Source organism: Pseudomonas triclosanedens, from assembly GCF_026686735.1.
GTDB classification, from domain to species: domain Bacteria; phylum Pseudomonadota; class Gammaproteobacteria; order Pseudomonadales; family Pseudomonadaceae; genus Pseudomonas; species Pseudomonas triclosanedens.
Genome location: NZ_CP113432.1, coordinates 3929325 through 3985133, shown reverse-complemented (window position 1 = coordinate 3985133; position 55809 = coordinate 3929325). Strand labels below are relative to the sequence as shown.

Genomic DNA, 55809 nt, shown 5'->3' with positions numbered 1-55809 from the left:
CGGCGCGGATCATGGACTTCAGGTCGAGTTGATTGAGGATCATGCTGGTTGTGCACCTGATGGACGCGGGTTGCTAGAGGTAAAAATCAGACCCGGAAGTATAACGGGCCCGCCTGTTGGCGAGCCCGTTTTCGATGACCGGAAAGTCGCATCGGGTCTGCCGCTTCGGTCTGGCAGACCCTGCGGATCAGCTTTCCAGTTGCCCACCTGCCAGGGCGCACAGCTCGATGGAGTCGAGGATGTGCACTTCCTTGCCTTCAGCGGCGATCAGGCCGTTCTGCTGAAAGCGAGTGAACACCCGGGAGACGGTTTCCACCGCCAGCCCCAGGTAGTTGCCAATCTCATTACGCGACATGGCCAGGCGGAACTGCTGCGCAGAGAAGCCACGGGCGCGGAAGCGGGCGGAGAGGTTGACCAGGAAGGTGGCGATGCGCTCGTCCGCGGTCTTTTTCGACAGCAGCATCATCATCTGCTGGTCGTCGCGGATCTCACGGCTCATTACGCGCAGCAGTTGGCGGCGCAGTTGCGGCAGTTGCTCGGACAGCTCATCCAGGCGCTCGAACGGAATTTCGCAGACGGAGGTGGTTTCCAGGGCCTGGGCGGATACCGGATAGCTCTCGGTGTCCATGCCCGACAAGCCGACCAGTTCGCTGGGCAGATGGAAGCCGGTGATCTGTTCTTCACCGTTGTCGGTGATGCTGAAGGTCTTCAATGCGCCGGAGCGAACCGCGAAGACAGAACCGAAGGAATCGCCCTGGCGGAACAGGAACTCGCCCTTCTTCAGGGGGCGGCCACGCTTGACGATCTCATCGAGAGCGTCCATGTCGGTAGAGTTCAGCGACAGGGGCAGGCACAGCGGCGCCAGGCTGCAATCCTTGCAGTGCGCTTGAGGCAGGGCGCGCACTTTGATGGTTTCGGCCATTGATGGTTCCTTGAGTGGGAAGGCACACAAAAACCAAGGGTAACGCAGACGGGAGATTGGACGCCAGCCGCCAGCCCCTCTGAATGGCCGGTTTGGAAATGAGGGGGGCGGCTGTCGGTGTCTGGAAGGAGGGAAGTTCTTGCGCAAACGGCTGATACAGGGCCGTCCAGGCTGTAAGAAAGTCTTGACACATTCTGTAGCAATGGGTGCGACAGTTATGCTCGACCTTTTGTCGAGTGGCACAGGGTTGTCAGATCACTCGCGAGAACCGCTGCAGGTTCTGAGTGGGCAGGTAACGATCGAACAGCATGCAGAGGCTTCGCACGAGCAGGCGACCTGATGCGCTGACGTCTATGCCGCTCGGGCTGAGACTGATCAGACCGTCGGCGGCAAAGCGCTCCAGTTCCGGCCATACGTCGTTGAAGTAACCGCGGAAGTCGATGTTGAAGAGTTCCTCGATCTCTTCGAAGTCCAGTTGGAAATGGCAGATCAGTTGCTGGATCACTGCGCGACGGACGATGTCGTCCTTGCTGCAGTGCAGGCCGCGGCGAGTCGGCAACTGATTCTGATCAAGCGAACTCTGGTAGTCGGCGATATCGCTGCTGTTCTGGCTGTAGAGCTCGCCGATCTGGCTGATCGCTGAAACGCCCAAGCCAACCAGATCGCAGTGACCGTGGGTGGTGTAGCCCTGAAAGTTGCGTTGCAGAGTACCGTCTTCCTGGGCCATCGAAAGCTCGTCGTCTGGCAGGGCGAAGTGGTCCATGCCGATATAACGGTAGCCGGCGGCTTCCAGTTGTTCGGTAGTGCGCTGCAGTATTTCCAGCTTTTGCCCTGGGGTGGGCAGGTCGTCGGCGTTGATGCGCCGCTGAGGCATGAAGCGTTCCGGCAGGTGCGCGTAGTTGAACACCGACAGGCGGTTGGGTTGCAGCGCGATTACCTGCTCCACGGTGTGGGCGAAGCTGTCGGGGTCCTGCTTGGGCAAGCCGTAGATGAGGTCGATGTTGATGGAGCGGTACTGCAGGGTACGCGCGGCGTCGATGACGGCGCGGGTCTCGTCGAGGCTCTGCAGGCGATTGATCGCTTGCTGCACTTCCAGGTTGAAATCCTGTACGCCGAGACTGACCCGGTTGAAGCCCAGCTCCCTGAGCAGGCCCATCGTGGACCAGTCCGCTTCGCGCGGGTCGATTTCGATACCGTAGTCGCCGGAGTCGTCGTCCAGCAGGTTGAAGTGGGTGCGCAGTTGTCCCATCAGTTCGCGCAGTTGGCCGGGGCTGAGGAAGGTCGGGGTACCGCCGCCGAAATGCAATTGCTCAACTTCCTGCTTGCGGCCCAGGTGACGGCTGACGATCTCGATTTCGCGGATCAGGCGTGCGAGGTAGGGCGCGCTACGCCCGCGGTCCTTGGTGATGACTTTGTTGCAGGCGCAGTAGTAGCAGATGTTTGCGCAGAACGGGATGTGCACGTAAAGCGAGAGGGGGCGTTGCGCCTTCTGGCTATCACGCAGCGCGTGCAGCAGGTCGAAGGGTCCGACTCCTTCGTGGAACTGCACGGCTGTGGGATAGGAGGTGTAACGCGGGCCGGACAGATCGTAGCGGCGTATTAGATCTGCGTCCCAGCGAATATTGTCGAGCATGCCGAAGTCCCCGGTTGGCGAGCTTTTCCCGCGCAGTCTAGGGAGAGTCCGACAAGGGGCTGTTGACCTGTATCAAACGGCTCCATTGTGGAGCTGGGCCGCACTGGAATGCATCTCGTGGCCCATGATCCAGGCCTGGTGCGGCCCAGGCAGTGTCCACAGGCCGAACAGGATCACCAGTACGCCGCCCGCTACCCGGACGCTGCGCTTGCGGAGCAGGGCGGTGATGCGTTCCGCCGCGAGCCCAGTGGCCAGCAGTACCGGCAAGGTCCCCAGGCCGAATGCCAGCATCAGCAGGGCGCTGTCGATGGCCGAGCCCTGGCTGGTTGCCCAGAGCAGGGTGCTGTAGACCAGACCGCATGGCAGCCAGCCCCAGAGCGCGCCCAGCAGCAGCGCGCGCGGCACGCTGGCAACCGGCAGCAGGCGACTGGCGATGGGTTGGATATGCTTCCACAGGCCTTGGCCAAGTCCTTCGATGCGGGTCAGTCCGCTCCACCAGCCGGCGAGATAGAGGCCCATGACGACCAGCAGGAGTCCGGCGACGACACGTAGCGCCGAAGCGAATGGGGTACGGGCGACAGCCCAGCCGGCGAGGCCCAGCAACAGGCCCGCGCAGGCGTAGCTGAGGATGCGGCCGAGATTGTAGGCAAGCAGCAGGCGTAGGCGTCTGGCGCGCTGTTCCGGCGGGATTGCCATCGTCAGCGCTCCCATCAGGCCGCCGCACATACCCAGGCAGTGGCCACCACCCAACAGTCCGATAATGAGCGCCGACGCCAGCAGTGGCGCCAACTCAGGCATCGCGCTGGTCCTTCTGCTCCTGGCCTTCTGCTTCGTCGATGCCGGCCTGGTGCTTGGGGTCTTCGTCGTCGAACAGGATGCTGTGTGCAGGGCCGTCCATGTCGTCGTACTGGCCGCTGTTCACCGCCCAGAAAAGAACCCAGATGCAGACGCCGACGATCAATACGGCGATGGGGATCATGACGTAGAGTGCGGGCATATCTACTCCGTCGGGTCGCGCTATTGCGCCGGTTCCGCCGCTAGGCGCTGGGTTGTCGCTGCCGAAGCGGCGCTGCCTTTGGGCACACGGGTCAGACGCAGGGCGTTGAGCACTACGGTCAGCGAGCTGATCGACATGCCGACCGCAGCCCACACCGGGGTGATCCAGCCGAGGGCGGCGAACGGCAACATGAGGCCATTGTACAGCCCGGCCCAGATCAGGTTCTCGATGATCACCCGGCGGGTGCGACGGGCAAGGCCGAAAGCCTGCACCAGGCTGTCCAGGCGATTGGACAGCAGCACCGCGTCAGCGCTGGTCTTGGCTAGGTCGGTGGCCGACCCCATAGCGACGCTGATGTCGGCGGCTGCGAGCACCGGGACATCGTTCACGCCATCGCCGAGCATCAGCACGCGGTGCCCTTGCTGGTGCAGTTGCCGGAGGACTTCCAGCTTGTCGTCGGGCCGCAGGCCGCCTCGGCAATCATCGATTCCCAGCTCGGCAGCCACTCGGCCGACCATTGCTGAGCTGTCCCCCGATAGCAGCAGGGTGCGCCAGCCGCGCGCGCGGCAGGCATCGAGCAGGGCGGCGGCATCCTCGCGGATGCGGTCGTCGAGCACCAACCAGGCGAGAGGTCCGCTGTTATCGCCGAGCAGCAGCCACTGGCCGGGCTCCTGCGGGTGGGCAGGGGCGGATGCTCCGCTCAGGGCGCAGACGAATGACGGCTCGCCAATTCGCAGGTGCCTTTCACCAACACGGCCTTCGAGACCCAGGCCCGGATGGCTCTCGACGCCCTCGGCAGGCTGTGGTGCGCGACCGAAGGCGCGTGCGATAGGGTGTTCGGAGCGATTTTCCAGGGCGGCGGCGAGCGCCAGACAGGTATCGGCATCGAGTCTCGCCAGCGGCCTTACTGCGCGCAGGGTCAGACAGCCTTCGGTGAGGGTGCCGGTCTTGTCGAAAATCACTGTATCGATGTGGTTCAGACCCTCCAGCACGTGACCGCGGGTGAGCAGCAGGCCGAGCTTGTGCAGTGTGCCGGTAGCGGCTGTGAGGGCGGTGGGCGTCGCCAGGGACAGCGCACAGGGGCAGGTTGCGACCAGCATCGCCAGTACTACCCAGAACGCACGAGAGGCATCGTGCTGCCACCAGAACAGACCCACCAGCGCGGCCAGAACCAGCAGGGCGATGAGGAACCATTGCGCGGCCTTGTCGGCGAGCTCGGCCAGGCGCGGCTTGTCCGATTGCGCGCGTTCGAGCAGGCGGACGATGGCGGAAAGGCGGCTGTCACCACCCAGGGCGCTGACTTGCACGGTCAGCGGGCCTTCCACGTTCAGGGTGCCGCCGGTGACGCTGTCACCGACCTGGCGCGGTTGTGGCAGGTACTCGCCGGTGAGCAGGGACTCGTCGACACTTGACTGACCTTCGAGGATCAGGCCGTCGGCGGGGACTACGGCGCCGGGCTGGATCAGTACGCGATCACCCAGCTTCAGTTCGCTGAGCAGTACCCGGCTGCTCTGGCCGTGCTCATTCAGGCGCAGGCAGGAAGCGGGTAAGAGATTGACCAGTTGTGCGGTCGCTGCCGCAGTACGCTCGCGGGCACGGCGCTCCAGGTAGCGTCCAGTGAGCAGGAACAGCGCGAACATGCCGACTGCGTCGAAATATAGATCGCCGCTGCCAGTGATTGCGGTCCAGATGCCGGCCAGATAGGCACCGCCAATGGCCAACGACACCGAGACGTCCATCGTCAGGTGGTGGGTGCGGAGATCGCGGACTGCGCCTCTGAAGAATGGTTGGCAGGAATAGAAGACGATGGGAGTGGTGAGGAGCATCGCTACCCAGCGCAGGATTTCGTGAAGTTCCGGGCTCAGGTCGATATTGAATTCCGGCCAGGTGGCCATCGTGGCCATCATCGCCTGGAACCATAGAAGTCCCGCAACACCCAGTTGGCGCAGCGAGCGGCGATTCTCTTCGTGCAGTTGCTCCGCGGCGCGATCTGGCTGATAGGGGTGGGCGGCGTAGCCGATCTTGCGTAATTCTGCGAGCAGGGCGCTCAATGGCATCTGGCTGTCGGACCAGCGCACGTGGAGGCGGTGGTTGGACAGATTGAGGCCGGCTTCGGCGATGGCTGGCAGCCTCTTCAGGTGCTTTTCGATCAACCAGCCGCAGGCGGCGCAACTGATGCCCTCCATGATCAGCGTGGTTTCGGCCAGTTCACCCTGGTGCTGGACGAAGGGCTGCTGGACGTCGGCGCGGTCGAACAGTGCCAATTCGTCGCTCAGTTGCTCGGGCAGCGCGTCGGGATTGGGTGCTGCCTCGGTGCGATGGCGATAGTAGCCTTCCAGGCCGCCAGCGACGATGGCCTCGGCTACCGCCTGGCAGCCGGGGCAGCAGAATTCGCGAGTTGCGCCGAGGACCTGCGCAGTGAAGCGACTGCCGGGAGGAACCGGCAGGGCGCAGTGGTAGCAGGGGAGGGGGGCGCTCATGGGCGCTCGGCTTCGTCTCCGTTGAGGGGCTCGTCACCGAGGACGAACGAACCGCCTGGGGCGACCTTTTCTTCTTCGAACAGGCGCCAAGCCTGACCCTGCTCTTCACCCAGCAGCTCGACGAAGCGGCGACCCTTGACGGCAGCATCAAGGCTGCCGGTATAGCGACCTGCTTCGACAGGGCTGGGCAGCAGGTCAATGTGCTTGTCCTGGGACTCCAGGGTTGGCGAAAGCAGGTTGAGCGTCAGTTTTTCCGGGCGGCTGTCGCCGGAAAGGCGCAGGTCGATTTCGCCGGTCAGCTCATCGAAGCTGATCTTCGCCTGCAACTTGAGTTTCTGTGCCAGGTGTTCGCGATCCAGCGAGCGGTTGATACCTTTGCCGGCTTCGTAATAGTTGTCGCTGACCAGGGAGTCCTGGTTGTTCACTGCGATGTTCACCATCAGCAGGCTGAGGAACACCGAGGTGGCGATCATGCCGATGATGATCCACGGCCAGACGTGCTTGTACCAGGGTTCTACGGACGGAGTGGTGGCCGGCTGCATGATCTCGTTCTCTCGGTGGGTATTGGGCGGACAGGCCACCTGACAGTTATGGCGGGCAAATTCTACGTGCTTCGGACAGGGCTGGCACCCCATGTGCAACATGGGGTGCCAATTCGTTCAGCTGCGGTTCAACGAACTCGCGGTCCGATGAAACGACTCGAAGATTCCTTGCTGATCGACGGATCGTCCACCGACTGGATGGTGAAGCTGATCTCGTTGGTGGTAGAGGGCAGCTTGTCCGGGTCGATGGATAGCTCCACCGGCATGCTGAGTATGTCGCCGGCGTCGACCGAGACTTCCTGCTTGCCTTCAAGCTTCAGGCCTTCCAGGCCCTTGGCGCCAAGTACGTAAGTATGAGCCTTCTGGTCCTTGTTCATGATCTTAAGGCTGTACACGTTCTCGATGCGGCCCTCGGCGTTCTCGCGGTAGAGCACGCGGTCCTTGCTGACGTCAAAGCCCACCAGCGGGCGAATGATCACGGCGGTGATCAGCAGGCTGATCATCACGCACAATGCAATGGCGTAACCAATCAGGCGCGGGCGCACCAGGTGCGTTTTCTGTCCGGAAAGGTTGTGCTCGGTGGTGTAGCTGATGAGACCGCGCGGGTAGTTCATCTTGTCCATGATGGCGTCGCAGGCGTCGATGCAGGCTGCGCATCCGATACACTCGATCTGCAGGCCGTCGCGGATGTCGATGCCGGTCGGGCAGACCTGTACGCACATGGTGCAGTCGATGCAATCGCCCAGACCCTGGGCCTTGTAGTCGACATTCTTCTTGCGCGGGCCGCGTGTTTCGCCGCGGCGCGGATCGTAGGAGACGATCAGTGTGTCCTTGTCGAACATCACGCTCTGGAAGCGCGCGTACGGGCACATATAGATGCACACGTTCTCCCGCAGCCAGCCGGCGTTGCCGTAGGTGGCGAGGGTGAAGAAGCCTACCCAGAAATAGGCCCAGCCATCGGCCTGGCCGGTAATCATGTCGCTAAGCAGTTCGCGAATGGGTGCAAAGTAGCCGACGAAGGTGAGGCCGGTGACCAGGCCGATCAGCAGCCAGAGGCTGTGCTTGGCCAGCTTGCGCACGAACTTGTTGCCGCTCATGGGCGCCTTGTCGAGCTTCATGCGCTGGTTACGATCACCTTCGGTGATCTTTTCGCACCACATGTAGATCCAGGTCCAGACGCTCTGCGGGCAGGTGTAGCCGCACCAGACACGCCCGGCAAAGACGGTTATGAAGAACAGGCCAAAGGCGCAGATGATCAGCAGGCCGGATAGCAGAATGAAGTCTTGCGGCCAGAATGTTGCGCCGAAGATATAGAACTTTCTTTCAGGTAAATCCCACCACACCGCCTGACGACCATTCCAGGTCAGCCATACGGTTCCAAAATAGAGGAGGAACAGGAATGCACCCCCCAGCATGCGGAGGTTGCGGAAAAAACCGGTGAAGGCTCGGGTATATACCTTTTCCCGAGAGGCATAGAGGTCGACGCTTTCGTTACCGCCCTTGGCAGGCGGTGTTACGTCTTTGATGGGAATCTGTTTGCTCATCAGTGCGTACCACGGCAGTGGGAGGGCGCCCTGTCAGTACATGCCGACAGGGTCAGAAATATGCTTGCACGCCTAACAATGATACGGCTTGAAGGGTGCTGCAACGGTGCGACCGTTGGTCACAGAGAAAAGTATGGTGTCTGAAATAGAGCGGCGCCGGTGTAGAAACCGGCGCCGCAGGATGTTGCTTTGGTGTAGGAAATAGGAGGCTTATTCAGCGCTCTTCTCGCCTTCGCCGTGGGAGAGGCTGTATACGTAGGCAGCCAGGAGGTGCACCTGGTCTTTACCCAGACGCTCCAGTTGGGCCGGCATCTGGCCCTGGCGGCCGTAACGGATGGTTTGTTGCAGTTGAGCGAAGCTCGAGCCGTAGATAAACGCCGCCGGATGGGTCAGGTTTGGCGCGCCCATAGCAGCCGTACCTTTGCCTTCCGGGCCGTGGCAAGCCACGCAGTTGGTCTGGAAAATCTTTTGACCGTTGGCGACCTGCTCGTCAGTCACGCCTTCCGGCAGCTTGCGGCCGTCCAGTTTGGTGGTGACAAAAGCAGCTACGTCGTGAACGCCAGCATCTCCCAGCACATCGCCCCAGGCCGGCATGGCCGCATGGCGACCGCCTTCGATGGTAGCGATAATGTCTTTTGGCTCGCCACCCCAGCGCCAATCGGCGTCGGTCAGGTTCGGGAAGCCGTGAGCGCCCTTGGCGTCGGAGCCGTGGCATACGGAGCAGTTGGAGGCGAACAGGCGGTTACCCATTTTCAGGGCCTGCTCGTCCTTGGCTACTTCCTCTACCGGCATGGCGCCGAATTTGGCGAAAATCGGACCGTATTTCTCGTCCGCCTTGGCCATTTCCTTTTCCCACTGGTGAACGCCAGTCCAGCCCGGTTCGCCGTTGGCGAACGCTTTGCCTTCGGAAACTTCCGAGTAGCCCGGCAGCAGGCCTTTCCAGTTGCCCAGGCCCGGGTAGAGGGCCAGGTAGCCTAGGGCGAAAACGAAGGTGGCGACGAACAGCATGAACCACCACTTGGGCAGCGGATTGTCATACTCCTCGATGCCATCGAAGGAGTGACCGACAGTCTCGTCGGTCGCTTCGTTACGCTGGCCGCGGCGGGTGGCGAACAGCAGCCACGCCAGGGCGAAGATGGTGCCCAGGGTAAGTACGGTGACGTACAGACTCCAGAAGGTTGTCATTCTTTGTTGCTCCTAGAAGCTTGCTCTTGCTCGACGTGCTTTTTGGCTACCGGGTCATCCGCGAACGGCAGCAGCGCGTCCTCGTCGAAACGCTGCTTGCGCTTGCCGCTGAAGGCCCAGAGCAGTACGCCGATGAAGGCGACCATCACTACTACGGTGCCGATACCACGAATGGTCCCGATATCCATCACATGTCACCGTTTGCTCTTGATGATGGTGCCGAGGCCTTGCAGGTAGGCGACGACAGCATCCATCTCGGTCTTGCCCTTGACGGCATCACGTGCACCGGCGATGTCCTCGTCGGTGTAAGGCACGCCCATGGAGCGCATTACTTCCATTTTCTTCGCTGTGTCCTTGCCATCGAGCTTGTTCTCGACCAGCCAGGGGTAGGCGGGCATCTTGGACTCAGGCACTACGTTGCGCGGGTTGTACAGGTGCGCACGGTGCCAGTCGTCCGAGTAGCGGCCGCCGACGCGGGCCAGGTCCGGACCGGTACGCTTGGACCCCCACAGGAACGGGTGGTCCCAGACGCTCTCGCCGGCGACGGAGTAGTGGCCGTAGCGTTCGGTTTCGGCGCGGAACGGACGAACCATCTGCGAGTGGCAGCCAACGCAGCCTTCACGGATATAGATGTCGCGGCCTTCGAGTTCCAGCGCGGTGCGCGGCTTCATGCCTTCGACCGGCTTGTTGGTCACGTCCTGGAAGAACAGCGGGACGATCTGGGTCAGGCCGCCAATGCTCACGGCGATGACCATGAAGAAGGCCAGCAGGCCGATGTTCTTCTCGACTGCTTCGTGCTTCATCAGTGAGCTCCTACAGCGGGGATCTGGGCGGCGGCATCGGCGTCAGCCTGCTTGTAACCGCGCACAGTACGGAAGGTGTTGTAGGCCATCAGCAGCATACCGCTGGCGAAGAAGAATCCGCCCAAGGCACGAACCATGAAGCCCGGGTGGCTGGCCTGCAGGGCCTCGACGAAGGAGTAGGTGAGGGTGCCGTCGGCGTTCACCGCGCGCCACATCAGGCCCTGAGTGATGCCGTTGACCCACATCGAGGCGATGTACAGAACGGTACCGATGGTCGCCAGCCAGAAATGCGCGTTGATCAGGCCAACGCTGTGCATCTGCTCACGGCCAAAGACCTTCGGAATCAGGTGGTACAGGGAGCCGATGGAGATCATCGCCACCCAGCCCAGAGCGCCGGCGTGTACGTGGCCGATGGTCCAGTCCGTGTAGTGCGACAGAGAGTTGACGGTCTTGATGGCCATCATCGGGCCTTCGAAGGTGGACATGCCGTAGAAGGCGAGGGAGACCACCAGGAAGCGCAGGATCGGGTCGGTACGCAACTTATGCCAGGCACCCGATAGGGTCATCATGCCGTTGATCATGCCGCCCCAGCTCGGCGCCAGCAGGATCAGGGACATCACCATGCCCAAGGACTGTGCCCAGTCCGGCAGGGCGGTGTAATGCAGGTGGTGCGGACCGGCCCAGATGTAGAGGGTGATCAGCGCCCAGAAGTGCACGATGGACAGGCGATAGGAGTAGACCGGACGCTCAGCCTGCTTCGGAACGAAGTAGTACATCATCCCGAGGAAGCCGGTGGTCAGGAAGAAGCCCACGGCGTTGTGGCCGTACCACCACTGGATCATAGCGTCGGTCGCACCGGCGTAGATCGAGTAGGACTTGAACCAGCTTACCGGGATCTCCAGGTTGTTAACGATGTGCAGCATCGCGGTGACCACGATGAATGCGCCGTAGAACCAGTTACCCACGTAGATGTGCTTGGTCTTGCGCTTGAGGATGGTGCCGAAGAACACAACTGCGTAGGTGATCCAGACGATGGCCAGCAGGATGTCGATCGGCCACTCCAGTTCGGCGTACTCCTTGGAGGAGGTGTAGCCCAGCGGCAGAGTGATGCCGGCCAGCACGATCACGGCTTGCCAGCCCCAGAAGGTGAAAGCGGCCAGGCTGTCGGAAACCAGACGGGTCTGACAGGTGCGCTGGACAACGTAGTAGGAGGTGGCGAACAGAGCACAGCCGCCGAAGGCGAAGATCACCAGGTTGGTGTGAAGCGGACGCAGGCGTCCGAAGCTGGTCCAAGGGAGGTCCAAGTTCAGCTCGGGCCACACAAGCTGTGAGGCGATGAAGACACCGAGCCCCATTCCAAGTATCCCCCAGACCACCGTCATGATGGCGAACTGGCGGATGACCTTATAGTTATAAGCAGTCGGACTGATTGCTGTGCTCATTCTAAGGTTCCACGGTTTTTGGGTATTTAGGGACAAAAAAGCGGCGGCAAGTATGGAGAAAGCAGGTAGGCAATGCAACGCGACGGGACTGGGCCCGCGGCCTGTTGGATGCCTGCTTCTGAGCCGTTTGGGATGCCGCTGCGCGGTCCGCTCGATTGGCCCGGGCAACCGGATGACCCGATGGGATGTAGGGTCGAGTTGCTTCTGTTGCCAGTTTGCGAATCAACAGCAGCTTAGACGGGAACCTTCAGGGTGTGAAGGAAACGCCCTACAAGGGTGCGACACTTCGTCGCGTTAGGCGGGGAGGGTTGCTCGCGCCCGGAAAGGGCGCGAGCGGAGGGTTATTACTTGGCTTGTCCGGAAATGTTGTAGATGTAGGCAGCCAGGATGCGCACCTTGTCCTTGCCCAAGTATTGCTCCTGAGCCGGCATCTGGCCCTGGCGACCGTGACGGATGGTTTGCTGCAATTGTGCGTAGCTCGAACCGTAGATGAAGGCGCCCGGGTGAGTCAGGTCTGGTGCGCCCATTATCGGATTACCCTTGCCTTCCGGACCGTGGCAGGCAACACAGGTCGTGGCGAACACCTTGCTACCGTTATCGACCTGCTCTTCAGTTACGCCTTCCGGCAGCTTACGTCCATCCAGCTTGGTGGTGACGAAGGCGGCTACGTCTTGCACGCCTTTCTCACCCAACACCTCACCCCATGCCGGCATGGCTGCATGGCGACCGCCGAGAATGGTGGTTTCGATGTCCTGGGCGGTGCCGCCCCAGCGCCAGTCGTTGTCAGTCAGGTTGGGGAAGCCAACTGCACCCTTGGCGTCGGAACCGTGACAGATCGAGCAATAAGTGGCGAACAGGCGTTCCCCCATCTTGATTGCTTGCGGATCCTTGGCGATTTCCTCCACGGGCATGGCGGCATATTTGGCGAAGATCGGACCATATTTCTCAGCGGCCAGTTTCTCCTCGCGCTCCCATTGTTTGTCCTGGGTCCAGCCGCCTTCGTAACCTGGCAGCAGGCCCTTCCAGGTACCCAGGCCCGGGTATAGGGCCAGGTAGCCAGCGGCGAACACAATGGTTCCGACGAACAGCAGGAACCACCACTTGGGCAGAGGGTTGTCGTACTCCTCGATTCCATCGAAGGAGTGACCCATAGTCTTGTCGGTAGTGCCGGCGGATTCGCCGCTGCGGGTGGCGAAGACCAGCCACAGCAAGGCGATCAGCGATCCGACAGTGAGAACGGTGATGTACAGACTCCAGAAGGTAGTCATGCGTTGTTGCTCCTAGAAGCTTGCTCTTGCTCGACGTGCTTTTTGGCTACCGGGTCATCCGCGAACGGCAGCAGCGCGTCCTCGTCGAAACGCTGCTTGCGCTTGCCGCTGAAGGCCCAGAGCAGTACGCCGATGAAGGCGACCATCACGATGACGGTGCCGAAGCCGCGAATAGTCCCGATATCCAAGGCCGTCACCGCTTGTTCTTGATGGAGGTGCCGAGGACTTGCAGGTAGGCGACCAGTGCGTCCATTTCAGACTTCCCTTTGACGGAGTCGCTGGCACCTGCGATGTCTTCCTCGGTGTAAGGCACGCCCATGGTGCGCATTACTTCCAGTTTCTTCGCCGTGTCCTTGCCATCGAGCTTGTTCTCGACCAGCCAGGGGTAGGCGGGCATCTTGGACTCAGGCACTACGTTGCGCGGGTTGTACAGGTGCGCACGGTGCCAGTCGTCCGAGTAGCGGCCGCCGACGCGGGCCAGGTCCGGACCGGTACGCTTGGACCCCCACAGGAACGGGTGGTCCCAGACGCTCTCGCCGGCGACGGAGTAGTGGCCGTAGCGCTCGGTCTCGGCGCGGAACGGGCGGATCATCTGCGAGTGGCAGCCAACGCAGCCTTCGCGGATGTACACGTCACGGCCTTCCAGTTGCAGGGCGGTGTAGGGCTTCATGCCCTCCACTGGCGTGTTGGTCACGTCCTGGAAGAACAGCGGGACGATCTGGGTCAGGCCACCGATGCTCACGGCAACCGCCATGCACAGTGCCAGCAGGCCGACGTTCTTCTCGAGTACTTCGTGTTTCATGCCGGTCTCCTCAGGCCATCTGCGCCGCGGCTTGCATTTCAGCCGGCTTGGCGGCTGCTACGGTGCGGTAGGTGTTGTAGGCCATGACAAGCATGCCCAGCAGGAACACCGCACCACCGACCATCCGCACGATGTAGCCGGGGTGGCCTGCGGCCAGAGCTTCGACGAAGGAGTAGGTGAGGGTGCCGTCAGCGTTCACCGCGCGCCACATCAGGCCCTGGGTGATGCCGTTGACCCACATCGAGGCGATGTACAGAACGGTACCGATGGTCGCCAGCCAGAAGTGGGTGTTGATCAGGCCAACGCTGTGCATATGTTCGCGACCGAACACTTTCGGGATCATGTGGTACAGCGAGCCGATGGACACCATCGCTACCCAACCCAGAGCGCCGGCGTGTACGTGGCCGATGGTCCAGTCCGTATAGTGGGAAAGCGCGTTGACGGTCTTGATGGCCATCATCGGGCCTTCGAAGGTGGACATGCCGTAGAAGGCGAGGGAGACCACCAGGAAGCGCAGGATCGGGTCGGTGCGCAGCTTATGCCAGGCGCCGGAGAGGGTCATCATGCCGTTGATCATGCCGCCCCAGCTCGGAGCCAGCAGAATCAGGGACATCACCATGCCCAGGGACTGTGCCCAGTCCGGCAGGGCGGTGTAGTGCAGGTGGTGCGGACCGGCCCAGATGTAGACGGCGATCAGCGCCCAGAAGTGCACGATGGACAGGCGATAGGAGTAGACCGGACGCTCAGCCTGCTTCGGAACGAAGTAGTACATCATGCCCAGGAAGCCGGCGGTCAGGAAGAAGCCTACGGCGTTGTGGCCGTACCACCACTGGATCATGGCGTCGGTCGCGCCGGAGTACAGGGAGTAGGACTTGGTCAGGCTGACCGGGATCTCCATGTTGTTGACCACGTGCAGCAGGGCCACGGTGAGGATGAAGCCGCCAAAGAACCAGTTGCCCACGTAGATGTGCTTGGTCTTGCGCTTCATTAGCGTGCCGAAGAACACGATGGCATAGGAAACCCAGACGACGGTGATCAGGATGTCGATCGGCCATTCCAGCTCGGCGTACTCCTTGGAGGAGGTATAGCCGAGAGGCAGGCTGATCGCAGCCAGCAGGATCACCAGTTGCCAGCCCCAGAAGGTGAAGGAGGCGAGGGTGTCTGAGAACAGGCGGGTCTGGCAGGTCCGCTGTACCGCGTAGTAGCTGGTGGCGAACAGTGCGCAGCCGCCGAAGGCGAAGATCACCGCATTGGTGTGCAGCGGGCGCAGACGGCCGAAGCTGGTCCACGGCAAGCCGAGGTTGAGTTCCGGCCACACCAGTTGCGCGGCGATCAGGACACCGACGGCCATGCCGACGATCCCCCACACCACTGTCATAATGGCGAACTGGCGGACCACCTTATAGTTATAAGCGGTCTGATTGGTTGTGCTCATTTATGGGCTTCCATCCACGGTTATGGGCTATGCCCATCCCGGCAGGTTTTTCACGGCAGATGCCGCCCCTCCCCCTTGGGATAGGTACTAATTACGGAATTAGCGGAGTGAAGGATGGATAAAGGCCCCTTCCGGAATATTGATTCGGATCAACAGCGGTCGGAGACCTCCGTCGCGATTGCCTGCGGTGCTTTGTCGCTGCTGCGGAACCAACCGGGCGGCGATCTGTCAGCCACGCTGGTTCTGGCCCACGGCGCCGGAGCGCCGATGGACAGTCCTTTCATGAACGAAATCGCCTCGCGTCTCGCTGCTCGGGGCGTCGCGGTAGTGCGCTTCGAATTCCCCTACATGGCCCAACGTCGCGAGGATGGTCGGCGACGTCCGCCGAATCCGCAGCGACAGTTGCTGGAGTGCTGGCGCTCGGTCTACGCGTCGGTACGTGCCGAGGTGGCAGGGCCGCTAGCCATCGGCGGCAAATCCATGGGTGGACGCATGGCCAGCCTGTTGGCGGACGAGCTTGGGGCCGATGCGTTGGTCTGCCTTGGTTATCCGTTCTATGCCGCGGGCAAGCCGGAGAAGCCACGAGTGGATCATCTTGCCGAATTGAAGACGCCGACCCTGATCGTCCAGGGCGAGCGTGATGCGTTGGGAGATCGACCCACCGTCATGCAGTACAACCTGTCGTCATCCATCCGGTTGCACTGGCTGGCCGCTGCCGATCACGATCTGAAACCACTGAAGGCATCCGGCTATACGCATACGCAGCATCTGGACACGACGGCGGATCAGGTCGCGGCGTTCCTGCGCCGGTAAGGACGGAGGCGCCTTGTGATGCCTCCGGTCTCTCCCGTTCACGGCCTTTGCGCACCAGCGTCCACCATTGAGTCTTGGTCTTTGGCTGGCGGTATCGTCGTGCTGGCAGGTTTCAGCTCATCCAGCAGATCGTGGCTGAATAGCCGTTCACTCCAGACGCGAATCTCAGAAGCTGTTAATGGCCCGAGACATGGTTGTCAGACCAGCCAAGCACAAGTCAGGAGCGCCAGAACTCTTCCCATAGATGTATCGGCTCTATCTGCACGTGCCACGATGGTGCTCAGTGAACTGGACATGTTCGGGACTCTTCCAGGTTGAGCGAGCCATTGTGTGGGTATTCCGGACGTCTTGTGCATCGTATTCACAGAAACTGCCCTATTGGGCCACGGTGCATGGCGCGGGTCTGGAGTCGCGCTGGGCAGGTGAGCTTCGGGGCGAGCATAAGAAAAAGCCCGTCATGGGACGGGCTCTTTTCATCGCAACAGTCTGGCCTCAGCGATTGAAACGCTCCACCAGCGAGTACTGGTGCTGTGCGGTCTGGGTCAGTTCCTCGCTGAGCAGTGCGGTGCGCTGGGCCTCGCCGGAAGTCTGATCGGCAAGGTCGGCGATGGTGCTGATGTTGCGGTTGATTTCCTCGGCCACTGCGCTCTGTTCTTCGGCAGCGGCGGCGATCTGGGTGGTCATCTCGGTGATGTTGGCCACAGCGTCGCTGATGCCAACCAGCGCGTCGTCGGCGCGCAGCACGCGCTCCACGCCCTCGTCGGCCTGGCGCCGGCCCGCTTCCATCGCGCGTACGGCTTCGGTGGCGGTGTTCTGCAGGTTGGCGATCAACTGGTGGATCTGCCCGGTGGACTCGGCGGTGCGCTGCGCCAGCGAGCGCACCTCGTCGGCCACCACGGCGAAGCCGCGCCCCATTTCGCCTGCCCGCGCTGCTTCGATGGCGGCGTTGAGGGCCAGCAGGTTGGTCTGGTCGGCGATACTCTTGATCACATCCACCACGCCGCCGATCTCGTCGCTGTCGCGGGCAAGCTGGCTGACCGCTTCACCGGTTTCACCCACCGAGTCGGACAGGCGCTGCATGGCCTCGCGGGTTTCCGCAGCGATCAGACGGCCCTGGCTGGTCAGGTCATTGGCCTGGCGGGTGGCATCGGCGGTGCGCTGTACATTGTCGGCCACTTCCTGGGTGGTGGCCGCCATCTGATTGACCGCGGTTGCCACCTGTTCGGTTTCCTGGCGCTGGCGGTCGAGCCCGGCGGAGCTGTGATGCGCCAGGGTATCGGCCTGGCGAGCCTGCTCGGTGAGCGATTCGGCGCTGTCCTGAAGGCGGGTGAGGCAGGTCTTCAGGCGTGCTTCCTGGCTGAGGATGGACATCTCCAGCCGCGCCTGTGCGCCGCGACTGTCGGTGTACATCTGCGCGATCAGCGGGTCGGAGGTAGTCTGCTCGGCCAGGCGCAGCAGACGTTTCAGGCCGCGCTGTTGCCAGCCCAGCCCGGCGAGCCCCAGCGGAATCGACAGCACGGCGGCGAGCAGGAAGCCCCAGTGCGAGTTCAGCCAGGCGCCGATCAGGAAGGCGATCTGGCCGATCAGGATGAACGGCAGCCAATCCAGCAGCACCGGTAGCCAGCGGTCGCGAGTTGGGATGGCCGCCTTGCCGGCATTGATCCGCGCGTACAGCGCCTCGGCGCGGCGAACCTGTTCGGCGGTGGGTTTTACCCGTACTGACTCGTAGCCGACGATCTCGTTGCGTTCATAGACCGGCGTGACGTAGGCGCTGACCCAGTAGTGATCACCATCCTTGCAGCGGTTCTTGACGATCCCCATCCACGGGCGCCCCTTCTTCAGGGTGCCCCACATGTGCGCGAACACCGCCGGCGGAACGTCCGGGTGACGAACGAGGTTGTGCGGCGCGCCAACCAGTTCTTCGCGGGAGAAACCGCTGATGGCCGTGAAGGCGTCGTTGGCGTAGTTGATCACGCCACGGGCATCGGTAGTGGAGATCAGGCGCTGTTCGGCGGGGAAGGTGCGTTCACGCTGGGTGATTGGCTGGTTATTGCGCATGTACAAAGGGTTCCACAGCAGAAGCGAATCAATTGGTCAGGTTATCGGCCGCCGGCTCCGAAAGTTGATGGCCATTACAGAAAAATGTCAGGGGGCTTCAGGAGGGGTGACGATGGCTGCGTGCCATCAGTCACGGAGCGGAGAGAAACTGTCGCGCGGCGCCCCCTGGCGGGGCGCCGCGCCGTTTCCCGAGATGTTTCAGATCAGGCTGCGCAGCACGTAATGCAGGATGCCGCCAGCCTTGAAGTACTCGACTTCGTTCTGGGTATCTATGCGGCAGAGCACCTCGAAACTCTCCTGGCGACCGTCTTCGCGCGTCACCCCGATCTTGAGGTTCATGTGCGGTTTCAATTCGCCGGAAAGGCCGCTGATGCTCAGCACTTCATTGCCGCTGAGTTTCAGCGTCTTGCGGTCCTGGCCATCCTTGAACTGCAGCGGCAATACGCCCATGCCCACCAGGTTGGAACGGTGGATGCGCTCGAAGCTTTCGGCGATCACCGCTTTGACGCCCAGCAGGTTGGTGCCCTTGGCCGCCCAGTCGCGGGACGAGCCGGTGCCGTACTCCTTCCCGGCGACGATCACCAGTGGCGTGCCATCCTGCCGGTAGCGCATCGCGGCGTCGTAGATCGCTAGCTTGTCGCCTGTCGGTACGTAGAGGGTGTTGCCACCTTCCTCACCGCCGAGCATCTCATTCCTGATGCGGATGTTGGCGAAGGTGCCGCGCATCATCACCTCATGGTTGCCGCGCCGCGAACCGTAGGAGTTGAAGTCCGCATAGGCCACACCGTGTTCGCTGAGGTAGCGGCCGGCGGGGCTGTCCTTCTTGATGTTGCCGGCGGGGGATATGTGGTCGGTGGTCACCGAGTCGCCGAGCAGCGCCAGGATGCGCGCCTCGTGGATGTCCTCGATCTTCGGCGGCGCCTCGGCGATGTGCTCGAAGAACGGCGGATGCTGGATGTAGGTGGAGTCGTCCTGCCAGGTGTAGGTCTTGGCGTCCGGCACCTGGATGGCGCGCCATTTCTCGTCACCCTGGAAGACTTCGGCGTACTCCTTGTGGAACATCTCGGTGTCGACCTTCTGGATTGCCTCGGCAATTTCCTGCTGGCTGGGCCAGATATCGCGCAGGTAGACCGGCTGGCCATCCTTGCCGGTGCCCAGCGGGTCTTTCGACAGGTCGGTGCGCACCGTTCCGGCGAGGGCATAGGCCACCACCAGCGGCGGCGAGGCCAGCCAGTTGGTCTTCACCAGCGGGTGTACGCGGCCCTCGAAGTTGCGGTTGCCCGATAGCACCGAGGCGACGGTCAGGTCAGCCTGCTGGATGGCCTTCTCGATCGGCTCCAGCAGCGGCCCGGAGTTGCCGATGCAGGTGGTGCAGCCATAGCCGACCAGATCGAAGCCCAGTTCGTCCAGGTAGCGCGTCAGGCCGGCGGCTCGGAAGTAATCGGTGACCACCTTCGAACCCGGCGCCAGCGAACTCTTGACCCACGGCTTGCGCTGCAGGCCCTTTTCCAGCGCCTTTTTCGCCAGCAGGCCGGCGGCCATCATCACGCTGGGGTTGGAGGTATTGGTGCAGGAGGTAATGGCGGCGATCACCACCGCGCCGTTCTTCAGCCGGTAGGTGTGGCCGTCGTGCTGGTAATCCGCCTCGCCGCTCGCTACCGAGGCACCCACTGCCGCACCACCGCCGCCCTCGCTGAGCAGGCGGCCTTCCTCGGTGGAGGCGGGCTTGATCTGCAGGCCGAGGAAATCATCGAAGGCCTTGCTCACCTGGGGCAGGGCAACGCGGTCCTGCGGGCGCTTCGGGCCGGCGAGGCTGGCTTCGACCTCGCCCATGTCCAGTTGCAGCGTGTCGGTGAATACCGGCTCGTGGCCCTTCTCGCGCCACAGGCCCTGTGCCTTGCTGTACGCCTCCACCAGCTTGACTGTCTCATCCGGGCGGCCGGACAGGCGCAGGTAGCCCAGGGTGATCTCGTCCACCGGGAAGAAGCCGCACGTGGCGCCGTATTCCGGGGCCATGTTGGCGATGGTGGCACGATCGGCCAGGGGCAGGTCGGCCAGGCCGTCACCGTAGAACTCGACGAACTTCCCGACCACGCCTTTCTTGCGCAGCATCTGGGTGACGGTAAGCACCAGGTCGGTGGCAGTGATGCCTTCCTTCAGCTTGCCGGTGAGCTTGAAGCCGATCACCTCGGGAATCAGCATCGATACCGGCTGGCCGAGCATGGCCGCTTCGGCCTCGATGCCGCCGACGCCCCAGCCGAGCACGCCGAGGCCGTTGATCATGGTGGTGTGGGAATCGGTGCCGACCAGCGTGTCGGGGAAGGCGTAGGTGCGGCCGTCCTCGTCCTTGGTCCACACGGTACGTCCCAGGTATTCCAGGTTCACCTGGTGGCAGATGCCGGTGCCCGGTGGCACCACGCGGAAGTTGTCGAAGGCGTTCTGGCCCCAGCGCAGGAAGGCGTAGCGCTCGCCGTTGCGCTCCATCTCGATCTCGACGTTCTGCGCGAAGGCTGACTGGCTGGCGAACTTGTCGACCATCACCGAGTGGTCGATGACCAGGTCGACGGGGGAGAGCGGATTGATCTTCTGCGGGTCGCCGCCGGCCTTGGCCATTGCGTCGCGCATGGCGGCCAGGTCGACGACGGCCGGTACGCCGGTGAAGTCCTGCATCAGCACGCGGGCGGGACGGTACTGGATCTCGCGCTCGGAGCTGCGGGTCTTCAGCCAGCCGGCCAGCGCTTTGAGATCGTCGCCGGTGACGGTGCTGCCGTCTTCCCAGCGCAACAGGTTTTCCAGCAGGACTTTCAGGGACATCGGCAGTTTGCCCAGGTCTCCCAGGCTCTTCGCCGCTTCGGGCAGGCTGTAGTAGTGATAGGTCTTGCCGGCGACCTCAAGGGTACGCAGGCTGTTCAGGCTATCCACTGCGGGCATGACATTCTCCTCAGGCTTGGATTCTGCTGTGATCGGCAATGCGTCGCCGATACTCGGCGAAGGTCGGACCCAGGGGCCTGATCCATCGCAGAAGAAACGCGATGGGCATCGATCTCCGCCACGCAGGGCAATCACCGGGCGCCGGTCGGCGGGCGGTGAACCGGAACACACAAGCTAGACCGCTCTCCCGTGGATTGCCATCTGTTCTGGACCGTCCGTGCCCGCGCCGGGTTCCTGGCATTTTGTGTCCGTGGATGGAGAGCTCCCGCGAAACCGCATGCAAAGCTCAGTGGGCGGGTTCTATAGTGCGTGGCCGAGGAGGCATCCCGATGAATACCCTGTTACTGCACTGTCGCCCGGGCTTCGAAGGTGAGGTTTGCGCCGAGCTTTCCGAACATGCCGCGCGCCTGGATGTTCCGGGCTATGCACGGGCCAGGCCATCGACCGCCTACGCAGAGTTCGTCTGCCAGGACGCCGCTGGCGCCGAGCGCCTGATGCGTCAGTTGCGCTTCGGCGAGCTGATCTTTGCCCGCCAGTGGGCCAGGGGCGCGGGTTTCGCCGCGCTACCGGAGCAGGACCGCATCGGCGCGCTCCTCGCCGTGCTCGCAGGCTTCCCGGTGTGTGGCAGTCTCTGGCTGGAAGTGTTCGATACCAATGACGGCAAGGAGCTTTCAACCTTCTGCCGCAAGTTCGAGAAGCCGCTGCGTACCGCGCTGCTCAAGGCCGGCAGGCTGGTGGAAGACCCCGGCCTGCCACGCCTGCTGCTGACCTTCCGTTCTGGCCGCGAGGCGTTCATCGGCCTGGCCGAGTCGCGCAACTGCGCCATGTGGCCGATGGGCATCCCGCGCCTGAAGTTCCCCCGCGAGGCGCCCAGCCGCTCGACGCTGAAGCTGGAAGAGGCCTGGCACCACTTCATTCCCCGCGCCGACTGGGATCGGCGCCTGGCACCGGGCATGCTGGCGGTCGACCTGGGCGCGTCGCCCGGCGGCTGGACCTGGCAACTGGTCAATCGCGAAATGCGCGTTACCGCGGTGGACAACGGGCCGATGGCGGAAGACCTGATCTACTCCGGGCTGGTCGATCACCAGCGCGTCGACGGCTACGCCTTCCGGCCTCGCCAGCGGGTCGACTGGATGGTGTGCGACATCGTCGAAAAGCCTGCCCGCACGGGCGCGCTGATGGAAACCTGGATTGGCGAAGGGTTGTGCCGCGAGGCCATCGTCAACCTCAAACTGCCGATGAAGCAGCGTTATGCCGAGGTGCGGCGCATCCTTGACCGCCTGCACGAGTCCTTCCGCCAGCGGGGCCTGAAGGTGCAGATCGGCTGCAAGCAGTTGTACCACGACCGCGAAGAGGTGACCTGCCATCTGCGCCGCCTGGAGAAGGGCGAGCGTTGACGACCCGCGCCTGCTTGGCAGCGCCACCCGACCTTTGGTGGCTTGCCGCGCCGCGCGGCATTGACCATGCTGTGCGGCGCGATTCTTTGCGGAGATGGTCGTGAAGCGAAAGTTGCCCTCCCTGCTGGGCAGTTACAGCCGCATGCTGCTGCCGCGCCGAGGTCTCGGCCGCGACGAGCGGGTGCCTTACCTGGCGATGGACAGCCGGACATTGCGTTTCGATCTGCGCCACCTGCGTGCCTATCGTGAGCACTTCGGCCTCGATCCTGCGCTTGGCGTGCCGTTGCTCTATCCCCAGGTGATCAGTCTGCCGTTGCATCTGCGCCTGCTCAGCCGCTCGCGCATGCCGCTCTCCGTGGTCGGCCTCATCCACCTGCGCAGCCACATCCAGCGCTATCGCTTCCTGCAGGAAAACGAGCCATTGCTGCTCGACTGCCGCATCCTCACCAGCCGTCGCAGCGAACTGGGGCTGGAGGTGGACGTGATGACCGAGGTGTGGCACCACGACATCCTCTATTGGCAGTCGATCACCACGTACCTGCGCCGCGGCGACTTCCTCGACCCGCAGGCGGAACCCGACCCACTGCCCGAGCGCGCCCAGTGGCGCACCCTCGAAGCACCGGCGCATGCTGGCGTGCAATGGCGCGTGCCGAAGATCGTCGGCTGGCGCTACGCGGGCCTGAGCGGCGACTTCAACCCGCTGCACCTGTCGCGCCTGATGGCGTCGCGCTACGGCTTTGGCAAGCCTTTCGCCCACGGCATGTGGGGGCTGGCGCGCAGCCTCACTGGCCGCCGGCTAGCCGAGCACGTACGCCTGGATGCGCACTTCAAGGCGCCGTTGCCGCTGGGCAGCCAGGTGCGCCAGAGTTATCGCCGCCTGGGCAAGAAGGAACAGTGGGCCTTGCTGCCGGCCGACGGCGAGGGTCAGCCGATGCTGCTGGCGCAACTGGACGAGGCACCGGACGGACCGTTGCGCTGATCCGGCTGCCGCATGGCTAGCGGTGTGCGGCGACGCGAGGCTGCAATGGCACCAGGCTGGGTAGCCTGACCTCGCCCTGCAACGCCACCGGCGACAGTCGCCAGGAGCTGTTGAACAGGTACTGGCCGCTGAACCCGCTCACCAGCAGGCCGATCTCGTCTCCCGGCGCGAGGCTGGCGCTGACAGCGTTCAGGCGTGTGCTGCCGTGGTTCGCCAGCGGTTTAACCTGTTCGTCCAGGCGCCGAGTGCGCCCGTCGGCGCTACGAATCGCCAGGGCGGCGAACAACTGTGCATCGGGCCGCTCCGCCAGCGGCTGGCCGAGGTGGACCTCCGCGCTGCCGAGCAGGGCGGTGCTTTCGTTTATGCGCTGCAAGGGGATGAACCGGGCAGGCTGGAGCAGGCCGCTGCTGGCCGGCCGGATGGTCGTGACGGGGAGTGTCACCGTCGGGCCGGGTGGCGGCAGGTCGCCGAGCGCCACGCCCTGGTCCAGGTCCAGGCTGATACACAGGTCTGGCACGCTGTCGGCAGCCCCGGCGTGGCCACGCAGTTTCTCGTCGTACCAGGCGATGATGCCCTGGTAGAGATTGATCGCCCGCGGGCCGCAGTGGATCACCGGTTCGTTGTTGAACGGCGGCAGACCGCTCCAGGCCTGCAGCGGTGGCGGCAGGATATGCCCGCCCTGCATGCCGAGCAGGCGCACATCGGCGTTGCCCCGGCGCAGGCACTGACGGATCTGCAGTCCCTGGTCCAGCGGGAACAGCGTATCGCGCAAACCCTGGATCAGCAGGGCGTCGGCGTGGGGCAGGCGGCCCTGCTCGCAGTAGCGCGACAGGCTGTGGTCGCTCAGTTCGGCCTGTACCGGCGCGGCCATGCGTCCACTGGCGGTGTGCAGGTAATCGGCCTGGATGAACTTGCCCAGGTCATAACCGGTGGCAAGGCCCAGGCTGACCAGCACGCCGCCCCAGCCGATCTTCAACTGCCCGTCCGGCGCCAGCGCATCGGCCAGGTCGTACCAGGTGGCGATGGGCACGATGGCATCGATGCGCGGGTCCTGCGCCGAGGCCAGCAACTGCACGGCGCCGCCGTAGCTTTCGCCGAGCATGCCCAGGCGCGGGTCGTTCGGCCCGTCCATCGTCAGGCGCGGCAGGTGCGCGGCGGCCCAGTCGATCACCGCGCTGGCGTCCTGCACTTCGAACTGCGGATTCATCATCTCGATGCGTCCGTCGCTGCCGCCCCAGCCGCGCTGGTCGTAGCTGACCACCCAGTAACCGGCCTTCCAGGCCTTGAGCGCGGCCCGCCCGGACATCATGTTCTTGCCGTAGTAGCCATCCGGCCCGGTGACGCGCCAACCGCCCCAGCCGTGGGTGTGCACCACCAGCGGCGCGGTCTGGCCCGCCTTGAGCGCAGGCTGGAACACCGTGGCGGAAAGCCTGGTGCCGTCGCGGGCGATGATCACCGCTTCGAACCAGGTGGCCGGGAGGTCCTGGCCGGAGGTTCCGCTGTAGTCGGGCAACTGGTCGCGGGCTGCGCAACCGGCAAGCAGCAGGAGGCAGAGACAGAGCAGGGCGCGCATCGAAACTCCGGGTGGACTAGCGGTGCGCCAGCATGCCCGGTGCCGGTGCGTGGTTCCCCCAACCAAGGTTGGGTGACCCGGACGGACGCGGGGTGACCGAGCGGTGCGCTTTGCGCGACAATGCGTCGATTAGTTTTTCTGGAGTTCCGCGATGTCCCAGCCTGTCGACGCGATTCTCGACGCCACCGGCCTGAACTGTCCCGAGCCGGTCATGATGCTGCACAACAAGGTACGCGACCTTCCGGCCGGCGGCTTGCTGAAGGTGATCGCCACCGATCCCTCCACCCGTCGGGACATTCCCAAGTTCTGCATCTTCCTCGGCCATGAGCTGGTCGAGCAGCAGGAAGAGGCGGGGACCTACCTGTACTGGATTCGCAAGAAGGCGGAGTGATCCGCCGGGGCTCTTCGTGCCCGATTCGCAGGATGAACACTTTGTAGGATGGGTGGAGCGCAGCGATACCCATGCTGTGTGCGCAGGAAATCGATGGGTATCGCTGCGCTCCACGCCATCCTACGTAGAGCTTCCCTGTGTGATTTTTGCGCGGCTGGGCGGCGTATGACTTCGATCGTCATACGCTTTGCCTTCAGCTGCCGACCGGCCGCGCCGCGAGCTTCTGGGCGATCATCCGCCCAATCAGCGCGACGAAGGTAAGCGCGATGAGCACCACCGAGATCGCCGCCACCGCCGGGTCGATGTTGTCACGCAGGCCCGACCAGATCTGCCGGGGCAGGGTGTTCACCTCGGTGCTGGTGACGAACAGCGTCACCGCGATCTCCTCCCACGAGAGCGCAAAGCACAGCAGCGCTGTGCTCGCCACGCCGAGCTTGAGGTTTGGCAACACCACCAGGAAGGTCGTCTGGCCCAGGCTGGCGCCGAGATTGCGCGCGGCCAGCTCGATGCGCCGATCCAGTTGGCTGAGGGCAACCAGCATGGTCACCACACCGTAGGGAACCACCATCACGATGTGCGCGACGGTCAGGCCGAACAGGGTGTCGTAGCCCAGGCCGGGGGCGAACTGGCTGACCTTGGTTTCCATGAAGTACAGGACCATCGCCGAGATCATCGGCGGGATTGCCATCGGCAGCAGCACCAGGCCGATCAGCAGGGTCGCCAGGCGCGAGCGCAGGTACCAGATGCCGAGGCTGAAACTCACTGCCAGCGCGGTGGCGATGATGCAGGTGGCCGTCGCGACGATCAGGCTCTGGCCAATCGCCGAGAGCCATTCCGGGCTGTCCAGCAGTGCCTGGTAATGGCGCAACGACCAGTTGCCGTTGGGCATCGACAGGAAGCGCTTGCCGGTGAAGGACACCGGGATTACCGCCAGCAGCGGGAAGACCATGAAGATCATCGCCATGGTCGCCAGCAGGCGGCTGGGGGCTTTGGTTTCGTGTGCGTTCATCTCTGCGGCTCCCTATCCCACCAGCTTGTCTACGCGGGTCATGCGCAGCAGCGCCCAGATCATCCCGCTGACCAGCGCCAGCAGTACCACCGATAGCGCCGCGCCCAGGCCCCAGTTGCTGGTCTGGAACATCTGCAGGTAGACGTACTCGGCGACCATCACCGTTTGCCCGCCACCAAGGATCGCCGGGGTGATGAAGAAGCCCAGGCAGAACACGAAGACGATGATGAAGGCGCCGAGGATGCCCGGGATGGTCTGCGGCACGAAGATGCTCCAGAACGTGCGCAGTTGCCCGGCGCCCAGGCCGCGGGCGGCGAGCAGCACGCGCGGGTCGAGGCGGCGCATGGTGGACACCAGCGGGAACAGCGCGAACGGCACCATGAAGTGGACCATGCCGATCACCACGCCCATCTCGTTGCGGGTGAGCTGCAACGGCTCGCTGGTGATGCCCAGGTACTGCAGCCAGTCGTTGAGCAGGCCGTTGCTGCGCAGGGCGATCAGCCAGCCGAAGGCGCGCACCAGCACTGACAGCCAGAACGGGATGAACACGCAGATTTCCACCACGCGCTGCCAGAACGGCGGGCTGTAGACCCAGCAGTAGGCCATCAGGTAGGCGATCACCAGGGAGATCACGCTGACCGTGGTGCACAGGCGGAAGGTTCGCCAGAGCACGTCGTGGATCGCCGGGTCCGTCATGATCCGCTGATACTGCTCGATCCCCGGCTCCGGCAGGGTGAAGCTCCAGCCGAGCACGCCGAGGAACGGCAGTACGTAGAACACGAAAAGGACGATCGGCAGCGGCAACAGCAGCGCGCCCAGCTTCAGCCGCGAGGGGGCGTTTTCGGCCATGACCTGCGCTCCGGGTTACTTGGAAATGTGGGTCAGGTACTGCTCCAGGGTCGCCGCGTAGTGGTCGGTATACCACTCATGGCTGAGCATCACCTGCTTGGGCAGGTTCGCAGGGTCGGTGCAGTTCAGGTGCTTGCGGTCCTCGGGAATCAGCGCGGCGGCGGCCGGGTTGGCCGGGCCGTTGCCGAACATCTTGAACAGCTCCACCTGCGAGCGCGGGTCCTGGGCATAGGCGATGAACTTCATGGCCGCCTCGGTGCCCGCCGGGTTGCCCTTGAGCACGCCCCAGTTGCTGCAGCCGAGCAGGGCATTGTCGAAGGTCCACTTGATGCGGTTCTCGCTGTCCTCGGTGATCACCTGGGCGCGGGTGTTCCAGATCGCCCCCATCGAGACTTCGCCTTCGATCAGCAACTGCTGGGTTTCCGCTCCGGACCCCCAGAAGGCCAGCACGTGGGGCTTGAGCTGTTCGATCTTGTTCATGGCGCGCGGCACGTCCAGCGGGTAGAGCTTGTCCGGCGCCACGCCATCGGCCAGCAGCGCCGCCTCCAGCATGCCGTTCATCCACTTGTACAGCGTGCGCTTGCCGGGGAAGGTCTGCACGTCCCAGAAGTCTGCCCAGGTCGTGGGCGCCTTGTCGCCGAAACGCTCGCTGTCGTAGGCGATCACGTAACTGAGCATGTAGTCGGCGATGCCGTATTCGTAAGCGAAGCCCGGCAGCACCTTGTCCTTCGACACGATGTTGTAGTCGATGGCCTGTACCAGGCCTTCCTTGCCGAGGTTCTGCAGGATCGAGCTTTCCGCATCGACCACGTCCCAGCTCACTCGGCCACTGCTGAGCTGGGTACGGATAGCGCCTTCGGTGGGGCCGCTGCCGTCGATTTTCACGGGGATGCCGGTGGCCTTGGCGAAGCCCTCTGTCCAGGCCTTGCCGAATGCCTTGATCGCATCGCCGCCCCAGTTCACCACTACCAGCGGCTTGTCCCCGGCGGCGAAGCTTACGCCGCTGCGCAGAGCCAGCGGCAGGGCGGCCATCAGGCCCATGCCCTTGAGGAAGGTACGGCGGTCGATCTGTCCGCGACGGGTCTTTTCGATGAGAACTTCGATGCAGTCTTGCTGGTGCGGATTGAACATGGAGGCAGCTCCCGATCGGGGGAATGGCGGAAAAGGGTGACAGTGCGCGGGCGGTTTCAGGCCAGCAGCAGGCTTTTCTCGATGGGCCAGCTGAGCCAGACCCGCGAGCCGTGTTCCAGGCGCGATGCCTGGTGGTCGGCGTGCACGGCGAGGCTCATCGGCAGCGCACCTTCGGCTCCGGTGGCCAGGCCCAGCTCGGTGCTGGCGCCCTGGTAGGTCTTGGCGGTGAGCACGGCCTGCACCACGTTGTGCCCGCTGGTGGTCGGCGGTGCGCTGTGCAGTTGCATGTGCTCGGGGCGTACCGCCAGCAGCGGCGCATCGGCCTGTACCGCGGGCGAATAGCCTGCGCGCAGTTCGGCATCGCCGAAGCGTCCGCAGGCCAGTTCTCCGGCGCGGCCCACCTGGCTGAGCGGGAACAGGTTCATCTTGCCGAGAAATTCGGCGACGAAACGGTTGCTCGGCTGGTTGTAGATGGTTTGCGGGGTATCGACCTGGGCCAGTTGGCCGCGGTTGAAAATGGCAATGCGGGTGGACAGGGCGAGGGCTTCGTTCTGGTCGTGGGTAACGAAGACGAAGGTGGTGCCAACCTGCCGGTGGATGCGCTGCAGCTCGGCCTGCAACTGTTCGCGCAGGTTCTTGTCCAGCGCCGAGAGAGGTTCGTCGAGCAGCAGCAGGTCGGGCTCGAATACCAGCGCGCGGGCAATGGCCACGCGCTGTTGCTGGCCGCCGGAAAGCTCGCCGGGACGCTTGCCCAGGTGCTCGCCCAGGCCTACCACCTCAAGCATGCGGCGCACCCGACGGTTGCGTTCGTCGGTCTTCACGCCGCGAATTTTCAGCGGGAAGGCGACGTTGTCCTCGATGCTCATGTGCGGGAACAGGGCGTAGCCCTGGAATACCATGCCGAAGTTGCGTTTCTCGGCGGGGCGCCTGGTGATGTCTTCGCCACCTTCTTCCAGGCGGCCGCGGGAAGGGTCCTGGAAGCCGGCGAGGATCATCAGGAAGGTGGTCTTGCCGGAGCCGGACGGGCCCAGGAGGGTGAGGAACTCGCCTTGCCGGATGTCGATGGACACCCCGTCCAGCGCATTGAAACTGCCGTAGCTCTTGCCGATGCCGATGGCACGAAGTTGGGGCTGTCGCTCCACTGCACATACCTCGATGTTCTTGTTCTTGTTCGAAGCGACCGCCGCATCAGGGTAAAAAACGGCGGTCTTTTTTTAATGCAGTATTGTTAAATCCCTCTCCGCTTCAATCGCGTTTTTTCGCCCTCATTGTTCGAAATCACTCACCAATCAGCGCGTTGCGACCACCCTTGCGGAACTGCTCGGACATCCGCAGTTCCGCCTTCATCCATGCCTTGAAGGCCCGTACATCGGGGCGTTCGGTCTTGGCCGGGTCGCTGACGAAGTAGTAGCGGTTGGGTGGCTCGATGGCGACGTTGAACAGCCGCACCAGTTGCCCCTTGGCCATCGCATCGCCGCTGACCAGCGCATCGCCCATCGCCACCCCTTGGCCGGCGATGGCTGCAGACTGCACCAGGTGCGCATCGGAAAAAACGATGCCGTTGCGCACGTTGAGATCGCGCACGCCGGCGGCGGCGACCCACAGCAACCAGTCGGAGTGGTCGACCATGTGCAGGAAGGGCAGGCTGGCGAGGTCTTCCGGCGAATCCAGGCCACCTACGGAGTTGATCAGCGACGGGCTGCACACCGGGAAGGTGTCGAGGGTGGCGATCAGGTCCACGTGCAGGTCGGGCCAGTCGCCAACGCCATAGGCGATAAACAGGTCAACGTCGCGGTTGGTGACATCGTCGGGGATTCGCGGCGAAACCAGGTTCAACTCCACCTGCGGGTGAGCGCGCTGGAACTTGCCGATCTGATGGCACAGCCAGTAGGTGGCGAAGCCCGGCGTGCAGCTCACGCACAGGCGCCCGGCGACTTCCTCGGCATTGGCGAAGCGCCGCGCCTCGTTGAGGATCGCCAGCGCGCGCTGCGTTTCGCGGGCGAAGCATTCGCCGTGGTAGGTCAGCGCGATGCCGCGGCCGACCCGCTCGGTGAGCGGGATGCCCAGGCAGTCTTCCAGGCTGTGCAACTGGTGGCTGACGGCGCTGCGGGTCAGGCTCAGCTCGCTGGCCGCGCCGGACAGGCTGCCCAATCGGGCCACGGCGTCGAGCACGCGAAGGGCGGTCATCGAGGGGAAACGCATGGCTCACTCCAAACGGCGAAGTGCAGCCTTTATCCCCGAGTGGGGCGGTGGTGTCGAGTGGCTGCGGGTACGGGCGGAGAGGGTGGGCGTTTCAGCGCGTTTCGCGTTAGCGCTGTAGCTGCCCTGTAGGGCCGAGGGGGACGCCTCGTCCTTGCTCGCGATCCGCACGGCAAAGACCGTAGGGCGCATAACGCGTCAGCGTTATCCGCCGTTGAGCTATCGGCGCATAAGCCGTTCCGGGTTGTGCGCCTTATGCACTGTGTTGGCGTGGGTGTTCCTGTGCCGCTTCGGCGTGCGCTTGAACTTCTTGTTTCGCCCCCTCGGGCGAGTCACTTCTTCCAAACGCCGAAGAAGTAACCAAGAAGGCGTGCCCCGGACATCCGGTTTTTCGCTTCAACGAGGCCTCCTGAACGGGGCGTTTGGAGTGCTTGGATGTTTCGCAGGAAGACTTTAGGAGCCAAAGCCAAAGCCAAAGCCAAAGGTGGAGTGGGCGTTGGGCTCTTCGTAGGACCGAGGGGGACGCCTGGTCCTTGCTCGCGAACCACTTGGCGCCGCGCCTGCTCGTAGGAGCGGACTTCGTCCGCGATCAGCGCTCCCATCCACATCGAAACCAAGGCGAAGCAGGAACGTAGGATGGCGTGGAGCGCAGCGATACCCATCGATTCCTGCACCCGCATGGGTATTGCAAGCTCGCGGAGCGCCGCCCGCCCCATCCTGCGCAGCGCAAGCCGGTAGCGGAGGCAGAGTGCGGTTCGCGAGCAAGGACGAGGCGTCCCCCTCGGTCCTACAGGTCAACCTCGAAGCCTGCTGTCAGCGCAGCTTCTCCATCAACTGGTAGTACCACATCCCCGCCGCCAGCATCGGGTTGCCGAACACGTCGCCCATCGGCACGCGGATATGCTTGCACTGGGCGAAGGTGTCGAACTTCTCCAGGTCGCCGGTCATGGCGGTGGCCATGATCTCGCCCATGATATGGGTGGTCGCCACGCCGTGGCCGGAATAGCCCTGGCAGTACCAGACGTTCTCCGACAGCTTGCCCAGCTGCGGGATGCGGTTCATCACGATGCCCATGGCGCAGCTCCACTGGAACTCGATGTCCACGCCCTTGAGCGCCGGGAAGGTGCGCTCGATGCACGGGCGCAGTTCGCCGGCGATGTCGCGCGAATCGCGGCCGGAGTAGTTGGCGCCGCCGCCGAACAGCAGGCGGCCGTCGCCGGTCATGCGGTAGTAGTCGAGCACGAAGCGGCAGTCATAGACCGCCAGGTCCTGCGGGTTGAGACGCTTGGCCATTTCGCCCAGCGGCTTGGTGGTGACGATGCCGCCCATCGCCGGGAAGATCATGCCCTTGAGCTTCTTGCGTTCGAGCTTGTGGTAGACGTCGCCGGCGAGCATCACCTGCGCGGCGTTGATGCGCCCGCCTGAGGTCACTACCGCCGGGCGCGGGCCGTGGATGATGTCCAGCACCTCGGAGTGTTCGAAGATCAGCGCGCCCAGGCTGGCGGCGGCCTTGGCTTCGCCGATGCACAGGTTGAGCGGGTGCAGGTGCATGTTGCGGGTGTTCTTGATCGCGCCGCAGTAGAGGTCGCTTTCCAGATGCGCACGGACACCGGCACCGTCCAGCAGCGTGATCTCGTCACCCATGCCGCGGCGCTTGGCGTCATCGAAGGAAGTCTTCAGCTCGTCCAGGTGCGATTGCTTCATCGCCGCATGCAGGTGGCCGAACTTCAGGTCGCACTGGATGCCGTACTTTTCCACGCGGCTCTTGATGATTTCGTGGCCGCGCCAGCGCAGGTGCCAGATGAAGTCATCGACATCATCGCCCAGCCACTGACGCATCTGCTTGCTCATCGCCGCATCGCCCGACAGGCTGCCCGTGACCTGCCCGCCATTGCGCCCGCTGGCGCCCCAGCCGACCTTATTGGTCTCGACGATGGCGACCTTGTAGCCGCGCTCGGCCAGCTCCACGGCGGTGGCGACGCCGGTGAAGCCGCCGCCGATGATGGCGATGTCGACATTCACCTCGCCTTGCAGCGTGGGGTAGCCGGTCTCTTCGTTGAGGCTGGCGGAGTAGTAGGACTTGGCACGCTCGGGGGCGGGCGTGGCGGGCTTCAGTGCAGCGTTCATTTCGGTGTTCCTGTCGTTGTTCGTGTTCCCTCGCCGCGGCCCTCTGCATGGGGCCGTCCGGCGTGGGCTGTCATTCGTTTCTCGCCGGAGCCCTTGCCTGGGCGAAGGCTCGTTGCGGGCCGCTTCACGCCTGCGTCAGGTACCAGCGCCAGTCCTGCTCGCCGACTTCGCCCATGAACTGGCGGTACTCGGCCTGCTTCACCTTCAGGTACACACCAAGGAACTCGTGCCCCAGCGCGTCCCGCGCCCAACTGGAACGCTCCAGCGCGCGCAGCGAGGTGAGCCAGTCGGTGGGCAGCAGTTCCTTGGCCTGGGCGTAGCCGTTGCCTTCCACCGGCGCGCCCGGGTCGATCTGCTCGCGGATGCCGCGGTGGATGCCGGCGAGGATGGCCGCCGCAGCGAGATAAGGGTTGGCATCGGCTCCGCAGATGCGGTGCTCCACGTGTCGGGTGTTGGCCGGGCCGCCGGGAACGCGCAGGCTGACAGTGCGGTTGTCGCAGCCCCAGGTCGGCGCCAGCGGTGCGTAGCTGTTGGCCTGGAAGCGGCGGTAGGAGTTGGCGTTGGGGCAGAACAGCAGCAGCGAGTCGAGCAGGCTTTTCAGCATGCCACCCACGGACTGGCGCAGCAGCGGAGTACCGGCAGGGTCTTCGCTGGCGAACAGGTTATTGCCCTCGGCGTCGGCCAGTGACACGTGCATGTGCATGCCGGTGCCGGCCAGGTCGTCGAACGGCTTGGCCATGAAGCAGGCCTGCATGCCGTGCTTGTGCGCAACGCCCTTCACCAGGCGCTTGTAGCGCACCGCCTGGTCCATTGCGACGAGCGCGTCGCCGTGCTCCAGGGTGATCTCCACCTGTCCCGGCGCATATTCGGAAATCGCGGTACGTGCCGGAATGCCCTGGGCCTTGCAGGCCGCATAGAGATCGGCAAGGAACGGCTCGATCTGCTCCAGTTCGCGCAGGCCGTAGACCTGGGTGGCACGCGGGCGGCCGCCGTCGGCGTCCAGCGCCGGTTGCGGGCGACCATTGGCGTCGCGTTTGGCGTCGAGCAGGTAGAACTCCAGTTCGCAGGCCATCACCGGGTGGTAGCCGTCGGACTTCAATTGGTCGATCACCTTGATCAGCACATGGCGCGGGTCGGCGATGTTCGCCGGCTTGCCTTCCTCGGGGTGCATGCTGACCTGCACCGCTGCGGTGGGAATCTGCCGCCAGTGCAGGCGCACCAGGCTGCCGGCCAGCGGATAGGCGCGGCAGTCGATGTCGCCTACATCCCAGACCAGGCCGGAGTCTTCGACGTCCTCACCGTGCAGGGTCAGGCCGAGGATGGTGCTCGGCAGAGGCCGGCCGGACTGGTACACCGCGAGCAGTTCCTCCCGGTGCAGCAACTTGCCGCGCGGTACGCCGTTGGCGTCGAGGATGAACAGCTCGACCATCTCGATGTCGGGGTTCTGGGCCAGGAAATACTGGGCTTCTTGCACAGAGGCGAAATTCATGTGGCTCTCGTTAGCACCCATCCGGGTGCGCTGACGACCTGCACAGGCCGGGGCCATGCCGATCGGCATGGGTATGGGCAGGCAAGCGATGCAACGGGCTACGTCTTGTTCTGGAAAGGCTTTTCCTGAGCGTAGTTCCGTCGATGGAAATCCGGGCCTGGCGGCCCGACGGTCAGCGGCTGGCGATATCCGGTGGACGCGCGTGGCGGCAATGCCAGAGCGCCCAGAAGGCCAGTTCGAGAGGCAGGGTCAGCGGTTGCAGTTCGAGCCAGCGAGCATGTTTGCGCGGCAGGCGGACAGCGCTGCCGGCCTTGCGGGCGGCAGTGGAGTCCAACGGTGCGGGCGAAACGGGCGGGTGCATGTCGAATGAAATGGCTGACGATGATGGCAGCCTCGCACAGGCCGATGCGTTTATTAAATGTGATTTTCAAGATGCTTGGTTTTGAATAATCGAAACTGAATGTGCGGCCCGCGCCGCTGACTTGCCCATTCCAGAGGCGCTGCGCGCGACCCGGTGCGTCCGGTCGCCCCGTGCCATCGCCACCTCTCGCTGCACTAGACTGGTGCTATCGCCAGATTGCGCCGGGTTCGTTCCATGTGCCGTATCGCCTTCGCACCCTCGATCCAGCGTCACGTTCCGGTGGCGGAGCGTGAACTGCCGGCGGTGACCCTGGCTGGTGCGCTGGAGGCGGTGTTCGCCGAGACGCCCGCGTTGCGCGGCTACCTGCTGGATGACCAGGGCGGGCTGCGCCGGCACCTGACGATCTTCATCGACGGCCTGCGTGTGCGCGACCGGGGCGGCTTCAGCGATGTGCTGGCGCCTGACAGTGAGGTCTACGTGGTGCAGGCCCTGAGCGGCGGCTAGGGAAGCGCACGTGCTCGACGACTTCTCTTGAACTGGCAGGAGCGTGGCAATGGACGATCGATTGCTGGTGGCGACCCGCAAGGGACTGTTCACCTTCCAGCGCGGTGACGGCGGTGGTTGGCGAGAGGTTCGCCGTGAGTTCGTCGGCGAACCGCTGAGCATGGTGCTGGCCGACCCCCGCGACGAGACGCTCTACGCGGCGCTGAATCTCGGCCACTTCGGCTGCAAGCTGTGGCGCCAGCGCGCAGGTGAAAGCTGGCAGGAATGCGCGGTGCCGATCTATCCGCCGCAACCCGACCCGCTGCCCGCGCCGGCCGAGGGCGAGGCTCCCGCCGCGCCGTGGAGCCTGCAGCAGATCTGGTGCCTGGAAACCGGCGGCGCCAGCGAGTGCGGTGTGCTCTGGGCAGGCACCATTCCCGGCGGACTGTTCCGCAGCTCCGACGGTGGGGACAGTTGGGAGCTCAATCGCCCACTGTGGGACCGGCCGGAGCGCGCCCGCTGGTTCGGCGGCGGCTACGACTGGCCAGGCATCCACTCGGTCAGCGTCGACCCGCGCGACAGCCGGCACCTGACCGTAGGCGTGTCCTGCGGCGGCGTCTGGCAGACCTACGATGGCGGCGCCAACTGGAGCAATACCACCCGCGGCATGTACGCCGACTACATGCCGCCGGAGCTGCGCGAGGAGGGCGCCATCCAGGACCCGCACCGGCTGGTGCAGTGCCCGGCGCAGCCCGAGCGGCTGTGGGTGCAGCATCACAACGGCATCTTCACCTCCAGCGATGGCGGCGCGAACTGGCACGACGTGCAGGCCAAGCCGTCGAGCTTCGGGTTCGCGGTGGCAGTGCATCCGACCCGTCCCGAAACCGCCTGGTTCGTCCCGGCGCAGAAGGACGAGTGCCGGGTGCCGGTGGATGGGCGCTTCGTCGTCACCCGTACCTGCGATGGAGGGGCTACCTTCGACGTACTGGACAACGGCCTGCCCCAGGGCGCGGCGTTCGACCTGGTGTACCGCCACGGCCTGGCCGTGGATGACGACGGCGCCTGCCTGGCCCTGGGCTCCACCACAGGTAGCCTGTGGTTGTCGGAGGATGGCGGCGATCACTGGAGCTGCCTGTCGGCCAATCTGCCGCCGATTTACTGTGTGCGCTTCGGCTGAACCTTGCGGCGCGCCTGCTCGCGGATGTCGCGCGGCTTCATGCGGTGATCGAAATAATTGATCGCGGTGCCGAACACCACGATGGCGATGAGAATGGTCAGGCCGATGTGCAACGGTTCCATGAAGACTCCTTGAACCACGCCAGGTGGCGCGGGGAACGTGCGGGAAAGGGGCGTCAGCGGACCTGGCCGTGCCGTTTCAGCTCCAGGCGGCGGATGAACTCCCCCAGCACCAGGCGGTACAGCTCGTCCTTCAGGCAGGCGTCCTCGATACCGGCGTCGAGGTTCGGGTTGTCGTTCACCTCGATCACCATGACCTCGGCACCGACCTCCTTGAGATCGACGCCGTAGAGGCCGTCACCGATCAGATTGGCGGCCCGCAACGCCAGCTCCACCACGGCGCGCGGTGCCTCGCTGACTGGCAGGGTGCGGCATTCGCCGATGGCGCCGGCCTTGTGGTTGACGATCTGCCAGTGCCCGCGCGACATGAAGTACTGGCAGGAATAGATCGGCTTGCGGTTGAGAATGCCGATGCGCCAGTCGTACTCGGTGAAGACGAATTCCTGTGCCAGCAATAGCACCGAATGCTCGAACAGGTCGGCGGCGGCGCTGCGTAGCTGCCGGGCGTCTTCCACCTTGTAGACGCCACGGGAGAAGCAACCGTCGGGGATCTTCAGCACCAATGGAAAGCCCAGGCGCATGCCGACCCGTTCCAGCTCCTGCGGGTTGTCCCGGTAGAGGATTTCGCTCGCCGGCATGCCGAGGCCGTGGCTGCGCAGCAGATCGGTCAGGTAGACCTTGTTGGTACAGCGCAGGATCGACGCCGGGTCGTCCATCACGATCAGCCCCTCGCTCTCGGCCTTCTTGGCGAAGCGGTAGGTGTGGTCGTCTACGCTGGTGGTCTCGCGGATCAGCAGTGCGTCGTACTCGGCCAGTCGCGCGTAATCCTTCCTGCCGATCAGCTCGACGTCGATGCCCATGCCCTTGCCGACACGGATGAAGTTCTCCAGCGCACGGTCATTGGACGGCGGCAGGGCATCGTCGGGGTTGTGCAGGATCGCCATGTCGTAGCGCGCCAGCCGCCGCGAGCGTGGTTGGCGCCAGACTTTTCGGCTGAATGCGTCCAGGGCATTGGCGAACTGGTCTTCCTGGCTCTCGCGCAGCTTGTGCAGGGCGCCGGCGCGGACGCCCGCGATGTGCCAGGTGTCGGTACGGCGGAAGTCCACCAGCAGGATAGGGCAGGGGAAGGCTTCGAACAGTTGGCGGGCGATGTCCTGCAGCGGTTCGAGGTCGGTGCGGCCGAAGTACAGGCTGAGAGTGAAACCATCGGTACTGGCGCAGGGATGCTGGGCGAGGGCCTTCTCCAGTGATTTTTCAAGGTCGTCCAGGGCCAGGCCATAGAGCGACTTCTTCGCCAGTTCGCTGATGGTGCGTACCGGCGGAATCACTTTGTGCCCGCGCGCCTCGGCCAGCAGCGAACAATAATAACCGTGGCCGAGATATTTATAATTGCGACACAGGTTGATGACTTGTACGCGCTTGCCCGGTTCGAACTGACGTGACTCTTCGAGATATTCACGGGCTGTCAGCATGTCTTCGCTGGGAATATATGAAGACCAGTCTTCCTTGCGTTCAACGATGATCATGACCCGGCTGGAGTGCCTGCCTCCTGGCGTTTCATCAGTGTTGCGGGGGATGATCGAAAGTGAACTTGCATTGCTCTTTTCGCCGAAGTTGGTTTGTAGTGATGACATTGTTTCCTGGCCTTTCTGGAAGTTGCCGTGCTTCTATTAAGCAGTAACTTCGGGAAATGTCCCGGTTCATTACGAAAGTTTTACGGAGAACGCATGTCGTTGTTATATCGCCTTGCCACGCCTGAGGATTTAGCGCATCTGCTGCAACTGGAAGAACAGTCGTTCCAGGGAGACCGGCTGAGCCCGCGCAGCCTTCGCCGCCTGCTCCAGGTGCCCAGCGCCGAGCTGCAGGTTGCGCAGGATGAGGGCGAGTTGCTTGGTTATGCGCTGTCGCTGTTTCGTCGTGGTTCCGAGGTGGCGCGCCTTTATTCCCTGGCGGTTTCTCCGCGAGCGCGTGGCCGCGGGGTAGGGGGCGGGCTCATGCAGCGCAGCGAATGCCGTGCCCGCGAACGTGGCTGCACACGGCTGCGGCTGGAAGTGCGCGTCGACAACGCCGCCGCCATTGGCCTCTACGAGCGCAGCGGTTATCGGCGATTCGGGCATATCGCCGGTTACTACGAGGACGGCGGCGATGCCTGGCGCTATGAAAAACCGCTGATCTGATGGCGCAACGCAGGGCTGGCCAGCACCGGCAAATCAATATATAAAAATATAGATTATTTTTTTGTAGAAAGATGCCATGACTACGTTATCCATCGATCCCGCAGACATCCTGCGGCTGCATCAATCGGCCGAGTCGGCTTGTCAGTTGCTCAAGGCGCTGGCCAACACCGACCGCCTGCTGCTGCTCTGCCAACTGGCCCAGGGCGAGATGAACGTCGGCGAGCTGGAGGCGTGCACCGGCATTGCCCAGCCGACGCTGTCGCAACAACTGGCAGTGCTGCGCCGCGAAGCGCTGGTGGAAACCCGGCGCGACGGCAAGCAGGTCTATTACCGTATCGCCAGCAGCGAGGCGCTGGCGGTGATCGAAACCTTGCACCGCCTGTTCTGCGCGGAGGAGCCGAAATGATCGACTGGAGCAGTTTCAGCCCCTGGAGTGCCCTGGCCGGCGGTGCGCTGATCGGCCTTTCGGCGGGGCTGTTCGCCGTGCTGGATGGCCGCGTCGCTGGCATCAGCGGCCTGCTCGGCGGGCTGTTCAAACGCTCCGGCTGGAGCGGCGAGGGGGCGATATTCCTGCTCGGCCTGCTGGGGGCACCGCTGTTGTGGGCGGTTCTGCTTCCACTGCCGGCGATTCGTATCGATGCCGGCTGGACGAGCCTGGTAGTGGCCGGCCTGCTGGTTGGCGTGGGCAGCCGCTTCGGCGCCGGCTGCACCAGCGGGCATGGTGTGTGCGGCCTGTCGCGGCTGTCTGGCCGTTCGTTGGTGGCGACACTGTGCTTCATGGCCACGGGCTTCATCACGGTATTCGTTCTGCGCCACGTGCTGGGAGGTTGAGGCATGCGCAAGATTGCTGCGTTCCTGAGTGGGCTGCTGTTCGGCGTTGGTCTGCTGCTGGCCGGTATGGCCAACCCGGCCAAGGTGCTGGGCTTTCTCGATCTCGCCGGCCGCTGGGATCCGTCGCTGGCGCTGGTGATGGTCGCCGCCATTGGTGTGGCCTCGCCGTTCTTCGGCTGGGCGCGGCGGCGTGACCGCGCGCTGCTGGGCGGCACCATGCAGTTGCCGCAGCGTCGCGATCTGGATGCACGGCTGATCGGCGGAAGCCTGTTGTTCGGCGTTGGCTGGGGTGTCGCCGGCATCTGCCCGGGACCGGCGCTGGTGACCTTCGCCGCCGGCTACTGGCAGGCTGCGCTGTTCTGCCTGGCGATGCTCGCGGGCATGGGGCTGTACACGGCATTCGAGGCACGGCGCGAAGCGCAGGGGAGGACGGCATGAGCGCGGTTATCCAGCACTTCTTCGATCCGGCGACATCCACCTACAGCTATGTGGTCAGCGACCCGGGCACGCGGCGTTGCGCGATCATCGACCCGGTGCTCGACTACGATGCCGCCGCGGGGCGCACCTCCCACGCTGGCGCCCGGCGCATCGCGGACTACGTGCGCGGGCAGGGGCTGGAGGTGGAGTGGCTGCTGGAGACGCATCTGCACGCCGATCACCTGTCGGCGGCGGCCCTGCTCAAGCGGGAACTGGGCGGGCGCCTGGCCATCGGCAGGGCGATTGCGGAGGTGCAGCGGACGTTTGCCGGCCTGTTGAATATCGGCGTCGACTTCCCCTGCGACGGCAGCCAGTTCGACCATCTGTTCGACGATGGCGAGAGCTTCTTCATCGGCGGGTTGCAGGCTGAGGCGCTCCACACTCCCGGCCATACGCCCGCGTGCATGACCTATCGGGTAGGCGATGCGGCCTTCGTCGGCGACACGCTGTTCATGCCGGACTACGGTACCGCGCGCTGCGACTTCCCCGGCGGCGATGCACGGGCGCTCTACCGGTCGATCCAGCGCCTGTTCGCGCTGCCGGACGATACCCGCCTGTTCATGTGCCACGACTACCTCACCGCGGAGCGTGAAGAGCACCAGCATGAGACCACGGTGGCACGCCAGCGCCAGGGCAACGTGCACGTGCGCGAGGGGGTGGACGAGGACGCCTTCGTCGCCATGCGCCGGCAGCGCGATGCGACGCTGAACGCGCCGGCGCTGATCTGGCCGTCGATCCAGGTCAACATGCGCGGCGGCGAGTTGCCGCCGGCCGAGGCCAACGGCGTGCGCTACCTGAAGATTCCGCTGGATCGTATGTGAACGGCTGCGGTGCCCAGGAGTGACTGCCTTCGCCGGTTCGTAGGATGGGTGGAGCGAAGCGATACCCATCGAGCGGCGCGTGGGCCCGCCATTGGGTATCGCAAATCCCGTGAATGCCCGTTCCGAATGCCCTGGGAACGGTTCGCCCGGTTACAGCAGCAGGCTGCGGATATCCTCCAGCAGTTCGCCCAGCCGCCTGGTGAAGCGCGCGGCGGCCGCCCCGTTGATCACGCGGTGATCGTAGGACAGCGACAGCGGCAGCATCAGGCGCGGCTGGAAGGCCTTGCCGTCCCATACCGGCTGGATGGTCGCCTTGCTCACACCGAGGATCGCCACTTCCGGCGCGTTGACGATCGGCGTGAAGCCGGTGCCGCCAATGTGGCCGAGGCTGGAGATGGTGAAGCAGGCGCCCTGCATCGCGTCGGCGGAGAGCTTCTTGGTGCGCGCTTTCTCGGCCAGTTCGGCGGCTTCGGCGGCGAGCTGCAGGAGGCTCTTCTGGTCGACGTTCCTGATGACCGGCACCAGCAGGCCGTCGGGCGTATCCACGGCAAAACCGATGTGCACGTACTTCTTGCGGATCAGCGCCTTGCCGCTGGGGGCCAGGGAGCTGTTGAAGTCCGGCATTTCCTTGAGCAGGTGTGCACAGGCCTTGAGCAGGATCGGCAGGATGGTCAGCTTGGTGCCGGCCTTTTCCGCCACCGCTTTCTGGGCGATGCGGAAAGCCTCCGCGTCGGTGATGTCGGCGGAGTCGAACTGGGTCACGTGCGGCACGTTCAGCCAACTGCGATGCAGGTTGGCGGCGCCGACCTGCATCAGGCGGGTCATCGCCACTTCTTCCACGTCGCCGAACTTGCTGAAGTCGACTTCCGGGATCGGCGGGATGCCCGCGCCAGCGGTAGCGCCAGCCGGCGCGCCTGACTTGCCGCGCTGCAACTGCTCCTTGACGAAGAGTTGCACGTCTTCCTTGAGGATGCGGCCTTTCGGGCCGGTACCCTTCACTTCGGCCAGGTCGACGCCGAACTCGCGGGCGACCATGCGCACGGCGGGGCCGGCGTGAACCTTGATGCCACCGCGGCTCGGTGCGCCAACCGGTGCCGGCGCCTTTGCCGGTTCGGTCGGAGCGGCCGCGGGCGTTTCCGCCGGCGGTGGGGAAGGTTGGGCCTGGGGCGCTCCCGCGACTTCCAGGTCGAGAATCTCGTCGCCTTCCTTGAGGGTGTCGCCAATCTTCACTTTGATGGCCTTCACCACGCCGGCCTTCGGCGCGGGAATTTCCATGCTGGCCTTGTCGGATTCCAGCGTCAGCAGGCTCTGGTCCGGCTCGATGCGGTCGCCGACCTTGACCATCAGCTCGATGATCTCGCCCTGACCATTGCCGATATCCGGCACCTTGATGGTTTCCACGCCACCGCTGACCGCAGGCGCAGGAGGCGGCGCAGGTGCGACGGCAGCAGGCCTGGGGGCTTCTGCGGAGGGGGGTGGCGGCTCTTCCGTCGTGGCCTGGGCGGCGCCGTCTTCGGCTTCCAGTTCGAGGATTTCATCGCCTTCCTTGAGGGTGTCGCCGATCTTCACTTTGATGGCCTTCACCACACCGGCCTTCGGTGCGGGAATTTCCATGCTGGCCTTGTCGGACTCCAGCGTCAGCAGGCTCTGGTCCGCCTCGATGCGGTCGCCGACCTTGACCAGCAGTTCGATGACTTCGCCCTGGCCGTTGCCGATGTCGGGTACGCGAATTGTCTCGCTCATCGTGCCTATCCTCAGCAGTCCAGCGGGTTGGGTTTCTCGGGGTCGAGGCCGAACCTGGCGATGGCCTCGGCCACCACCTTCGGCTCAATGTCGCCCCGGTCGGCCAGGGCTTCCAGCGCGGCCAGGACGACCCAGTGGCGATCCACCTCGAAGAAGTGCCGCAGCTTGGCGCGAGTGTCGCTGCGGCCGAAGCCGTCGGTGCCCAGCACCTTGTACTCCTTGCTCGGCACCCACTGGCGGATCTGTTCGGCGTACACCTTCATGTAGTCCGTGGAGGCGATCACCGGTCCCCTGCGGCCGCCCAGGCATTGCTCGACATAGCTCTGCCGGGGTTTTTGCCCCGGATGCAGGCGGTTCCAGCGCTCCACGGCAAGGCCGTCGCGGCGCAGTTCGTTGAAGCTCGGTACCGACCAGACATCGGCGCCGATGCCGAAGTCTTCGCGCAGTATCCGCGCGGCAGCCTCGACCTCGCGCAGGATGGTCCCGGAGCCGAGCAACTGCACGTGGTGGGCGGTGTCGCGGCGGTCTTCGTCGAGCAGGTACATGCCCTTGATGATCCCGTCTTCGACGCCCTTGGGCAGCGGCGGGTGCGGGTAGTTTTCGTTCATCACGGTGATGTAGTAGAAGACATCCTGCTGCTCTTGCATCATCTGCCGCACGCCTTCCTGGATGATCACCGCCAGCTCGTAGGAGTAGGTCGGGTCGTAGGTGCGGCAGTTGGGGATGACCGACGCCAGCACATGGCTGTGGCCGTCCTCGTGCTGCAGGCCCTCGCCGTTGAGCGTGGTACGCCCGGCGGTGCCGCCGAGCATGAAGCCACGCGTCAGGCTGTCGCCGGCGGCCCAGGCCAGGTCGCCGATACGCTGGAAGCCGAACATCGAGTAGAAGATGTAGAACGGCAGCATCGGCTGGCGGTAGTTGCTGTAGGCGGTGCCGGCGGCGATGAAGGAGGACATGGCGCCTGCCTCGGTGATGCCTTCCTCGAGAATCTGGCCCTTCTTGTCCTCGCGATAGAACATCAGTTGCTCCTTGTCGACCGGCTCGTACAACTGGCCGACCGAGGAGTAGATGCCGAGCTGACGGAACATACCTTCCATGCCGAAGGTGCGTGCCTCATCGGGGATGATTGGCACGATGCGCGGGCCGAGTTCCTTGTCCTTGACCAGTTGCGAAATGATCCGCACGAAGGCCATCGTGGTGGAGATTTCGCGGTCGCCCGAACCGTCGAGCAGCGCCTTGAGCGTTTCCAGCGGCGGTGTCGGGATGCGCAGGCTGTTGCCATGCCGATGAGGCATGAAGCCGCCCAGCGCGGCGCGGCGCTCCTTCAGGTAGCGTGCTTCGGCGCTGTCCTTGTCGGGACGGTAGAAGGGCAGATTTGCCAGGTCGTCGTCACGTATCGGAATGTCGAAGCGGTCGCGGAAGGCACGCAGGCTTTCCACGTCGATCTCATGGATGTTGTGGGCGATGTTCTTCGCCTCGCCGGTGCCGGTGCCGTAGCCCTTGATGGTCTTGGCCAGTACCACGCTGGGCTGGCCCTTGTGGTTCACCGCTGCGTGGTAGGCGGCATACACCTTGTAGGGGTCGTGGCCGCCGCGGTTGAGCTTCCAGATTTCCTCGTCGGAGAGGTCCTTGACCATTTCCAGTAGCTCGGGCCGTTTGCCGAAGAAGTGTTCGCGTACGTAGGCGCCGTCCTTGGCCTTGTAGTTCTGGTAGTCGCCGTCCACTGCTTCGTCCATGCGGGCCTGCATCAAGCCGGCGGTGTCCTTGGCGAACAGTGGGTCCCACAGGCGCCCCCAGATCACCTTGATCACGTTCCAGTTGGCGCCACGGAACACGCCTTCGAGCTCCTGGATGATCTTGCCGTTGCCGCGCACAGGGCCATCCAGGCGCTGCAGGTTGCAGTTGACCACGAAGATCAGGTTGTCGAGCTTTTCGCGCCCGGCCAGGGAGATCGCGCCGAGGGATTCGGGCTCATCGGTCTCGCCATCGCCGAGGAAGCACCAGACCTTCTGCTTGCCGGCGGGAATGAAGCCACGGCTCTCCAGGTACTTCATGAAGCGTGCCTGGTAGATCGCCTGGATCGGCCCCAGGCCCATCGATACGGTGGGGAATTGCCAGAAGCCCGGCATCAGCCGCGGGTGCGGGTAGGAGGACAGGCCCTTGCCGTCCACTTCCTGGCGGAAGTTCTCCAGTTGTTCGTCGCTGAGCAGCCCTTCGATGTAGGCGCGGGCGTAGAAGCCCGGGGAGGCGTGGCCCTGGAAGTAGACCAGGTCGCCGGCGTGTTCATCGGTGGGGCCGTTGAAGAAGTAGTTGAAGCCGATGTCGTAGAGGGTCGCTGAGGAGGCGAAGGTGGAAATGTGCCCACCCAGCGATGGATCCTTGTGGTTGGCGCGCATCACCATCGCCAGGGCGTTCCAGCGCACCAGCGAGCGGATGCGCCGCTCCATGAACAGGTCGCCGGGCATGCGTGCCTCGTGGCCGACCGGGATGGTGTTGCGGTATGGAGTGGTGATGGCGTACGGCAGTTGGGTGCCGGTACGGCTGGCCAGCTCGCCGAGGCGGGTCATCAGGTAGTGGGCGCGTTCCTCGCCTTCCTTTTCGAGGACGGACTCCAGCGCGTCCAGCCATTCCTGGGTTTCCACGGGGTCGATGTCGTGCATGGTCAGGGTCCTGGTTACGGGGTCGGCTCAACGCTATGCCGGCTCCGGGCCAGTTCTTTCGCCACGATGGGGCTGTGGCGGAGGCTCTCGTGAAGCCGCCGCGCCGCCACCGGCACGCGCATGTGGCTATAGAGCTTAGACATCCCTGGCGAGGCTGTCGGGCTTAATCTGCCGCGGCAATCGGTCGCCTTGGGCTGAAGGGCGCGGATCCCAAGGCGTCGAGGCGCCTGGAGATGGTGGAAATCTGGCGTCAGTAAATGCTGGCAAAATGGCTCTATCTCACTTATCTTCCGCCCCGCTTCTGCTGTGTGGCACTTTGCTATTGAACTATTCCGGATTTCTCGGCTGCACCGTCACGCATGGAAGCGTTGGAACCCCAAAGGTCGATGTTTAAGGAACAAACCGTGATGTACCGCAAGACTATCCTGGCGCTTGCCATTTCCGGCGCCGCGCTGCCTGCCCAGGCAGCCACTCCCCTGAACCCCGCCACCAGCATTACCCTGAACAATCCCGGACTGCACACCGAGTACCAGCAGTACACCGCCCCCAGTGTCGAGCTGAACGGAAGCTTCAGCGGCAGCGGCAGTTTCGGTAGCGCCTTCGAGTCGTACAGCGACAGCTACGCCGGCGACCTGGTGCTCAACGCCACCATCGATGCCCAGGGCAACAATGCCGGCGGCGTGGACTTCGGCATCGTGCAGATCGGCAGCTTCGCCGGCCCGGCTACCGAGGTCGAAGGCAACCTGATCAACCGCGGCCGCATCCAGGTGGCTGGCGAGGGCGTCTCGGCGTTCCTGGGCGATGCGCTGAAAATCGGCGGCGACCTGGTCAACGAAGGCACCCTGAGCGTCAAGGGCGACACTGCCCAGGATCAGACCCGTGCCATCGAGTTCTCCGAGCAGTCCAAGCTGGGCGGCGACCTGGTCAATGCCGCCAGCGGCCGAATCCTCGCCGAAGGCTTCAGCGCTGCCGGCATCTCGCTGGCCGGTGGCACCATCAACGGCAAGCTGATCAACGACGGCCTGATCCAGGTGACCGGCGAGAATGCCGTGGGCATCGCCGGCGATGAGTACATGTCCAACCCCATCGACCTGGGCGGTATCGTCAACAACGGGCGGATCGTCGCGCGCGGCGACGACGCCTCGGCGATCGAGCTGTACAGCGTCCGCTTCCACGGTCCGGGCCGGCAGATTCTCAACACCGGCGTGATCGAAGCCGACGATGCGGGCATCGTGATCGCCGGTTTCGACCTGGACCACACCGATGGCAGCGGCCTGTGGATCGAGAACCGTGGCAGCATCATCGCCGGCGACGAGGCCATCGACGCATCCCAGGCTACCGACGGTGTCCACCTGGCCTGGAATGGCGGCGACATCACCGGCAACCTGATCAACCTGAGCAGCATCGATATCACCGGTGACGTGCGCTTCAATGGCACCGACGCCACTGCCGATGGCGCCAACATCGTGCTGAGGGACGCGGGCTGGGTATCGGTTGGCAGCGACTACGCCAAAACCCCCGCACACCTGGAACTGGGCCAGCCGCATACCAGCCTGCAGGGCAATATCGAAGTTGCCGGCAACTCCACCCTCGACCTCAACCTGAGCAGCGCCACCGATCCGGCAAGGGCAGTGCTGGCCGTGAGCGGCACCGCCGAGTTCGACAAGGGCTCGCAGATTCGCCTGGCCGCCAAGGGGGATGATTTCCGCGCCGAGGGAAGCCGGTACACCCTGGTGCAGGCCGGCAGCGTGGCAGATCACGGTCTCGGCGTGGTGAGCCGCTCGCAACTGCTCAACGTGGACAGCTACAGCGTCGACGGCACGCAGATCGTCGCCAATGTCACCGCCAAGCAGGGCGCGCAGGTGGGCGAGGTGATCAACCAGCTCGGCGGTTCGCCGAACGCCCAGCGTGCGAGCGCGGCATTCAGCGGCGTGATCGGCAGGCTGGCGACCAGCAACCCGAACGATCCGGTGTTTCAGGCCTATGTCGGCGCATCGGAAGATCCCGCCGCACTGCGCCGGCTGAGCGAGCAACTGTCGCCAGAGGTCAACCGTGGCGCCACCCAGGCCGCAACCACCGGGCAGAACCTGATCAGCAATGTCACCAGCGCTCGCACCGGCGGGCTGCGCGGAGCGTCGTCGGGTGATGTGCTGAAGCAGACCGGCGTGTGGGTCCAGACGCTGTACAGCGAAGCCAGCCAGGACATGCGCGACCAGGTGGCCGGCTACAACGCCTACAGCCGCGGGCTGTCCATCGGCGCCGACGGCAAGCCGAACGAGCAGGTGACCCTGGGCGTGGCCTACAGCTACCTGCGCTCGGACGTGAACAGCAAGAATGGCAACACCACCGACGTCGACACCAATGCCTTCACCCTGTATGGCAGCTTTGAGCAGGACAACTACTTCGTCGACGCCAGCCTGACCTACGGCTTCAACGACAACGAGAGCAAGCGTCGCATCGCCGGCACCACTGCCAAGGGCGACTACGACAGCGATCTGTTGGGGGTGAATGTGATCGGTGGCTACACCTACCACATCAACCCGCAGTTCCTGGTCGAGCCGCGCCTGGCCGCCCGCTACAGCCGCGTGGATATCGATGGCTACCACGAGAAGGGCTCGTCCGCCGCGCTCGACGTCGATTCGCAGCGCTATGAAGTGGCCGAGCTGGGCGCCGGTCTGCGCGTGGCCGGCAGCTACGTCCTGGGGCAGGGTACCTTCGAGCCGCAGGCGAAGCTGATGGCGTACCACGACTTCGCCGCTGATGAGGCCAGGAGCACGTCCACCTTCGTGCTCGGCGACACGCCGTTCGTCACCAGTGGTTCCAGCGCCGTTCGCAACAGCTACGAGGCGGGTGTCGGCGCGGACTACAAGCTCGGTGCGGTAACCCTGGGTGTCAGCTACGACTACGTCGGCAAGACCGACTTCGACGCCGACACCTTCACCGCCAAAGTGCGTTACGACTTCTGATGAAGTCCGGCGCCACCGGCTCGCGTTCGCGGGTCGGTGTCCTGCGGCTGGGAGCGGCGCTGCTGTGCGGCGTCGTCCTCGCCGCCTGCCAGTCACCGCGTGACGCCTTGCAGCAACTGGCCCAGCAACGGGGCCAGAACCTGGAGTCGGTGCGCGGTGGCGACTTCCCGCTGGCTCTGCTGGCGCCCTCGCGCGCGGCGCGGGGAGCGACGCTGCGGGTCTATCTGGAAGGCGACGGCCATGCCTGGGCGACCGCCAGCCAGCCAAGCCTCGACCCTTCGCCGCACAACCTGCTGGTTGCCCGCCTGGCGCTGGACGATCCGCGGCCCAGCGCCTATCTCGGCCGGCCCTGCCAGTTCTTCGCCGCCGCCCCTTGCCGCCCTGCGCTGTGGACCAATCGGCGCTATGCCCCGGAAATCCTGCACAGCCTCGACCAGGCACTGGATAGCCTGAAGGCGCGCTACGGCAACGTGAATTTCGAACTGATCGGCTATTCCGGTGGCGCGGCGCTGGCGCTGCTGCTGGCGGCAACCCGGGACGACATTGCCCAGGTGCAGACCCTGGCCGGCAACCTCAGCCCGCGCCTGTGGGCCGCACAACGACAACTCACGTCGCTCGACGGCTCACTGGAACCGCTGGATCAGCGCCAGCGCCTGGCGCGCCTGCCGCAGCGCCATCTGGTGGGGCTGGACGACTCCGTGGTGCCCGCGTCGCTGGCGCGGAGCTATCGCGATGCGCTGGGCGAAGGACGCTGCCTGACGTTGATCGAGCTGCCGGGCGTGAGCCACGACCAGGGCTGGGAGAGCGCCTGGCGCCTGTGGCGCGAGCAGCCGTTGCGCTGCGGTCCCGCGCAACCCTGAACCGCCGCGCCGGCGCTCAGCGTTCGCGCCGGGCGTGTCGGGACGACGGACGGTCGCTGTCCTCACCCGCGCTGCAACGCACTGATTCGCCCGTCTTCCAAAGGCTTTGCGCACTGTCACGACATCTTCAGCAATTCATGACGCCTTCTTCACGAATCCGGCGCTAGGTTTCCCCACGCCCGACATCTGACAACCCCGCAGTGCGATGTGAGCCCCAGGGATGGGCCGGGCATTCCGAATGCACCAGTTGCGTGTACCGGGCAGGGAAGCAACCAGTCATTCATTCCGCCGGGAGCCCTATGCAGATTTCCGTTTTCGCCCAGAAGGCACGACGCGTCCTTGCCAGCCGGTGGCTCCTGTTGCCGCTCGCTGTTCTGGCGCTCGGCCTGATCAGTGGCTTCTGGCTGATCCGCCCGCCGGCTGCCGGAAATATCGCCCATGACTATGCGAGCCTGGAGGCTTTGCGCGAGCACTGGCGGCAGGGCGACCTGATCATCCTCGTACGGCATGCCGAGCGTTGCGACCGCTCCAGCGCTCCGTGTCTTTCGGCTCCCGACGGCATCACCGTCCGGGCCCAGGTGGCGGCCCACGAGCTGGGCGAGCGCTTCCGCGTGCTCGGCGTCGCCGATGCCGACATCTACAGCAGCCCGCAGGTGCGCGCCGAGCAGACGGCCGCCTCGATGTTCGGCCAGCAGCCGGCGCAGCAGAACTGGCTGTACGACTGCCGTGGCTCGATGCTGCGCCAGGCGCAGCAGCACAAGGTGGCGCACCGCAACCTGATCCTGGTGACCCACAGCGAATGTATCGAGGACCTGGAGGCCACCGTGAGCATCGCCGAACCGGCAACGCCGGACTACGCCTCTTCGCTGTTCCTCATCAACGATGGCCAGGGTGCGCCCAAGCTGCTCGGCTATCTCGATGCCGACCAATGGGCCGCCGTCGCTCCGATTCGTTAAAAATCCCGCAAGGACTCTGCATGTCGTCTGCCTCCCGCTTCTATCTGATCAACGTCGGCGTACCCGTGCTGCTGGCGGTTCTGCTGTTCTGCATGTTCGACCTGACCAACCTGGACGTGCTGATCAGCAACCAGTTTTACGATCCGGTCACGCATAACTTCGTACTGCAGCATGACCACCTGTTCGAGAAGCTGACCCACAAGCTGCCGCGCATCATCCCCGACACCACTGGCGAGCTGGCGGTGATCGGCATGCTGCTGTCGCTGATCTGGCCGCTGCTGCCCAAGGGACGCTTCAGTGCCTGGCTGGAACGTGTGCGGGTCGCGCCGTCGTTGCGCTGGCTGGCGGCGCACCGCAGGGACTTCATCTTCGTGGTGGTGGCCTTCGCCATCACCACCGGGATGGTCCACTACTTCAAGAGCCACACCAGCGTCTGGTGTCCGGTAGAGACCACGCTGTACGGCGGCATTCATGAGAAGCGCGAGTGGTTCGAGAACTTCAGCCTGCTGCACGAGGCGGGCGAGGGGCGCTGCTGGCCGGGCGGCCACGCCTCCAGCGGTTTCACCGTGCTGGCGCTGTACTTCGTGGCGCGCCGCTATCGCTGGCGTCATGCCCGCGCCCTGTTCGCCGCGGTAATGGTGCTGGGCCTGGTCTACGGCACGACCCGCGTGCCGCAGGGCTGGCACTTCGTTTCGCACACCTTCTGGTCGGGGATCATCGTCTGGCTGACGATGCTGGGCACCGCGCTGGCCTTCTACGGCCGCGAGCGTCTGAGTCAGCCGGCGCTTGGCGCGCGCCAGCGGCAGGCGGATGGGCTCGGCGCTGCGGTGCTGGAGTCGGTTCCGGTGGTCAGCGGGCGCTGACGCGGTTGGGCGTGCCGCCCAGGCGGTAGCGCTCCAGCTCCTGGGGGGAGAGCACGCGCATGTGCTGCGGGTCGATCCCCTGCATGTCGTCGGCGAGGGCGAGCGGGATGTCCATGTCGCGCAGGTAGCTGCGCGCGTTGTAGCTGCCGGCGGCCAGCGACGAGTCGCCGCCGGGGTAGTAGGGACGATGCAGGCCGACGTAGCCGCGCACGATCTTGCGGTGGCCGGCGGCGAGCAGGTAGACGCATGAGCCCTGGCAGACGCCGTTGGCCGGCACCAGGGTTTCGAAGCCTGACTCGCGCAGCAGCCGGCCCATCTTGATCGACTCCGCCGCGCTGCCGCCGATGCTGTCGAGCAGCGCCACCTTGCGGGAGAACTTGCCGGGATTGCCCATCAGGCCCTTGAGCAGCCGCTCGTAGTCGCCCGGGGCGATGTCCTCGGAGATGCGTACCGCGAGCACCGGACCGACCTTGCTGTGCTGCACCGGCTGCACTTCGACCTTGGCGTTGACGGCGGCGGAGCTGAGCAGTGTGGCGCAGAGCAGTGTGGCGCGGAGCATCGGTCGGGAGTCCTGTGAAGGGTGCGTTGGGGAAGGCGCCGAAGATACCGCGAAGCACCGGCGCCGCGCACCCTCGGAAGCGGCGATCAGCCGTTCAACCGGCCTTTGGCAGGCAGGTGCGCAGCAGGCGCCGCACCGACTTGTTGATCTTGCGCCGTGCCACGTCTTCCGGGCCGAACCAGCGGCAATCGGCGATCTCGTTGAGCGGCACCGGCTGCTGGGTGGGGTCGACTGGCGTTTCGAACACGTAATGCAGGGTCTGGTACAGCTCCAGCGGCGCGAGATAGCTGAGCTGCGATGCCTGCAGGCCGGTCTCCTCGTTCAGCTCGCGCTGGGCCGCCTGGCCTGGCCGCTCATCGCCTTCGATGCGTCCGCCGGGCAGGTTCCATTTCGACTTGGCCTTGCGCACGAAGAGTATCTTGTCATCGAGACGGCAGATGACGGTTGCGCGTTCCTTGAGTGCCTTTCCCATGTCGAATTCCCCCTACCGCAGCGTGCTGGAGCTTTTCTGCAAGCATATGCCGCCGGCAGAAAATCTCCAGTATCCAGAAGAGGTTATGTTAAGTACCTCGACGTACGGTGAAGTTCAGCCGCGGGATTCGCCCTGCACGGGCAGGCGAACCCTCGCCAGCAGGCCGCCTTCGGGTCGGTTGCGCAGGCGCACTTCGCCCCCAAGCCGCTGCGCCGCCATGTTCACGATGGACAGGCCCAGACCCGCGCCGCCGGGGTTGCCCTCGCTGTGGAAGCGCTCGAAGGCCCGCTCCAGACGCTCCTCGTCGATGCCCGGGCCGCTGTCCTGCACCGTCAGCAGCAGGTCGTTGCCCTGACGTTCGAGGGCGACGCGCACGGTTGCGCCAGGGGGGGAGAAATTCACCGCGTTGCTGACCAGGTTCTGCAGGATCACATCCAGCGCACTCACATCGCTGACGGTGCGGTAGTCGGCGGAGGCGATGTCCAGGTCGGGCTCGACCTGATGGCGCAGCATCCAGGGTGTCAGTTCTGCCAGGGTATCGGTCACCAGCGCCTGCACGTCCAGCGTTTTCCAGTGCCCGCGGCTGGAGCTCGGCTCCAGCCGCGCCATCGTCAGCAACTGGTTCACCACACGACTCAGGCGGTCGGCTCCGTCGATCAGGAAATCCAGGGCCTGCTGGCGCTCCCGTTCGTCGCTCGCCTGGGCCGCGTTCTGCGCATGCAGGCGCAGGATCGCCAGTGGTGTGCGCATCTCGTGGGCGGCATCGGCGATGAAGCGGTGCTCGCGCTGCAGCAGGGTTTCCACCTGGCTGAGCAGACGGTTGAGGGCGGCCTGCATTGGTTCCAGTTCGCGTGGCAGCGGCACCAGTTGCAGCGGCTCCAGCGCGTCCGGATGGCGGGCGCGGATCACCCGGGCCATGTTCTGCAATGGTTGCAGGCCCCAGCCGATGGCCAGCCAGACCAGCAGGGCCAGCGCCAGGCTGCCGGCCAGGAACGGCAGCAGCGTATGGCGCACGATGCGGCCGACCAGGTCGCCGCGCACGTCATTGCGCTCGCCCACCCAGATCACCAGCTTCTGCTCTGGAACTGGCAGGACGAATCCGCGCCACTGCCCGCCAGTACCGGGCATGGTGTGGAAGCCCGGTGAGCGCGGCGGATTGCTGAACTCCGGGGTGCTGGGCGAGCGCACGAGCACTTGCCCATCGTCGCTCCAGACGGTGAACGCCAGTTTGTTCTCGTACGGGTGGCCGGGGCGGCCTTCGCCGGCCTGGCTCAGTGCATCGTTGAACGCGCGGTACAGTGACCGACGGTCGTTGCCGGCCAGCGGCAGGCTCATCACGCCCTGCAGCAGGCGGGCGTTCTGCGCCAGGTGGGCATCGTAGATCTCGGCGATCTCGTGGCTGCTGTCGTGGTAGTTGTACAACGCCAACAGGCCGGTGCCCGCCAACAGCAGGAGCATCACCCGCCACAGCGTGCGGCTGCGCAACGAGCTCATCAGGCTTCCACCAGGTAGCCGATGCCTCGCACGGTGCGGATCAGCCCGCTGAAGAGCTTCTTGCGCAGGTGCGAGATGTGCACTTCCAGCGTGTTGCTCTCGGCGCTCTCGTCCCAGCCGTAGAGGAGTTGGGTCAGCCGGTCGCGGGTGAAGACCTTGCCCGGTTGCGACAGCAGTTCGTGCAGCAACTGATACTCCTTGGGGGTGAGCACCACGTTCCGGCCCTGGTAGCGCACCTGCTGCGTGGTCGGGTCGAGGCTGACGCCGGCGTGCTCGATCAACGCCCGCGCACGACCGCTGCTGCGGCGCAGCAACGCGCGCAGACGGGCCTTGAGTTCGTGGAGGTCGAAGGGTTTGACCAGGTAGTCGTCGGCTCCCGCATCGAGGCCGGCAATGCGGTCATCGGTGGCATCGCGGGCGGTGAGGATCAGCACCGGCACCGTCGAGCCGCTTGCACGCAGGTTGGCGAGTACCTGCAGCCCGTCCAGCCGTGGCAGCCCCAGGTCGAGCACCAGCAGGTCGAACTCCTCGTTCTGCAAGGCGTGCAGGGCGCTGACTCCGTCCTGCAACCAGTCGATGGTGTAGCCCTCCTGGCGCAGGCCGGTGCGAACGCCTTCACCGAGGGCTTGGTCATCCTCTACCAACAGCAAACGCATGATCAGTCCTGTCTTGCCTGGATTTTCCTGAGTAAAGCACCGATCTCCCCGCGCTGTCCTCGTTGCCTGGCGCTTGCATCAGCGGGGCTCGTCCTCGTCGTGGCTGTAGCGGCGAATCAGCGGCAACTGCTTGCGCAGCGCGCGGTCGACTATGCCGGGCAGCATGCCGTTGATGCGCACGAAGAGTTTTTCCGGCCAGCCCAGGTACAGCTCGCTGCGCTTGCCCTCAATGGCGGCGAGCACCGCCTGGGCGACGTCGCGAGGGTCGTCCATACCGACCTTCAGTGCCTCGTTGAGGGCAATCGCGGCGTCGCTGTTCATGCCGGTGCGGGTTGCGCGCGGGGCGACGTACAGTACGTCCGTCGAGGTGTCCGCCAGCTCGCGGCGCAGCGCTTCGGAGAAGCCGCGCAGCGCGAATTTGCTGGCGCAATACACGGCGTAGCCCGGATAGCCGATGGAGCCGTAGGTAGAGCCGACATTGACCACCAGCGCGCGCGGCTGCCCGCGCAGGACCGGCAGCAGCAGGCGAGTGAGTTGCAGGGTGGCGCCGATGTTCAGAGCGACCATATCGTCCAGCCGTGACTCGTCCAACTGGTCGAGCATGGCGAACTGGTTGATCCCGGCGGCATTGATCAGCAGGTTGACCCCGCCGATGCGGCGTACTTCGTCGAGCAGCGCCTGGCGATCGTCGCCGCTGCGCAGATCGGCGGCCTGCCAGCGCAGGCGTTCGGGATAGCGGCGCATCACCGCCTCCAGCGCGCCGGCATGGCGGCTGGCGGCCAGGACCTGTGCACCCGCCGCGCAGAGCTGTTCGGCCAGTTGCAGGCCGATGCCGCCGCTGGCGCCGGTCAGCACCGCCCGGCATTCAGACAAACGCATGCCGCACCTCGGCAGCGTCGTCCTGCGCCCTTGGCAGGCCACGGAACATGTCGGCGTAGAGGCGGTAGACCACCTTCGCCGCGTGGATCACCGCTTCCTGGTCGACGGGGTCTTCCAGGCGATTCATCAGGCGCCGGTACGTCTGCATGTGCTCCTGGTCCAGCGAACCGTGGGAACTCAGGTAGCTGAACGCCTCCTGCGGCAGGCCGAGGCTGTTGCGAATGGCGCCGGCTGCGTGGGTGGCCAGGGCGATGCTGGTGCCTTCGAGCACATTGACCATGCCGAACAGGCCGACCGGGTTGCCGCGCTGGATGAGGTCGTAGAGGAACGCCACCATCAGCTCGATGGCCAGCGCCGGGCGCGCGTTGCGCACGGCTTCGGGGTCGCCGCCGCAGGCCGCGATGTCATCGAGGATCCAGCGTTCGTGGCCGTACTCTTCGTCGATGTACTCGCAGACCGCGCCACGCAGCCATTCCAGGTGAGCGGGCAGGCGTGCTCCGCAGGCCATCATCAGTGGCACGGTGTGGCGCACGTGGTGGTAGGCCTGGGACAGGAACGCGATGTAACCCTCCAGGCTGACGGTGCCGGCCAGCGCCTCGCGGATCACCGGGACGCTGAACAGCGTGTCGCGCTCCTCACTGGTGGCGGCTTGCAGGGTTGCGAAGAACGACATGGCGGTGAACCTCACTCGGTAACCATTGCGCAAAGGGTTTCGCGGTACTGCTCCAGGATCGCCGCGCGGCGCGGGCGGCCATTGGGGGTGAGCAGGCCGTTGCTGTTGCTGAACGGTTCAGGCAGGCGCGCCCAGCGGTGGATGCGTGCGTAGTCCGGCAGCAGGGCGTTGCAGCGCTGCACCGCATCGGCCAGGGCCTGATCGCTGCAAGTGGGGTCCAGCGGCCAGAGCAGCGCCAGGTTCTGGTGCAGGCCTTCGCCGTGGACGAAGGCCTGGAGCAGCACGCCGTTCTGCGTGAGCTCCGCTTCGATCCATTCCGGGTTGACGTTGCGCCCGAAGCTGGTGATGAACTGATTCTTCTTGCGTCCGGCGAGGTACAGGTAGCCGTCGTCGTCGAAGCGACCGATATCGCCGGTGGGCCACCACGGGTCCAGGTGCGGTGGCTCGCCCAGGTAGCCGAGCAGGGACGAGCCGCTGACCAGCACCTCACCATCCTCGGCCAGCTTCACCTGGACGTGGGGCAGCGGCTTGCCGACGCTGCCGGGGCGCACCGCGCCGGGACGGTTCAGGCAGACCACCGAGG

At 64.6% G+C, this 55809-nt stretch carries 53 protein-coding genes (2 of these 53 running past the window's edge); 15 read left to right on the top strand and 38 right to left on the bottom strand.

What is annotated here, in order from left to right:
- The 16 genes from OU419_RS18430 to ccoN (OU419_RS18355) form a co-directional block, all read right to left on the bottom strand.
- Positions 1–43: the 5' end (the start) of an adenine phosphoribosyltransferase gene (locus OU419_RS18430; RefSeq protein WP_254475784.1), read on the bottom strand. It extends 506 nt beyond the left edge of the window; the window shows 43 of its 549 coding nt (coding positions 1–43); the start codon lies at positions 41–43; the stop codon falls past the left edge of the window.
- Positions 44–187: 144 nt separating this feature from the next.
- Complete coding sequence (anr, locus tag OU419_RS18425; protein ID WP_254475782.1) at positions 188–922, bottom strand: transcriptional regulator Anr; 735 nt, start codon at positions 920–922, stop codon at positions 188–190.
- A gap of 250 nt (positions 923–1172) precedes the next feature.
- Complete coding sequence (gene hemN, locus OU419_RS18420) at positions 1173–2555, bottom strand: oxygen-independent coproporphyrinogen III oxidase (protein WP_254475780.1); 1383 nt, start codon at positions 2553–2555, stop codon at positions 1173–1175.
- Positions 2556–2627: 72 nt separating this feature from the next.
- A complete protein-coding gene (locus tag OU419_RS18415) occupies positions 2628–3353 on the bottom strand; it encodes a sulfite exporter TauE/SafE family protein (protein WP_254475778.1) in 726 nt (241 codons plus the stop codon).
- Positions 3346–3552 (bottom strand): cbb3-type cytochrome oxidase assembly protein CcoS, encoded by a 207-nt coding sequence (gene ccoS / locus OU419_RS18410; RefSeq protein WP_254475776.1) that lies wholly within the window; start codon positions 3550–3552, stop codon positions 3346–3348. Before ccoS ends, OU419_RS18415 begins: the two co-directional genes overlap by 8 nt.
- Positions 3553–3572: 20 nt before the next feature.
- Positions 3573–6032, bottom strand: a complete 2460-nt coding sequence (locus OU419_RS18405; RefSeq protein WP_254475774.1) for a heavy metal translocating P-type ATPase — start codon at positions 6030–6032, stop codon at positions 3573–3575.
- Positions 6029–6574: a FixH family protein gene (locus tag OU419_RS18400; protein ID WP_254475772.1), complete on the bottom strand. Its 546-nt coding sequence runs from the start codon at positions 6572–6574 to the stop codon at positions 6029–6031. Before OU419_RS18400 ends, OU419_RS18405 begins: the two co-directional genes overlap by 4 nt.
- 128 nt (positions 6575–6702) lie before the next feature.
- On the bottom strand, positions 6703–8118 hold the full coding sequence (gene ccoG / locus OU419_RS18395) for a cytochrome c oxidase accessory protein CcoG (RefSeq protein WP_254475770.1): 1416 nt from the start codon (positions 8116–8118) through the stop codon (positions 6703–6705).
- 210 nt (positions 8119–8328) lie between these two features.
- On the bottom strand, positions 8329–9303 hold the full coding sequence (gene ccoP / locus OU419_RS18390; protein WP_254475768.1) for a cytochrome-c oxidase, cbb3-type subunit III: 975 nt from the start codon (positions 9301–9303) through the stop codon (positions 8329–8331).
- The gene (locus tag OU419_RS18385) at positions 9300–9491 is read right to left on the bottom strand and encodes a cbb3-type cytochrome oxidase subunit 3 (RefSeq protein ID WP_254475766.1); all 192 of its coding nucleotides are present in this window, start codon (positions 9489–9491) and stop codon (positions 9300–9302) included. The genes ccoP (OU419_RS18390) and OU419_RS18385 overlap by 4 nt, the downstream gene beginning before the upstream one ends.
- Before the next feature lie 6 nt (positions 9492–9497).
- Entirely contained in the window at positions 9498–10106 is a 609-nt protein-coding gene (gene ccoO / locus OU419_RS18380; RefSeq protein WP_254500559.1) for a cytochrome-c oxidase, cbb3-type subunit II, read from the bottom strand.
- Entirely contained in the window at positions 10106–11548 is a 1443-nt protein-coding gene (gene ccoN, locus OU419_RS18375) for a cytochrome-c oxidase, cbb3-type subunit I (RefSeq protein ID WP_254476837.1), read from the bottom strand. Before ccoN (OU419_RS18375) ends, ccoO (OU419_RS18380) begins: the two co-directional genes overlap by 1 nt.
- A 344-nt stretch (positions 11549–11892) precedes the next feature.
- Positions 11893–12816 carry a cytochrome-c oxidase, cbb3-type subunit III gene (gene ccoP / locus OU419_RS18370; RefSeq protein ID WP_254476836.1) on the bottom strand — a complete coding sequence of 308 codons (924 nt, stop codon included), beginning with the start codon at positions 12814–12816 and terminating at the stop codon, positions 11893–11895.
- Positions 12813–13004 (bottom strand): cbb3-type cytochrome oxidase subunit 3, encoded by a 192-nt coding sequence (locus OU419_RS18365; RefSeq protein ID WP_254476835.1) that lies wholly within the window; start codon positions 13002–13004, stop codon positions 12813–12815. The genes ccoP (OU419_RS18370) and OU419_RS18365 overlap by 4 nt, the downstream gene beginning before the upstream one ends.
- A 5-nt stretch (positions 13005–13009) precedes the next feature.
- Entirely contained in the window at positions 13010–13618 is a 609-nt protein-coding gene (gene ccoO / locus OU419_RS18360; protein ID WP_254500558.1) for a cytochrome-c oxidase, cbb3-type subunit II, read from the bottom strand.
- Positions 13619–13628: 10 nt separating this feature from the next.
- Positions 13629–15053, bottom strand: coding sequence for a cytochrome-c oxidase, cbb3-type subunit I (gene ccoN, locus OU419_RS18355; protein WP_254476749.1), 1425 nt, complete (start codon positions 15051–15053; stop codon positions 13629–13631).
- Between the two features lie 114 nt (positions 15054–15167).
- On the opposite strand from ccoN (OU419_RS18355), the gene OU419_RS18350 reads away from it, so the two are divergent.
- Positions 15168–15866, top strand: a complete 699-nt coding sequence (locus OU419_RS18350; RefSeq protein WP_326494057.1) for an alpha/beta fold hydrolase — start codon at positions 15168–15170, stop codon at positions 15864–15866.
- 492 nt (positions 15867–16358) lie between these two features.
- Here OU419_RS18350 and OU419_RS18345 read toward each other — a convergent pair whose 3' ends face one another.
- The gene (locus OU419_RS18345) at positions 16359–17924 is read right to left on the bottom strand and encodes a methyl-accepting chemotaxis protein (RefSeq protein WP_254476750.1); all 1566 of its coding nucleotides are present in this window, start codon (positions 17922–17924) and stop codon (positions 16359–16361) included.
- 198 nt (positions 17925–18122) lie between these two features.
- On the bottom strand, positions 18123–20855 hold the full coding sequence (gene acnA / locus OU419_RS18340; protein ID WP_254476751.1) for an aconitate hydratase AcnA: 2733 nt from the start codon (positions 20853–20855) through the stop codon (positions 18123–18125).
- A 329-nt stretch (positions 20856–21184) separates the two neighbouring features.
- On the opposite strand from acnA, the gene rlmM reads away from it, so the two are divergent.
- Both rlmM and OU419_RS18330 read left to right on the top strand, forming a co-directional pair.
- Entirely contained in the window at positions 21185–22252 is a 1068-nt protein-coding gene (gene rlmM, locus OU419_RS18335; RefSeq protein ID WP_254476752.1) for a 23S rRNA (cytidine(2498)-2'-O)-methyltransferase RlmM, read from the top strand.
- Between the two features lie 100 nt (positions 22253–22352).
- Positions 22353–23231: a MaoC family dehydratase gene (locus tag OU419_RS18330; RefSeq protein ID WP_254500557.1), complete on the top strand. Its 879-nt coding sequence runs from the start codon at positions 22353–22355 to the stop codon at positions 23229–23231.
- Positions 23232–23247: 16 nt separating this feature from the next.
- Here the strand turns inward: OU419_RS18330 and OU419_RS18325 are convergent, their stop codons facing one another.
- Entirely contained in the window at positions 23248–24804 is a 1557-nt protein-coding gene (locus OU419_RS18325; protein WP_254476754.1) for an alpha/beta hydrolase, read from the bottom strand.
- A 151-nt stretch (positions 24805–24955) separates the two neighbouring features.
- Here OU419_RS18325 and tusA point away from each other — a divergent pair, with 151 nt between their 5' ends.
- On the top strand, positions 24956–25195 hold the full coding sequence (gene tusA / locus OU419_RS18320) for a sulfurtransferase TusA (RefSeq protein WP_254476755.1): 240 nt from the start codon (positions 24956–24958) through the stop codon (positions 25193–25195).
- Between the two features lie 193 nt (positions 25196–25388).
- Here tusA and OU419_RS18315 read toward each other — a convergent pair whose 3' ends face one another.
- From OU419_RS18315 to OU419_RS18280, 8 genes are all read right to left on the bottom strand, one after another.
- Positions 25389–26204 (bottom strand): ABC transporter permease, encoded by an 816-nt coding sequence (locus OU419_RS18315; RefSeq protein ID WP_254476756.1) that lies wholly within the window; start codon positions 26202–26204, stop codon positions 25389–25391.
- A 12-nt stretch (positions 26205–26216) separates the two neighbouring features.
- Entirely contained in the window at positions 26217–27053 is an 837-nt protein-coding gene (locus OU419_RS18310) for an ABC transporter permease (protein ID WP_254476757.1), read from the bottom strand.
- Positions 27054–27068: 15 nt separating this feature from the next.
- Complete coding sequence (locus OU419_RS18305) at positions 27069–28184, bottom strand: ABC transporter substrate-binding protein (RefSeq protein WP_254476758.1); 1116 nt, start codon at positions 28182–28184, stop codon at positions 27069–27071.
- Between the two features lie 56 nt (positions 28185–28240).
- The gene (locus OU419_RS18300; RefSeq protein ID WP_254476759.1) at positions 28241–29326 is read right to left on the bottom strand and encodes an ABC transporter ATP-binding protein; all 1086 of its coding nucleotides are present in this window, start codon (positions 29324–29326) and stop codon (positions 28241–28243) included.
- Between the two features lie 136 nt (positions 29327–29462).
- Entirely contained in the window at positions 29463–30386 is a 924-nt protein-coding gene (locus tag OU419_RS18295; protein WP_254476760.1) for a LysR substrate-binding domain-containing protein, read from the bottom strand.
- 810 nt (positions 30387–31196) lie between these two features.
- A complete protein-coding gene (locus OU419_RS18290) occupies positions 31197–32510 on the bottom strand; it encodes an NAD(P)/FAD-dependent oxidoreductase (protein WP_254476761.1) in 1314 nt (437 codons plus the stop codon).
- Positions 32511–32634: 124 nt separating this feature from the next.
- Positions 32635–33999 (bottom strand): glutamine synthetase family protein, encoded by a 1365-nt coding sequence (locus tag OU419_RS18285; protein ID WP_254476762.1) that lies wholly within the window; start codon positions 33997–33999, stop codon positions 32635–32637.
- A 172-nt stretch (positions 34000–34171) separates the two neighbouring features.
- A complete protein-coding gene (locus tag OU419_RS18280) occupies positions 34172–34360 on the bottom strand; it encodes a hypothetical protein (RefSeq protein WP_254476763.1) in 189 nt (62 codons plus the stop codon).
- 234 nt (positions 34361–34594) lie between these two features.
- On the opposite strand from OU419_RS18280, the gene OU419_RS18275 reads away from it, so the two are divergent.
- Both OU419_RS18275 and OU419_RS18270 read left to right on the top strand, forming a co-directional pair.
- A complete protein-coding gene (locus OU419_RS18275; RefSeq protein WP_254476764.1) occupies positions 34595–34864 on the top strand; it encodes a MoaD/ThiS family protein in 270 nt (89 codons plus the stop codon).
- 49 nt (positions 34865–34913) lie between these two features.
- On the top strand, positions 34914–36020 hold the full coding sequence (locus OU419_RS18270; protein ID WP_254476765.1) for a WD40/YVTN/BNR-like repeat-containing protein: 1107 nt from the start codon (positions 34914–34916) through the stop codon (positions 36018–36020).
- Here OU419_RS18270 and OU419_RS18265 read toward each other — a convergent pair.
- Both OU419_RS18265 and OU419_RS18260 read right to left on the bottom strand, forming a co-directional pair.
- Positions 35999–36142 carry a hypothetical protein gene (locus OU419_RS18265; protein ID WP_254476766.1) on the bottom strand — a complete coding sequence of 48 codons (144 nt, stop codon included), beginning with the start codon at positions 36140–36142 and terminating at the stop codon, positions 35999–36001. The two genes, OU419_RS18270 and OU419_RS18265, sit on opposite strands and share 22 nt — an antisense overlap.
- A gap of 53 nt (positions 36143–36195) precedes the next feature.
- A complete protein-coding gene (locus OU419_RS18260; RefSeq protein WP_254476767.1) occupies positions 36196–37773 on the bottom strand; it encodes a RimK family protein in 1578 nt (525 codons plus the stop codon).
- Between the two features lie 93 nt (positions 37774–37866).
- On the opposite strand from OU419_RS18260, the gene OU419_RS18255 reads away from it, so the two are divergent.
- The 5 genes from OU419_RS18255 to OU419_RS18235 all read left to right on the top strand — a co-directional run bounded on the left by OU419_RS18255 (position 37867) and on the right by OU419_RS18235 (position 40445).
- Positions 37867–38316: a GNAT family N-acetyltransferase gene (locus OU419_RS18255; RefSeq protein ID WP_254476768.1), complete on the top strand. Its 450-nt coding sequence runs from the start codon at positions 37867–37869 to the stop codon at positions 38314–38316.
- 76 nt (positions 38317–38392) lie between these two features.
- Positions 38393–38722, top strand: coding sequence for an ArsR/SmtB family transcription factor (locus OU419_RS18250; RefSeq protein ID WP_254476769.1), 330 nt, complete (start codon positions 38393–38395; stop codon positions 38720–38722).
- Positions 38719–39147, top strand: a complete 429-nt coding sequence (locus OU419_RS18245) for a YeeE/YedE family protein (protein ID WP_254476770.1) — start codon at positions 38719–38721, stop codon at positions 39145–39147. Before OU419_RS18250 ends, OU419_RS18245 begins: the two co-directional genes overlap by 4 nt.
- Before the next feature lie 3 nt (positions 39148–39150).
- Positions 39151–39585 (top strand): DUF6691 family protein, encoded by a 435-nt coding sequence (locus OU419_RS18240; protein ID WP_254476771.1) that lies wholly within the window; start codon positions 39151–39153, stop codon positions 39583–39585.
- A complete protein-coding gene (locus tag OU419_RS18235) occupies positions 39582–40445 on the top strand; it encodes an MBL fold metallo-hydrolase (protein WP_254476772.1) in 864 nt (287 codons plus the stop codon). Before OU419_RS18240 ends, OU419_RS18235 begins: the two co-directional genes overlap by 4 nt.
- A 150-nt stretch (positions 40446–40595) precedes the next feature.
- On the opposite strand, the gene aceF is transcribed toward OU419_RS18235, so the two are convergent.
- Positions 40596–42188, bottom strand: coding sequence for a dihydrolipoyllysine-residue acetyltransferase (gene aceF, locus OU419_RS18230; protein WP_268171901.1), 1593 nt, complete (start codon positions 42186–42188; stop codon positions 40596–40598).
- A gap of 11 nt (positions 42189–42199) precedes the next feature.
- A complete protein-coding gene (gene aceE / locus OU419_RS18225; protein WP_254475576.1) occupies positions 42200–44848 on the bottom strand; it encodes a pyruvate dehydrogenase (acetyl-transferring), homodimeric type in 2649 nt (882 codons plus the stop codon).
- Between the two features lie 407 nt (positions 44849–45255).
- Between aceE and OU419_RS18220 the strand changes: the two genes are divergently transcribed.
- From OU419_RS18220 to OU419_RS18205, 4 genes are all read left to right on the top strand, one after another.
- Positions 45256–47814, top strand: coding sequence for an autotransporter family protein (locus OU419_RS18220; RefSeq protein ID WP_254475577.1), 2559 nt, complete (start codon positions 45256–45258; stop codon positions 47812–47814).
- Positions 47814–48674: an alpha/beta hydrolase family protein gene (locus OU419_RS18215; protein ID WP_254475578.1), complete on the top strand. Its 861-nt coding sequence runs from the start codon at positions 47814–47816 to the stop codon at positions 48672–48674. The genes OU419_RS18220 and OU419_RS18215 overlap by 1 nt, the downstream gene beginning before the upstream one ends.
- 359 nt (positions 48675–49033) lie before the next feature.
- Complete coding sequence (pmrG, locus tag OU419_RS18210; RefSeq protein WP_254475579.1) at positions 49034–49630, top strand: lipopolysaccharide core heptose(II)-phosphate phosphatase PmrG; 597 nt, start codon at positions 49034–49036, stop codon at positions 49628–49630.
- Positions 49631–49650: 20 nt separating this feature from the next.
- Complete coding sequence (locus OU419_RS18205; protein WP_254475580.1) at positions 49651–50493, top strand: phosphatase PAP2 family protein; 843 nt, start codon at positions 49651–49653, stop codon at positions 50491–50493.
- Here OU419_RS18205 and OU419_RS18200 read toward each other — a convergent pair.
- From OU419_RS18200 to OU419_RS18170, 7 genes are all read right to left on the bottom strand, one after another.
- On the bottom strand, positions 50480–51052 hold the full coding sequence (locus OU419_RS18200; RefSeq protein ID WP_254475581.1) for a COG3904 family protein: 573 nt from the start codon (positions 51050–51052) through the stop codon (positions 50480–50482). The two genes, OU419_RS18205 and OU419_RS18200, sit on opposite strands and share 14 nt — an antisense overlap.
- Before the next feature lie 94 nt (positions 51053–51146).
- A complete protein-coding gene (locus OU419_RS18195) occupies positions 51147–51524 on the bottom strand; it encodes an NUDIX hydrolase (RefSeq protein ID WP_254475582.1) in 378 nt (125 codons plus the stop codon).
- Positions 51525–51638: 114 nt separating this feature from the next.
- On the bottom strand, positions 51639–53018 hold the full coding sequence (locus OU419_RS18190; protein ID WP_254475583.1) for a sensor histidine kinase: 1380 nt from the start codon (positions 53016–53018) through the stop codon (positions 51639–51641).
- Complete coding sequence (locus OU419_RS18185; RefSeq protein ID WP_254475584.1) at positions 53018–53674, bottom strand: response regulator; 657 nt, start codon at positions 53672–53674, stop codon at positions 53018–53020. Before OU419_RS18185 ends, OU419_RS18190 begins: the two co-directional genes overlap by 1 nt.
- A gap of 78 nt (positions 53675–53752) precedes the next feature.
- The gene (locus OU419_RS18180) at positions 53753–54553 is read right to left on the bottom strand and encodes an SDR family oxidoreductase (RefSeq protein WP_254475585.1); all 801 of its coding nucleotides are present in this window, start codon (positions 54551–54553) and stop codon (positions 53753–53755) included.
- Positions 54540–55226 (bottom strand): TenA family transcriptional regulator, encoded by a 687-nt coding sequence (locus OU419_RS18175; protein WP_254475586.1) that lies wholly within the window; start codon positions 55224–55226, stop codon positions 54540–54542. Before OU419_RS18175 ends, OU419_RS18180 begins: the two co-directional genes overlap by 14 nt.
- Before the next feature lie 11 nt (positions 55227–55237).
- Positions 55238–55809: the 3' end of an AMP-binding protein gene (locus OU419_RS18170; RefSeq protein WP_254475587.1), read on the bottom strand. The gene runs 895 nt beyond the window's last position; only the last 572 of its 1467 coding nucleotides appear in the window; its start codon lies off the right edge, out of view — the gene reads right to left on this strand; the stop codon is at positions 55238–55240.

Bases quoted from the DNA above. Each gene is read 5' to 3' on its own strand.
- ccoS (WP_254475776.1), bottom strand. From the start codon at position 3,552: ATGCCCGCACTCTACGTCATGATCCCCATCGCCGTATTGATCGTCGGC.
- rlmM (WP_254476752.1), top strand. From the start codon at position 21,185: ATGAATACCCTGTTACTGCACTGTCGCCCGGGCTTCGAAGGTGAGGTT.
- tusA (WP_254476755.1), top strand. From the start codon at position 24,956: ATGTCCCAGCCTGTCGACGCGATTCTCGACGCCACCGGCCTGAACTGT.
- OU419_RS18405 (WP_254475774.1), bottom strand. From the start codon at position 6,032: ATGAGCGCCCCCCTCCCCTGCTACCACTGCGCCCTGCCGGTTCCTCCC.
- OU419_RS18285 (WP_254476762.1), bottom strand. From the start codon at position 33,999: ATGAATTTCGCCTCTGTGCAAGAAGCCCAGTATTTCCTGGCCCAGAAC.
- OU419_RS18265 (WP_254476766.1), bottom strand. From the start codon at position 36,142: ATGGAACCGTTGCACATCGGCCTGACCATTCTCATCGCCATCGTGGTG.
- ccoP (WP_254476836.1), bottom strand. From the start codon at position 12,816: ATGACTACCTTCTGGAGTCTGTACATCACCGTTCTCACTGTCGGATCG.
- OU419_RS18310 (WP_254476757.1), bottom strand. From the start codon at position 27,053: ATGGCCGAAAACGCCCCCTCGCGGCTGAAGCTGGGCGCGCTGCTGTTG.
- OU419_RS18270 (WP_254476765.1), top strand. From the start codon at position 34,914: ATGGACGATCGATTGCTGGTGGCGACCCGCAAGGGACTGTTCACCTTC.
- aceE (WP_254475576.1), bottom strand. From the start codon at position 44,848: ATGCACGACATCGACCCCGTGGAAACCCAGGAATGGCTGGACGCGCTG.
- OU419_RS18250 (WP_254476769.1), top strand. From the start codon at position 38,393: ATGACTACGTTATCCATCGATCCCGCAGACATCCTGCGGCTGCATCAA.
- OU419_RS18345 (WP_254476750.1), bottom strand. From the start codon at position 17,924: ATGCGCAATAACCAGCCAATCACCCAGCGTGAACGCACCTTCCCCGCC.
- OU419_RS18180 (WP_254475585.1), bottom strand. From the start codon at position 54,553: ATGCGTTTGTCTGAATGCCGGGCGGTGCTGACCGGCGCCAGCGGCGGC.
- OU419_RS18350 (WP_326494057.1), top strand. From the start codon at position 15,168: ATGGATAAAGGCCCCTTCCGGAATATTGATTCGGATCAACAGCGGTCG.
- OU419_RS18325 (WP_254476754.1), bottom strand. From the start codon at position 24,804: ATGCGCGCCCTGCTCTGTCTCTGCCTCCTGCTGCTTGCCGGTTGCGCA.
- hemN (WP_254475780.1), bottom strand. From the start codon at position 2,555: ATGCTCGACAATATTCGCTGGGACGCAGATCTAATACGCCGCTACGAT.
- ccoG (WP_254475770.1), bottom strand. From the start codon at position 8,118: ATGAGCAAACAGATTCCCATCAAAGACGTAACACCGCCTGCCAAGGGC.
- OU419_RS18415 (WP_254475778.1), bottom strand. From the start codon at position 3,353: ATGCCTGAGTTGGCGCCACTGCTGGCGTCGGCGCTCATTATCGGACTG.
- OU419_RS18315 (WP_254476756.1), bottom strand. From the start codon at position 26,204: ATGAACGCACACGAAACCAAAGCCCCCAGCCGCCTGCTGGCGACCATG.
- anr (WP_254475782.1), bottom strand. From the start codon at position 922: ATGGCCGAAACCATCAAAGTGCGCGCCCTGCCTCAAGCGCACTGCAAG.
- OU419_RS18385 (WP_254475766.1), bottom strand. From the start codon at position 9,491: ATGGATATCGGGACCATTCGTGGTATCGGCACCGTAGTAGTGATGGTC.
- OU419_RS18175 (WP_254475586.1), bottom strand. From the start codon at position 55,226: ATGTCGTTCTTCGCAACCCTGCAAGCCGCCACCAGTGAGGAGCGCGAC.
- aceF (WP_268171901.1), bottom strand. From the start codon at position 42,188: ATGAGCGAGACAATTCGCGTACCCGACATCGGCAACGGCCAGGGCGAA.
- ccoO (WP_254500558.1), bottom strand. From the start codon at position 13,618: ATGAAACACGAAGTACTCGAGAAGAACGTCGGCCTGCTGGCACTGTGC.
- OU419_RS18220 (WP_254475577.1), top strand. From the start codon at position 45,256: ATGTACCGCAAGACTATCCTGGCGCTTGCCATTTCCGGCGCCGCGCTG.
- OU419_RS18185 (WP_254475584.1), bottom strand. From the start codon at position 53,674: ATGCGTTTGCTGTTGGTAGAGGATGACCAAGCCCTCGGTGAAGGCGTT.
- OU419_RS18195 (WP_254475582.1), bottom strand. From the start codon at position 51,524: ATGGGAAAGGCACTCAAGGAACGCGCAACCGTCATCTGCCGTCTCGAT.
- OU419_RS18200 (WP_254475581.1), bottom strand. From the start codon at position 51,052: ATGCTCCGCGCCACACTGCTCTGCGCCACACTGCTCAGCTCCGCCGCC.
- OU419_RS18255 (WP_254476768.1), top strand. From the start codon at position 37,867: ATGTCGTTGTTATATCGCCTTGCCACGCCTGAGGATTTAGCGCATCTG.
- OU419_RS18295 (WP_254476760.1), bottom strand. From the start codon at position 30,386: ATGCGTTTCCCCTCGATGACCGCCCTTCGCGTGCTCGACGCCGTGGCC.
- ccoP (WP_254475768.1), bottom strand. From the start codon at position 9,303: ATGACAACCTTCTGGAGTCTGTACGTCACCGTACTTACCCTGGGCACC.
- OU419_RS18205 (WP_254475580.1), top strand. From the start codon at position 49,651: ATGTCGTCTGCCTCCCGCTTCTATCTGATCAACGTCGGCGTACCCGTG.
- OU419_RS18305 (WP_254476758.1), bottom strand. From the start codon at position 28,184: ATGTTCAATCCGCACCAGCAAGACTGCATCGAAGTTCTCATCGAAAAG.
- OU419_RS18290 (WP_254476761.1), bottom strand. From the start codon at position 32,510: ATGAACGCTGCACTGAAGCCCGCCACGCCCGCCCCCGAGCGTGCCAAG.
- ccoN (WP_254476837.1), bottom strand. From the start codon at position 11,548: ATGAGCACAGCAATCAGTCCGACTGCTTATAACTATAAGGTCATCCGC.
- OU419_RS18245 (WP_254476770.1), top strand. From the start codon at position 38,719: ATGATCGACTGGAGCAGTTTCAGCCCCTGGAGTGCCCTGGCCGGCGGT.
- OU419_RS18275 (WP_254476764.1), top strand. From the start codon at position 34,595: ATGTGCCGTATCGCCTTCGCACCCTCGATCCAGCGTCACGTTCCGGTG.
- OU419_RS18215 (WP_254475578.1), top strand. From the start codon at position 47,814: ATGAAGTCCGGCGCCACCGGCTCGCGTTCGCGGGTCGGTGTCCTGCGG.
- OU419_RS18280 (WP_254476763.1), bottom strand. From the start codon at position 34,360: ATGCACCCGCCCGTTTCGCCCGCACCGTTGGACTCCACTGCCGCCCGC.
- ccoO (WP_254500559.1), bottom strand. From the start codon at position 10,106: ATGAAGCACGAAGCAGTCGAGAAGAACATCGGCCTGCTGGCCTTCTTC.
- OU419_RS18260 (WP_254476767.1), bottom strand. From the start codon at position 37,773: ATGTCATCACTACAAACCAACTTCGGCGAAAAGAGCAATGCAAGTTCA.
- OU419_RS18400 (WP_254475772.1), bottom strand. From the start codon at position 6,574: ATGCAGCCGGCCACCACTCCGTCCGTAGAACCCTGGTACAAGCACGTC.
- OU419_RS18240 (WP_254476771.1), top strand. From the start codon at position 39,151: ATGCGCAAGATTGCTGCGTTCCTGAGTGGGCTGCTGTTCGGCGTTGGT.
- OU419_RS18235 (WP_254476772.1), top strand. From the start codon at position 39,582: ATGAGCGCGGTTATCCAGCACTTCTTCGATCCGGCGACATCCACCTAC.
- ccoN (WP_254476749.1), bottom strand. From the start codon at position 15,053: ATGAGCACAACCAATCAGACCGCTTATAACTATAAGGTGGTCCGCCAG.
- acnA (WP_254476751.1), bottom strand. From the start codon at position 20,855: ATGCCCGCAGTGGATAGCCTGAACAGCCTGCGTACCCTTGAGGTCGCC.
- OU419_RS18190 (WP_254475583.1), bottom strand. From the start codon at position 53,018: ATGAGCTCGTTGCGCAGCCGCACGCTGTGGCGGGTGATGCTCCTGCTG.